A 44939-nucleotide genomic window follows, 5' to 3' on the forward strand; every position below is an offset into this window, starting at 1 on the left:
AGGTGTGATGGCCGGCATTGCTACTGGCTCTCGGCCTCAGCCTCAGGCGGTGGTTCGCCGACGTCCAGCAGTCCGTGTCAGTCGGAAGGGCCTCCGGGAGACCACCCGAGCCGTGCTCCTGACGACTGTCGCTGTGGGCTGGATCGGAATCCCGCTGTGGCTCCTGCTGGTGAACTCGGTCAAGCCCCTCAGAGAGGCCAGTGTGCTCGGGCTCGGGCTGCCGAAAGCCTGGAGCCTCATCGACAACTACTCCACGGTCATCCACGAGGGCCGTTACGGCACGGCCGTCATGAACAGCGTTCTCATCGCCGTGCCGACCATCGCCTCGGCGGTACTTCTCGGTTCGCTGGCGGCATGGGCGTACGCGAGATCGCGCAGTACGACGATGAAGTTCGCCTACAACCTCACGGTGCTGTCGATCCTGCTTCCGCCGGCCGTCCTCCCGACCATCTACGAGCTGCAGTTGACCGGCCTGGACGGCACGCGGCTCGGCTACTTTCTCGTCATGACCGGGACCCGCCTGGGAACGGTCGTCTTCCTCGCCACCGGTTTCATCCGGGCGATGCCGGCCGAACTGGAGGACGCCGCGGAGGTCGACGGCGCGGGCAGACTTCAGATCTACCGACACGTCATTCTTCCGCTGTTGCTTCCTGTGCTCTTGGTCGGATCCATGATCCTGATCATCACCGTCTGGAACGAGTTCTTCTTCGCGGCGTTCCTTCTCCAGGGCAGCGAAAGGGCAACCCTCCCGGTGGCCCTATACCAGTTCGCATCGGCGTCGCCGGACACGTCGATCGTGCGATGGAACCTGATCTTCGCGCACGTCGTGCTCACGAGCCTGCCGCTCGTCGTCGCCTACCTGTTCGTCCAGCGGCGGATCGTCTCGGGGCTTTCCGAAGGCGCGATCAAGGGATAGGGCCTGTCCTGCGGATCACGTCGTAGCGACCCCGAAGGCGCGCCAGAAGGCACCTGGATCAAGGCTCAGGCCATGCTGAGCCCGTCCAGGACCAGGCCCCCGCTACCTGACCATGGACCTCGACCGTCAATAGGTCGCCCTGCCACCGCTGATGTCATAGACGGCGCCGGTGGAGAAGCTGACGCGGTCGGAGGTGAGGAACGCGACGAGTTCGGCCACCTCCTCCGGGCGCCCGATACGTTGCATCGGAATGAGTCCGGTGATGTGTTCCAGCACGTCGGGGGCGGTGGAATCGTTCATGGGCGTGGCGATGACGGCCGGTGTGACGACGTTCACCAGGACGCCGCTGGTGGCCAGCTCCTTGCCGGCGGACTTGGTCAAGGCGATGACTGCGGCCTTGGACGCGGAGTAGGCGGACAAGTTGGGGTTGCCGTCCTTGCCCGCCATGCTGGCGAAGTTGACGACGCGGCCCCAGCCACGCTCGCGCATGCCGGGCACGAAGGCGCGCATGGTGTTCACGGTCCCGATGACGTTGACGTCAAGGACACGGCGCCACTGCTCGGGCATGGTGTCGACGAGCGGGGTGTTCGGTCCGACGATGCCGGCCGAGTTGACCAAGATGTCCACCGGCCCCATATCGACAGCCAGTTGACGCAGCGCGGACTCGTCCGTCACGTCCACCCCGATGTCGGCCGCGGTACCGGCGAGGTCGAGGGTGGTCGTCGTGATGCCGTCGGCTCGCAGGCGTTCGGCGATGGCGGCACCGAGTCCGCCGGCGCCGCCGGTGACGAGGGCGGTCCTGGCAGGGGTCGTCATCATGCCTCTCCTGTGGGTCGTCAGGGGTGAGGAGCCGAGGGTCTGGTGGCCCGTACGGCCAGGCTCGTCAGTGGGATTCGCGGCTGACGTCGGAGCCGCTGGAGCCGATGAGGAAGTCGAGGTCGGCGCCGGTGTCTGCCTGTTGCACGTGGTCGACATAGAGGCGTTGCCAGCCGCGGCGCGGGGCGGCGAAGCCGTCGAGGGTGGCCTTGTTCGGGGTGCGGTGGGCCAGTTCGTCCTCGGATACGTCGAGGTCGATGCGGCGGGCCGCGACGTCGAGGCTGACGACGTCCCCGGTGCGGACGAGGGCGAGCGGCCCGCCGGCTGCTGCTTCGGGGGCCACGTGCAGCACCACCGTGCCGTATGCGGTGCCGCTCATCCGACCGTCGCAGACGCGCACCATGTCGCGCACGCCCTGCTCCAGCAGCTTCTTCGGCAGGGGCATGTTGGAGACCTCGGGCATGCCCGGGTAGCCCTTGGGTCCGCAGCCGCGCAGGACGAGGACGGAGTTGGCGTCGACGTCCAGGTCGGGGTCGTCGATGCGGGCGTGGAAGTCCTCGATGGAGTCGAAGACGACGGCCCGGCCTCGGTGCTTGAGCAGGTGGGGAGAGGCGGCAGCGGGTTTGATGAGGGCGCCGTCGGGAGCGAGATCCCCGCGCAGGACGGCGATGCCTCCGTGGGCGACCAGAGGCTGTTCGCTGGGGCGGATGACCTCACCGTCCCAGATGAGCGCGTCCTCGAGGTAGTTGACGAGGGGCTGTCCGGTGACGGTGAGGGCCTCGGGGTCGAGCAGGTCGCGGATCTCGCGCAGGACGGCGAGGAGCCCGCCGGCGCGGTGGAAGTCCTCCATGAGGAAGCGGCCGGCGGGCTGCAGATCGACGAGTACCGGGACGCGCGAGCCGATGCGGTCGAAGTCGTCGAGGACGAGATCGATGCCGAGGCGGCCTGCGATGGCGAGAAGGTGGACGACCGCGTTGGTCGAACCGCCGACGGCGGCCAGCGCCACGATCGCGTTGTGGAAGGACGCCCTGGTCAGGAAGGTTGCGGGGCGGCGGTCGGCGCCGACCATCTCGACGGCGAGGCGCCCGGTGCCGTGTGCGGCTTGCAGCAGGCGGCTGTCGGGCGCGGGGGTTCCGGCCGTACCGGGTATCACTGTGCCGAGGGCCTCGGCGACCAGGGCCATGGTGGAGGCGGTGCCCATGGTGTTGCAGTGGCCCCGGCTGCGGATCATCGCGGACTCGGAGCGGGTGAAGTCCTCCTGGGTGAGCGTGCCGCCCCTCACCTCTTCCGACAGCTTCCACACGTCGGTGCCGCAGCCGAGCGGCCTGCCGCGGAAGGTCCCGGTGAGCATCGGGCCGCCTGGCACTACGACGGCGGGCAGGTCCACCGAGGCGGCGGCCATCAGCAGCGATGGGATCGTCTTGTCACAGCCGCCCAACAGGACGACGCCGTCGATGGGGTTGGCCCGGAGCATCTCCTCGGTGGCCATCGCGGCCATGTTGCGCCAGAGCATGGCGGTCGGCCGCACGTTGGTCTCGCCGAGCGACACCACGGGCAGCTCCAGCGGGATGCCGCCCGCCTCGTACACACCATTGCGGACGGAGGCCGCGACCTCGTTCAGGTGCGCGTTGCAAGGGGTCAGATCCGAGGCCGTGTTGGCGATGGCGATCTGCGGCCGGCCGGCGAAGGCGTCATCCGGTACGCCCCGGCGCATCCAGGCCCGGTGGATGTAGGCGTTGCGGTCCTGGCCCGCGTACCACTGTGAGCTTCGAAGCTTCACCCGCGAATCTTTCCAATAGTCGGTACGGCGGTCTAATATTTGGAACGTCATGGATAATACGCAGACGTTCGACGGACCGAAAGCCCCCGGCGACAAGAAGGGTGTGCCCCCGACACCCCGTTCAACTGAGCGCGAGGACCAGGGACTTGTGGGATCCGATCGGGTGCTCGCCGTCCTCAAGGAACTCGCGCGCCACCCGGACGGCGCGGGCTTGGACGAGCTGACGCGCGTGATCGCCAGCCCCAAGCCGACCGTGCACCGCGCCCTGCAGTCTCTGCGCCGAGCGGGTCTCGCCGACCAGGACGCCCGGGGGCACTACCTGCTCGGGGACGAGTTCCTGCGCATGGCCTTCGCTCACCATGAGGCGCGCCCCGAGCATGTCCGCGTACGGCCCGTCTTGGAGGCACTGGCCGAGCGGTTCAACGAGACCGCGCACTACGCGGTGCTCGACGGCCAGGAGGTCGTCTACCGCGCCAAGGTCGACCCGCCAGCCGGCGCGGTCCGCCTGACCTCCACGGTCGGGGGCCGCAACCCTGCGCACGCCACCGGTGTCGGAAAGCTGCTGCTCGCCCACGAGTTGAGGTCCCTCGCCGACGTCGGGGCCTGGATCGGCGACGACCTTCTGGAGCGACGCACCCCGCGGACGCGCTGTACGGCCACCGAACTGCACCGGGAGTTCGAGACCACCCGGGAGCGGGGTTACGCCCTGGACGACCAGGAGAACGAACCTGGTGTCAACTGCCTGGCGCTGCCCGTGTACGCGACCTCGGCGACGGCCCCGTCCGGAGCGGTGAGCATCAGCGCGCTGACCTATCGCACGCCGCTTAACGCGCTGGTCGGCGCGTACGACGAAGTCCGCCGGCTGCTCGGCCCGTTGGGAGAACCGCTCCGCTGAACGACAGCCCTCACGGCCCCGACCGGCGAGCCCCACCGTCGACCGTTTTGGCCCGCTCCGCTCCTGAACTGCCCATCCGAATCTGGAGATTGAGCCCGTGTACCTCATGCGCATCGGTGCCGTCGGCGCCGAGAGGCCCGTTGCCCGCGTGGACGACGACACATACGTAGACCTGTCCGACGTCGTCACCGACTTCGGCGAGACGTTCTTCGGGACCGGCGGGCTCGACCGCGTACGTCCTGTCGTGGCCGAGCGGGCAGCGGCGGGCCAGGTGCTTCGCCTCACCGGGGAGCACATCGGCGCCCCCATCGCGCGACCGCACCAGATTCTCTGCATCGGCCTCAACTACCGCGACCACGCGGCTGAATCCGGGATGGCGGTGCCGGACGAACCGATACTGTTCACCAAGTCGCCCAACACCCTCGTCGGTCCCAACGACGATGTGCGCATCCCGCGCGGCTCCACCAAGCCCGACTGGGAGGTGGAGCTCGGTATTGTCATCGGCCGGCGCACCAGTTACCTCGGCTCAATGGAAGAGGCGCGCGACGCCATCGCCGGGTACGTCGTCGTCAACGACGTCAGTGAGCGTGCCTTCCAGTTGGAACGCGGCGGGCAGTGGGCCAAGGGCAAGTCCGCCGAGACCTTCAACCCCGCCGGGCCCTGGCTGGCGACCGCCGATGAGATCGGCGACGTCCTCGCGCTCGACATGTGGCTGGACGTCAACAGGGTGCGCCGCCAGAACGGCAACACGAAAACGATGATCTTCGACCCGTACTTCATCGTGCATCACCTGAGCCAGTTCATGGTCCTGGAGCCCGGCGACCTCATCAACACAGGCACTCCGCCCGGCGTCGGCATGGGCTTCGACCCGCCGCTGTGGCTCAAGCCCGGTGACGTGATGGAGCTGGGCATCAGCGGCCTCGGCGCACAGTGCCAGCGCGTCGTCGGGCCCCGGTGAGCGCGCGCCATGCGGGCATTCGTCGTCACTGCTCCTCGCACGTACGAAGTCCAGGACCTGCCGAAGCCGTCCGCGGCACCTGGCGAGGTTGTGGTCGACGTCGAACGGGTCGGGGTCTGCGGGACCGACGTCGAGCTGTTCACGGGCGACATGGCCTACCTGCACCAGGGGTTGGCCGCCTACCCGCTGCGCCTGGGCCACGAATGGTCCGGCCGCGTCGCTTCCGTCGGGCAGGGCGTCGACGCCGGCTGGCTGGGGCGGCGCGTCACGGGGGACACCATGCTGGGCTGCGGGACGTGCCGCCGCTGCGTACGCGGTCAGCAGCACGTGTGCGAGCGGCGGGAGGAACTCGGCGTCCGCGGCCCCCGGCCGGGAGCACTGGCCGAGCAAGTCGCCGTACCGGCCTCCTCGTTGCACGCCCTGCCTGCATCCGTCGACGCAGTGCTCGGCGCCCTGGTGGAACCCGGCGGCAACGCCCTGCGCGCGGCCCGCGCCGCGGTGCCGGACCGGAACAAACGGGTACTGGTCCTCGGTCCGGGAACCATCGGGCTGCTGGTCGCGATGTTCGCGCGGGCCATGGGCGCCGACGTGCACCTCATGGGCGAGACACAGAGTTCCCTGGACTTCGCGGGCAGCCTCGGTTTCGAGCGGCTCTGGCGGGAGGGCACCCTCCCGGACCTTCCTTTCGACGCGGTCGTCGACGCCTCCAACGCCTCCCAACTACCCGCATTGGCACTGGAGTTGGTGGAGCCGGGCGGCCGCGTTGTCTACATTGGTCTTGCCCGTGAACCGAGCCGGATCGACACCCGCACGCTCGCGCTCAAGGACGTCACCGCGGTCGGTGTGCTCTCGGCGTCTCCCGCCCTCGACGCGACCGTCACCGCGTATGCGGAGGGGCTCGTGAATCCCCGGCCGTTGCTGGGGGCGACCGTGAGCCTGGACCAGGTCGGGTCAGTACTCGCCGGTGATCGCCCCGCGGGTGGGGGAGCCGGCCCGAAGATCCATGTCGACCCGCGCCTGAGCGGGGAGTGAGAAGCGGCTGAATCGTGACAGTGACAGGTGGCGGCCGAGGGGCGGCTCGTCAGCGCGGGGCCATGCGGACGGCGCCGTCGAGCCGGATGACCTCGCCGTTGAGCATCGGGTTCGCCACGACGTGGTGGACCAGCGCCGCGAACTCGGCCGGGTCGCCGAGCCGTGCCGGGTGTGGCACCTGTCGGCCCAGGGATTCCCGAGCTTCCAGCGCCAGTCCGACCATGAGCGGAGTGTCGAAGATTCCCGGCGCGATGGTGACGACCCTTATCTGATGCTGTGCCAGTTCCCGTGCGGCCGGGAGCGTGAGCCCGACCACCCCGCCCTTCGAGGCGGCGTAGGCGGCTTGGCCGACCTGCCCGTCGTAAGCCGCGATCGACGCCGTGGCGATGAGCACGCCTCGTTCCCCAGCCACCGGCTCGGCCTCGGCGATGCGCTCGGCGGCGAGCCGGAAGACGTTGAATGTTCCTACGAGGTTGACCCGGACGACGCGCTCGAACTCCTCCAGGGGCAACGGCCCGCGGCGGGACAGCAGCTTGCCGGGGGTGGCCACGCCGGCGCAGTTCACGGCGATCCGTAGCGGTCCGAGCCCGGCGGCGGTGTCGACGGCGGCCTGTACGGTTTCGGGGTCTGTCACGTCGCAGGGGGCGTACACCACCTTGCCCAGGGAGGACAGTTCGGCGGCGACGTCCGATCCCGGGGACGTGGGGAGGTCGGCGATGACCACATGGGCTCCTGCGGTGAGCAGCTCCGTGGCGACGGCGCGGCCGAGCCCGCTGGCGCCGCCGGTGACCAGGGCGACCGATGCGTTGGGGTTCATGGGTGGACCTCCGTGGGCGCGACGGGCACGACGTGGGTGGTGGGGCCGGGGTTGCCGCGGGCGAGGTCGCGGCTGATGACCATGCGTTGAATCTGGTTGGTTCCTTCGAAGATCTGCATGACCTTGGCTTCCCGCATGTAGCGCTCCACCGGGAAGTCACGGGTGTAGCCGGCGCCCCCGAAGATCTGGACCGCCTCGGTGGTGATCCACATCGCGGCGTCGGTGGCGACGAGTTTGGCGATACTGGCCTGTCGGCCGTAGGGAAGCCCGGCGTCCTTGCGGCGCGCCGCGGCCAGCACGGTCGCCCGGGCGGACGTGACCGCGGCCTCCATATCGGCGAGCAGGAAGGCGATCGCCTGGTGATCGATGATCTTGCGGCCGAAGGTCTCCCGCTGCTGGGCGTAGGTGAGCGCGTCGTCCAGCGCGCCCTGAGCCAGTCCTACGGCCACCGCGGCGATACCGAGCCGGCCGGCGTCCAGGCCGAAGGCGACGTAAACCCAGCCTGACCAGGTGCGGATATAGGTGAGGTCGGCGACCCACAGCTAGTCCGGACGATGGGCTTCGAACTGGCGGTTGACCAGGTCCAGTGGCCTGGGTGCGGACGGCTCGGGGATACAGTCACCATCTACAGCTGGAGTACTAAGAGGCGTACTGCTTCAGGCCGGGTATCGATGACGCGACTGCCGATGGGCGGCTGTCCCCAGCCGTCTCACGGGAGCTCGGCGGGTACAAGCGGGAGCGGGAGGTGTTGTTCCCTCCGCCATGGACTGACGGGCGCATACTGGCGCGAGCGGTACGGCTTGCCGTCCAGCACAGCTGCTCGCCTCGCAGGAACACGGCGATGTGGCTGCCGCGTTCATATCGAGACTGCCTCCGCCGAAGATTTCTGGCCCCGCTATGGCGACACACGCCTCATGACCTGCGCTGTACCAGAGTGCCAACCATTTCGCTGATTCTGCGGCTCCGGCTGCTGAAGCTACTTGGCATCAGTGCAGGTCGTGAACGTGGCCTGGTGCCAACTAGCGAGCTCGGTCACACTCGTGTGACCACAGACGTTAGTTGTCACATACCGAGGATAGTTGGCACCGTGATTCTGTGGGATCAGGATGACGGCCGAGCCGTGCTGCGGCAGTTGGCACTTCGCCGCGAGCACTGGAAACGCCGTCGACTGCGACTTCGCGGCGATGGCGACTCCAACTCAAGATCGAGAACTTACCGCCTGCCAGGTTGAGAGTTCTCCGCTGGCGCCGCGTCCGAGGTTGCCCGTGGGCGTACACCATCGGCAGCCGCCGTTCTGGCGGGGATCTTGGAGATGCCGTTCGCGGACTCGAGGGCGGTGGATGACTGATCCCAGATCGTTGTCGTTCTCGTGCAGGCCGGCGGATGCGAGCAGGAATTGGGTCACGGCTTCGCCGGCGGCGAGTGTGTTCAAGGGGATCACGCTGGGCGCGGGCACACCGGGGATGTACCGGGCTTGCTCGCGCTCGGTCTCGGGGTGCATCTCGATGGCGAGTTCGGTCGGGTCGATGAGGCCGTTGCACCACATGCAGCCGATGCCCGGGGAGATCAAGTGTGTGGCGGTGTGAATCTGCCCGACGTCACCGTCTGGGGAGACGGGGATCTTCACGCCGACTTGAGTGGCGGGGATGAGGAATTCGTGGACGTGCCGCCTCCTCCATGGTCAGCGTGGCCGGCTTGATCGCCACGTCGTCCTGGTGCACCGCGATGAGTTCGGCGAACGTGCCGATCCGGTCCTTGCCGGGCCGTGCGAAGACCTCGTCGCCCACCGCGAAGCGCGTGACGGCCGCCCCTACTTCGACCACGATTCCGGCGAGGTCGTTGCCCAGGACGACCGGGAGCCGGTACGGCAGGATCGCCTTCAGCTCCCCGTCCCGGATCATGCGGTCGAGCGGGTTGACGCTCGCGGAATGGATCCGGACCAGCACGTCGTCCGGGCCCACCTCCGGCACCTCACCAGCCCGCACGCCGGCCTTGTCGCCGTAGCGCTCTACCGTGAAGGCCCTCATCGTCGTCTCCGCATCTCATCCGCACGTGGAGGGGGGATGTGCATCGCGGGATTCCTGGGCATCCCAGGTTTCTCTGGGGGACGGACGCCGTAGCCCTTGAAATTATGATCGTAATGCTAAATGGCGGGCCGATGGACCGCAAGGGACGGAGTTCTCTTCGTCGGCGCCCTATGCACTGCATCGGCACTGTCGACCAGGTCACACAGTGGCGGGTGTCGACCCATGTAGGCCGGCTCGTTCAGATCACCCCGGCATCCGCCTCGCCGAGCACCGGGGCGGCGCTGACCGAGGATAATTAAATTACACTCATAATACTGTGCATGGAGACGATGGATCGCAAGCGAGCCCTCGCAGTCGACCGCACTCCACGACGCGCAATGAACACCCCCGAGTGAGGGGGCGCCGCGCCACCCAGCACGGCACCTCGCCGCCGAACGGGCAGCCACTGGAGCCTCGAATCTATTGAAGTGCGATCGAAATACAATATGGCGAGGGCGCCCGCCAAGAGCAAGCAGCCCCTCCGGCGAGCAAAGGAGCGCGCGGTGCGCTACGGGACGAGCACAAGCAGGCGACCCGGCAGCGGATCATCGAGGCGGCCGGACGCCGGTTCAAACGGGACGGCATCGACGGCTCGGGCATCTCAACCCTCATGACGGAAGCGGGGCTGACCAACGGCGCCTTCTACACCCATTTCACGTCGAAAGACGACCTTGTGGCCACCGCGGTCGCCGACCAATTGCAGGCGCAGAACGCGAGCATCGTCGCGCAGGCGGCACCCGGTCGCGCAGGACTTGAGCAGATCGTGCGCTGGTACCTGTCCGCCCAGCATCGCGACAGCTCCGACGACGGCTGCCCCTCCGCCGCCCTGCTCGACGAAATCCGGCGCTGCACAGACCCGACCAAGCAGGCTTACACCGACGGCGTACTGATGGTCATCGACGGCATCGCCGCCCGCCTGGCACCCGACGATCCCCTCTCGGTCCGCACCAAGGCGCTCGGCGCCTACGCCATGATGGCCGGGACACTCCAGCTCTCCCGAGCCCTCACCGACCGGCAGCTTGCCGACGAACTGCTCGAACAGGGCATCCACAACGCCTTCGCCCTGCTGGGCGTGGAGCATGGGCACTCCAGCCCCGCGATGTGACACACCCGTGGGTGGTGCCTCAGGGCCGTGGCGCCCTTTGGGTGAGCGGCTCGAGGCACCCGTTCACTGACGCGACCTCGCCTTCTGCCTCACCCCATGAACGCGAGAGCGTTCTCGATCCCCAGCTCAAGGACCTCATCGGCGCGCTTCTGGTCGGACAGGGCGCGGGACAGCTGCATCGTCCCCACCAGCATGGTGAACAGCCCGATGGCCTTGGCCTGAGCGGACCGCGGGTCCTCGGGTGTCAGGCGGGCGGAGATCTCCTCCAGGATGGCCCGCGCGCCGTCGCTGTAGGCCTGCCTGGTCCCGTCCTCGCAGCGGCCGATCTCGTCGAGAAGGGCGGCGGAGGGGCATCCGAGGCCGGGGTGGTCCCGGTGCTCGGGGGACAGGTACTCGCGAATGAGGTCCTCGAGTCCCGGGCGGCCGGGTCGCAGGGTGCCGTACCTCGCGATCTGCGTGTGCAGTTCCTCGGCCACGACATGGGCGACGAGGTCGTCCTTGGACGCGAAGTGGGCGTAGAAGGCTCCGTTGGTGAGCCCCGCGTCCGCCATCAGCGTGGAGATGCCCGAGCCGTCGATGCCGTCCTGCTTGAACCGGTGGCCGGCCTTCTCGATGATGCGTCGCCGCGTCACCTGCTTGTGCTCCTTGGCGTAGCGCACCACGAGCTTCCTCCGTTCGCTCCGTAAGGCCCATGCTTCGCACTCAAGGGTAATCCATGGCCTGACGCGCGTAATATCATGACCGGCGTGCCCATGTCCGGCGTCCGCATGACCGGCGTACTCACGACCGGATGCGGGCACCGGGTCCGAGTCGGGCGGTGACTTCCGCGGCGGTAAGGGTGGAGTGCTCCGCGGAACACTCGACGACGACGCGGACCGGGGCGTCGCAGTCAGTGTGACGGATGTCCAGTACGGGCCCCTCGGGGCCGAGGGCGTACGCCTCGCCCCACTGGCTCAGCGCCATCAGGACAGGCCACAGATCCCAGCCCTTGCGGGTCAGGCGGTACTCGTTGCGGGAGCGGCTGCCCGGCTCCCGGTAGGGGACGGTCTTCAGGACGCCGGCTGCGATCAGCTTCCGGAGGCGGTCGCTGAGGACGGCTTCCGACAGGCCGATGTGGCGGTGGAAGTCGTCGAAGCGGCGGACTCCGTTGACGGCGTCACGCAGGATCAGCAACGTCCATTTCTCTCCGACCACGTCGAGCGTGCGCTGGACGGGGCAGTTCTCCGTGCTCGCCTCAAGCCACTCCATCCCGCCATCCTAAGAGTCTGGCTTCGTCATTGACAGTCAGGTGAGCGGGAAACTAGCTTCATTTTCAAAAGTCAGATGGAAGGTGCCCGGTCGTGGGACGAACGCGTACGTATCAATGGGAAGATCCCGCGATCCTGGCGGAAGCCGCCGGGCGCATGGCCGGCATCGACTTCCTGCGTGAGTTGCAGGCGGGGCGACTGCCGGGGCCGCCCATCAATTACTCCATCGACTTCACTCTGAGCGAGGTGGAGCCCGGCAGGGCGGTCTTCTCCCTGACACCGGGTGAGGAACACTACAACCCGATCGGCAGCGTGCACGGCGGCATCTTCGCCACCCTGCTCGATTCGGCGGCTGGTTGCGCAGTCCAGTCGACCCTTCCCCAGGGCGTTGCGTACACCTCGCTCGACCTCACGGTGAAGTTCCTGCGACGGATCACCGTGGACACGGGTACGGTACGCGCCATCGGCACGGTGGTCAGCAAGGGCCGTCAAACCGCCCTGGCTCAGGCGCAGTTGGTCGACGGCACGGATCGTCTGCTCGCCCATGCCACCAGTAGCTGCATGCTCTTCCCGGTGCCTCCCTCGCAGAGGTGAGCCTCGGCGGCGACCGGTATCGGTCTGGGCCGTGATGCCGGACTCCCTCGATCTCGGCGCAGAACGCCGGAGTGCGAGGTGAAACGACTGCGGCGCACGTCGGTGGCAGCCCGATGACTCCTCGGGTCGCCGGCCGCCGTGCGCCGCAGTCGTGCCCAGGTGCCCGAAGGGGATGATTCCTTCGGGCACCGGGCTGCTCTTCGTCAGGCTGCGTGGGTGGGGTAGTCGGTGTAGCCGGCCGCGCCGCCGCCGTAGAAGGTGGCGGGGTCGGGGGTGTTCAGGGGGGCACCGGAGCGTACGCGCTCGACGAGGTCGGGATTGGCGAGGGCCATGGTGCCGACGGTGACGACGTCGGCCAGACCATCCTCGACGTCCTTGGCGCGGGTGGCGATGTCGGCACCGGCCCGGTTGAGGATCAGCGTGGTCGGCCACAACTTGCGGAGGGTGAAAAGGAGTTCCTCGTCGCCGCCGTGGCCGATGTGCAGGTAGGCGAGGTTGAGGGGGGCGAGGGCGCGCAGGAGGTGCGGGTAGAGCTCGTGCGGGTCGCTCTCCGCCAGGTCGTTGAGCTTGAAGGGGTTGCCGGGAGAGATCCGGATGCCGGTGCGGCCGGCGCCGATCTCGTCGGCCACGGCCGTGGCGACCTCCACCGCGAAGCGGATGCGGTTGTCGAGGGAGCCCCCGTACTGGTCGGTGCGCTGGTTGGCGCTGGGGAAGAGGAACTGGTTGACCAGGTAGCCGTTGGCCCCGTGGATCTCGACGCCGTCGGCGCCGGCCGCGATGGCGGCCGCGGCGGCGCGCCGGAAGTCGTCGACCGTCGCGGCGACCTCCTCGGTGGACAGCTCGCGCGGCTCCGGCATCTCCTGGAGCCCGGACGGGGTGAACGTCTGGCCGGCCGGCTTGATCGCGGAGGGTGCCACCGGCTGCCGGTGGTGGGGGGTGTTGTCCGGGTGGGAGATGCGCCCGGTGTGCATCAGCTGGATGACGATGCGTCCGTCGGCCTTGTGTACGGCGTCGGTGACCTTGCGCCAGCCGGCGATGTGATCCTCGGTGTAGATACCCGGGGTCACCGGGTAGCCCTGGCCGTCGGCGGAGGGCTGGGTGCCCTCGGTGATGATGAGGGCGTGCGAGGCGCGCTGGGCGTAGTACTCGGCGTTCAGCTCGGTCGGCACGCCGTCCGGGGTGGCCCGGCTGCGGGTCAGGGGTGCCATGGCCAGCCGGTGCGGCAGGGCGATCTCTCCGACGACGGTCGGGTTCCACAGGGCGTTGAGCATGGGTGATTCCTCGGGTGATGGGTGGTGGTTCCAAAAGGGGCGGGGGCGGACACCGCGTGGACGTGGATACCGGCTCTACTGCTTCCGGGTCCGAAGACGGACCCGCCCTCCGCCCGCCCGCCCGCCCGCCGAGTCGGAGTCGGCATCGGCATCGGCATCGGCCTATCAAAGTACGATCATAATACTATGCGTTCGGGTGGGTAGTGGCAAGTGGGTCCCGGCATGGGGCACGAAGCCGCGCGGCGCAGCTCGCGCAAGAACCTCACGCCAGAGCGGATGGGAGTTCTGCAACCGAAGCTGGGATCGCCCTGCTCCGCCCAGATGACCTTGCCCTCGCGGTTGTGCCGCGTGCCCCGGTGTTCGGTGGGCTGGGCGAGGAGGAGCAGGCCCCGGCCCAAAGATCATCCGCAGTTTGACCGGGGCTCTTGCCGTAGCGGATGGCGGTCGTCACCAGTTCGCTGACCACGAGTTCGGTGGTGCAGGTCAGTTCTTCCAGCCCTCAGGCGGTCAGTTGATCGGATGCCTGGACGCGGGCCGTGGAGACGACTGCCGGGTCGCTGGGGAGACCCCAGGTCGCGACATGATCGGCGTCAAAGGCTCCGGTGGGGCAGTCCGCCGGGCGCGGCCGCCCACCGTAAGCCAGGGAAGGCGACAGTCGATCACGGGGTGTGACCGGCGCGGCGGAGAACAGGGCGCAAGGCCTCGATGACACCGGGGTCGTCCACTGTGGAGGGGATGGGTTCGTCGTGCCCGTCGGCGATGCCGCGCATGGTTTTGCGGAGGATCTTTCCCGAGCGGGTCTTGGGCAGGGCGGCTACTACCGTGACGTCCTTGAGGGAGGCGACGGCGCCGATGCGTGTCCGCACGAGCTGGACGAGTTCGGCCTCGACCTCGCCCGGTTCGCGGTCGGTGCCGGCTTTGAGGACGACGAAGCCGCGCGGGATCTGTCCCTTGAGTGCGTCGGCGACGCCGATGACGGCGCATTCGGCGACGTCGGGGTGGGCGGCCAGGGCCTCTTCCATGCTGCCGGTGGACAGCCGGTGTCCGGCCACGTTGATGACGTCATCGGTGCGGCCCATGACGAAGACGTAGCCGTCGTCGTCGATGTGACCGCTGTCGCCGGTCAGGTAGTAGCCGTCGTAGGCGGAGAGGTAGGAGGCGACGTACCGGTCGTCGTCCTGCCAGAGCGTGGGCAGTGCGCCGGGCGGCAGCGGGAGCCGCACGACGATCGCGCCGTCGACGCCTGCGGGCACCGGCTCGCCCGAAGCGTCGAGGACCCGGACGTCCCATCCCGGCAGCGGGCGGGTGGGAGACCCGGGCTTGAGGGGAGCCGCCTCGATGCCGACCGGGTTGGCGACGATGGGCCAGCCGGTCTCGGTCTGCCACCAGTGGTCGATCACCGGGATGCCCAGCAGATCGCTCGCCCAGTGGTAGGTCTCGGGATCGAGGCGCTCGCCGGCGAGGAAGAGGTGGCGCAGGCCGGTCAGGTCGTAGCCCGCGGTGAGCGTTCCCTTCGGGTCCTCCTTCCTGATCGCCCGGAACGCGGTGGGTGCCGTGAACATGGTCCTGACCCCGTACTCGGCGGCAACGCGCCAGAACTGGCCCGCGTCCGGGGTGCCCACCGGCTTGCCCTCGTACAGCACCGTCGTCGCGCCGACCAGCAATGGCGCGTAGACGATGTACGAGTGGCCGACGACCCAGCCGACATCGGAGCCGGTAAACATCGTCTCGCCCGGGCCCACGTCGTAGACGGCCCCCATCGACCAGTGGAGGGCGACCGCGTAGCCGCCGCAGTCACGCACGACTCCCTTGGGCTTTCCGGTGGTTCCGGAGGTGTAGAGGATGTAGAGGGGGTCGGTTGCGGGGACGGGAACACAGTCGGCCGGCGGCGCGGCAGCCACCAGGTTGGCCCAGTCGAGATCGTGAGGCCCCAATTCTGCTGTCTCCTGCGGGCGTTGCAGGATCACGCTCTTCTCCGGCTTGTGGGCCGCGAGTTCGATCGCCTGGTCGAGCAGGGGCTTGTACGCGATGACACGCTTGCCTTCGATGCCGCAGGAGGCGGAGACGACCACCTTGGGGGCGGCGTCGTCGATGCGCAGCGCGAGTTCGCGCGGGGCGAACCCGCCGAAGACGACCGAGTGGACCGCGCCGATACGTGCGCAGGCCAGCATCGCGACAACGGCCTCGGGGACCATCGGCATGTAGACGACCACGCGATCGCCGTGCCCCACCCCGAGTTGCACGAGTGCTCCGGCGAAGGCCGCCACCTCGTCCCTCAACTGCGTGTAGGTGTAGGTGCGCCGGGTGTCGGTCACGGGTGAGTCGTAGATGAGTGCAGCCTGTTCGCCGCGGCCGGCTTCGACGTGCCGGTCGACCGCGTTGAAACAGACGTTGAGCCGACCGTCGGGAAACCAGCGGTAGAAGGGGGCGCCCGAGGAGTCCAGGGCGCGTCGTGGGGCGACATCCCAGTCGATGCCCTCCGCCGCCTTCAGCCAGAAGTTCTCCGGGTCCTCGGTACTGGAGCGGAAGACATCCTCGTACGTTCCCATCGCGCACTCCTTTGTGGCATCAAGGGACGGTGGCGGGGCTGCTTGCGGAACGGTGTCGGACACAAGTACCGCATGCCGGCCTACATGGTCGAGCAGGATGCCGACGACCGGCGGACCGGTCACCGGCATCGCGGTGGTACGGCGGTCCGGCCGAAAGGCCGCTCCGCCCGGTGTGGCTTCAGCTCACGCGCCGAGGTGCTTGCGGAGCCACTGACCCATCTGCTGGATCGCCTCGTCCACCTCGGGTACGCGCCCCGCGCCCAGGACGAACGAGTGCTGTCCCTCGGGCATCGGGTGGACCTCGGAGGTGACCTTGAAGTCCTTGAGGCGACGGCCCAGTTGGGCGCCGTCGTCGGCGAGGGTCTCGTACTCGCCGTAGTGGACGGTCGTGGGCGGCAGGCCGGTCAGATCGGCGTTCACGAGGCTGATCTTCGGATCGGCGAAGTCCACTCCGGGCTCCTGGAGCCAGGCTCCACGGAAGAGCTCAAGAGTGTTCCTGCTGAGCATCTTGTCGTTGTCTTCGTTCTCGTCAACCGACGCGTTCTGGATGGTGAGGTCGGTCCACGGCGAGACGCTGACGATCGCGCCCGGGGTCGCCTCCCCCTGCGCGAGCAGGCGCAGCGGGAGCATCACCGCGAGGGTGCCGCCGATCGAGTGGCCCGTGCTGCCGATGTTCCGCGGCTCGTAGCCCTGCGAGAGCAGCCACCGGTACGCCGTCTCGGCGTCGTCGAGCTGCGCCGGGTACGGGTGTTCGGGCGCCAGGCGGAAGTCCACGACGAGAGAGCGGGCTCCCGCCGCCTTCGCGATATGGCCCGCAGCCTTGCGGTCCGAGTGCATCGAGGCGGTGACCGACCCGCCGAAGTGGAAGTGGAGCAGAGCCCGGTCGGGATCGGCTCCGTCGGGGATGGCCCAGAGGGCGGGGACGCCGCCCGCGTCCACCTCGGCGTACGTGACGCCTTCCGGCTCGGTCGACGCCTTGTGGTTGGAGTCGACGATGTCGCGGATGACGGCCAGGTCGAGGCCGGGTGTCGACGACTTCGCGCTCACGCCCGCCAGGAACTCCGCGAACTCGTGTGCCTCTGGGCTTGCTCCCATGGTGGTGCTCCTTCGCAGGTTGCTGCCACGCCCACGTCCCGCGTGCAGCCAGGTTGATGTGCTGGTCCTGACGCTATCGGCTGAGTATAGAAAAGTAAACCCAGGGGGGGGGGTCGGGATCACCTCTGGTTGCGGGGGCGCGGCGGCGCTGTGCGGGCGACCCCCGGCACCGGCGTCGACGCGCTCTCCGCCTCGCCGCAGAGCTTGGAGATCACTCACGCCCTGCTGGCCCGGGGCAGGCAGCAGAGGTTGCGCGAGTGCCTTGACACCGAACTCACTCTCACGCGCACGACCATCCGCACGCCGGACTTCCTGGAGGGCGTCCGAGCGGCCTTGGTCGACAAGGACCGCAGTCCCACTGGGAACCTGAGGCGCAGGGCGGAAAGACCCTGCTGGCCTGAGCATTTGCGCCGTGAGCAGGTTCTCAGAGCTGACCGGGGCGAGGCGGAGCTTGCCGAAATCAGCGTGTGGTTCGATCGGCTGTAACGCACTTGGCCGGGTGTGCAGGGTTATGGACACGGTTTGCGGCTGTCCGGTGTCCGGACTGCCGGACTGCCGGACTGCCGGTCTGCTGGACAGGATGTTCTTGCCGAGTTGCGCGGCGCGGATCGCGGTGACGTGCCCGCGGTTCCGGCGCCGATGGTGACGACGCCGTAGTGCGTGCTCACGAAGTGCCTCCGTTCCGGGGAGATGGTCGGCTCGTGGAGTGAGCGGTCATGCGGCGCGGATGTGCGACGCCAGGGTGGCGTGGATCTGGTCGCGGATGTCGGCGAGCACGGCTTCGTCGCTGCGGTGCAGGCACACGGTGGCGGTGGTGCTGATGTGGATGATCGCGGTGATCACCCGCGCCAGCGTTGCCGCGTCGGCGGCGCCGATGTACTCGTTGCGGGCGAGCAGGCCGGTGATGCCGTCCTCGAGACGGCCGGCAAGGGTCAGACCCGCTTGCCGGTAGGGCTCGGCCGGGTCGCCGAAGACGAGTTCGTGCAGGTATGTGCGGCCGTTCTCGATGTGCTCCCTCACGCACTGCACCACGGGGCGGATGAGGGCGATGACCAGCTCCAGCGCGCCCTGTCCGACGGCGGCGTTCGCGGCGGCGAAGCCGGAATCGATGGCGGCGGCGAACTTCTCGTTCTGCACCATGATCAGCAACTCGGCCTTCGTGGACGCGTACAGGTAGAGCGTCCCGATCGCGACATCGGCTCGGCGGGCGACCTGCTGCGTCGTGACTCTGCCGACGCCGTGTTCGATGAACAGCTCGCGGGCTGCGGTCATGATGCGCTCGCGCTTGGCCTGTTTGGCCAGCTCGCGGCGCCCGATCGGCATGTGACCGCTTCCCATGGGGACCTCCCTTGACAATATTTCTGAGTGGACTCATAGTTGAGTGTACTCGGATTGATTGAGCGAGACGAGGCCTCGGATGTCGCACCGGGTTCGCCGATCCAGTCTCAGACTTGAATAAATAGGACAAATATTAGGAGTGGCGCCCCATGAGAGCGTTCGTCGTCACGAAGTACAAGGAGCCGCTGCAGGAGGCGGAAGTCCCCGAGCCCACCGTGGGAGAGCACGACGTGCTGGTCCGGGTGGAGGCCGCCGGGCTGAACCCGCTGGACGAGAAGATCCGCGCCGGTGAGTTCAAGCAGATCCTGCCCTACAAGCTGCCACTGATCCTGGGCAACGACGTCGCGGGCACCGTCATCGGTGTCGGGACGGCGGTTCGCGGCTTCAAACTCGGAGACGAGGTCTACGCCCGGCCCGCCCAGGACCGCATCGGCACGTTCGCCGAGCGCATCGCCGTCGCGGAGGGCGACGTGGCGCTCAAGCCCGCCTCGATCAGCATGGATGAGGCCGGGTCGCTGCCGCTGGTGGCGCTCACGGCGTGGCAGGCGCTGGTGGAGCGCGGGAAGGTGCGGCCCGGGCAGAAGGTTCTCATCCACGCCGGCGCCGGCGGGGTCGGTTCGATCGCGATCCAACTCGCCGCGCACCTCGGTGCGAGCGTCGCCACGACCGCCAGCGGCTCCAACGCGCACTTCGTGCGCGCGCTCGGCGCGGACACGGTGATCGATTACCGCACCCAGGACTTCGAGCAGCTCCTGACCGGCTACGACCTGGTGTTGGACAGCATCGGTGGGGAGACTCTCGAGAAGTCCCTGCGGGTGCTCAAGCCCGGCGGCAGGGCCATCGGGATCGCCGGTCCCCCGGACCCCGCGTTCGCCCGCGAGGCCGGCCTGAACCCGCTGCTGCGCCTCGCGGTCGCAGGCCTGAGCCGCAAGATCCGCAAGCAGGCGAAGAAGCTCGGCGTGACGTACGAGTTCCTGCTCATGCGCGCCAGCGGCGACCAGCTCCGCCAGATGACCACCCTCATCGACGAGGGCGTGGTGCGTCCGGTCGTGGGAAAGGTGGTCCGCTTCGACGAGACCCCGCAGGCGCTGCAGTCCCTGTCCCAGGGCGGCATCCGCGGCAAGGCCGTCATCGGCAACAGCTGACCCGCCGCAACCGCGACGTCGGCAACAGCTGACCCGCCGCAACCGCGACGTCGGCAACAGCTGACCCGCCGCAACCGCGACGGGCGACACAAAACAGACCAGGAGAATCCGCCATGAGCAGCACCGACACCCCGAACGAAGCCGTCATCACCTCCTACGCGAAGGCCCCGGCCCGCACCGTCAGTGCCGGTGGCGTCACCTATGCCTACCGCGAGCTGGGACCGAAGGGCGGCATCCCCGTCGTCTTCTTCGTCCACCTCGCCGCGACCCTGGACAACTGGGACCCCCGCATCATCGATCCCATCGCGAAGGGCCGTCACGTCATCGCCTTCGACAACCGCGGCGTCGGGGCGTCCAGCGGCCAGGTGCCGGACAGTGTCGAGGCGATGGCCGACGACGCCTACACCTTCATCAGGGCGCTCGGGTACGACAAGATCGACGTCTTCTCCTTCTCCCTCGGCGGCATGGTCGCCCAGGCCCTGGTGGTCAAGCACCCCGAGCTCGTCCGCAAGCTCGTCCTCACCGGCACCGGGCCCAAGGGCGGCAAGGACATGGACAAGGTCGCCAGAGTCACCTACTGGGACATCCTGCGTGCCACGTTGACCCGTTCGGACCCCAAGGAGTTCCTGTTCTTCAACCGCAATGCCACCGGCAAGCCCGCCGCACGCGCGTTCGTCAACCGGCTCAAGGAGCGCACCGTCGACCGCGACGCGGAGATCAAGACCAAGGCGTTCCAGACACAGCTGAAGGCGATCAAGAAGTGGGGGCGCTCCGCCCCCGACAACCTGTCGTCGATCACGCAGCCCACCCTGATCGCCAACGGCGACAACGACCGCATGGTGCCGTCGGTCCTGTCGGAGGACCTGCACCGGCGCATCAAGGGCAGTGAGCTGATCATCTACCCCGACTCCGGGCACGGCGGCATCTTCCAGTACCACGACCGGTTCGCCCCCGTGGCGGTCGATTTCCTCGCCCCATGACAACGCGTCAGTCCAGGAAGAGAAGGGCACCATCATGAGCGCGTCACCGGCCGTCGCGCCCCTGGCAGTGAAGAAGCCTCTCACCTCCTCGATCCTGCTGTGGGTGCGGACCGACCAGCCCCGCCAGACCGGCATGGACCACTGGAAGGGCCCGCACTCAGGGATCATCTCCGCCACCCCGGGCCTGGAGGAGTACCGGCAGATCCACCTCGCCGAGCACAACCCGGGCCGGTGGCCGGCCACCGACGGGGTCCAGACCGCGATCCCCGCAGACCGGAAGATCGACGGCGTCGCGGAAGTCACCTTCCAATCGGCGCTCGCACCCCTGAAAGGGCGCAAGCAGACGAAGCTGGCCTACGCCGACGAGATCAACGTCTTCCGCCGCACCCTTCTCTACGCCGGCCCGCCGAACTCATCCCGCTGGTACGACGTCGCAGGCCCCGGACAGCCGGTCGGTGCCCGCGCTCTGATCTACCTGCGCCGCAGGGACGGCGCCGGCGCCGGCGCCTTCCGAAAGTTCGTCAACGAGCAGCTCGCTCCCGCGCTCGCCGGCACCGGAGTGCTGACGGAACTGCGCACCCAGACGTTCCTGCCCTGGAGCGAAAAGCTCTGGGACACCCCGAACGTCGCCCACGACAACCCCCACGACCAGCGCTTCCACGCCTCCCTCAGCCTCGGGTTCACCGACACCGCAGCACGGGACGCCTTCTTCACCGGCAACGCGATCGAGGACCTGTCCGACCGGCTGGCATCGCAGGTCTCCGCGATCCACGCCTACGACGTTACCGCCGCCCTCACCTACGTCAAGAACGGCGAGATCCTCCCGCACTACGAGGAGTGAGCAGCGCGCAGACGGGAAGCGGGACCGCCGGATCTGCTCGGCAGATCGATCCGCCCCGGCTTCCCGGCCCTCCTCGCGCCCCCGTCGCCATCTGTTACCCACCACGCATCCGGAGCCAGCCATGAGCGAGCCCAGCACCATCCACTACGAGCGCACCTCACCGCAGATCGCGAAGATCACCTTCGCCAACCCGCCCGTCAACCTCATCGTCGGCGAGACCGTCCTGCGCCTCATCGAGATCGTCACCGAACTGGCCACCGACCCGGACATCCAGGTCGTGCTGTTCGACAGCGCCACCCCCGACTTCTTCTACAACCACTTCGACCTGGCCGCCGCCGCCGACTTCCCCGCCCCCGAGGACCCGGACGCGGTGCCGGCATGGACGAATCTGGTCCTGGAACTCTCCAAAGCGCCCTACATCACCATCGCGGTCATCCGGGGACGCACCCGCGGCGGCGGGAACGAGCTCGCCCTCGCCCTCGATCTGCGCTACGCCAGTCGTGAGAAGGCGATCTTCGGACAGCCCGAGGTCGGCAGCGGACTGCTGCCCGGCGGTGGTGGCAGCGAACGCCTCCCCCGGGCCATCGGACGCGACCGCGCCCTGGAAGCCATCCTCACCAGCGACGACTACGACGCCGACACCGCCGAGCGTTGGGGCTGGGTCACCCGCGCCCTCCCCGACAGCGAACTCGACGCCTTCGTCGGCACCGTCGCCGCCCGGCTCGCCTCCTTCGACCGCACCTCACTCGCCTCGGCCAAAGCCCAGATCAACCGGGCATCCCTGCCCCCGGACGCGGACCTGGTCGCCGCGTACGGCGAGTTCACCCACTCCCTCACCCTCCCCGGTTTCCTCACCCGCGCCGCCGGCACGCAGGCCGTCGTCGAACAGGCCGGCATCGACTTCGAGTACCGTCTCGGGCACTACATCGGCATCGCCAACCAGCAACGCTGACCACCCATCAGAAAACGAGGACGGACGCAGCCGATGCCGCGTCCGTCCTCTTTTGCCGCGGGGCCCACCTGATTTCCGACGTCTTCGGCACCGTGGTCGACCGGCGCACCAGCATCGCGGGCGAATTCGAACGCGTCGGCGCCCGCGTCGCGGCACAGGCCGATTGGCCAGGACTCACCACCCAGTGGCGCAGCCTGTACCGGCCGACACCGCTGCGAGTGGCGGCGGGGGAAGTGCCCGGCGGTCGCTGGACGAACTACACCGGATGATGCGCGGACGAGTGCGTGCCGAGCATGGCCGACCAAGGCTTCACCGACACCGACACCGACACCGACACCGACACCGACCGGGCCGACCTCGCGGTGCCTGGCACCGCCTGAGCCCGTGGCCCGACAGCCGCGATGGTCTGTCACCACGGCGGTGCCCCGCTGCTGACCGGGCTGCTGCCGGATCGACCGCCGATGTCATCCGCCGCTCGACGGCCGCGACGGTGCACCCCTTCTCGACACCGGCCAGCCAAGAACGCCATGGATCACGGGGCCCGACGTGAAGAGATCACATCGGGACCGGAGAACAAGCTCAGGCGTTCGTGCCGCGCAGGTTCGGGTAGAGCGCCTCGACCGGGCCGCTCAGAGCCGCTTTGACCCCCTGGGTCAACTCGTCGGCCAGGACCTCGTATTCGCCGGCCTCGACGGCGTCGTAGACCGTCGTCACCAGCTGCGTCGGCAGCATCTTGGGTCCGTCAGCGTGCGCGGCCATGCCGGTGTCGACGTAGCCCATGTGCACACCCGTCACGTGGACGCCCTTGGGTGCGAGCTCGATGCGCAGCGAGTTGGTGGCCGACCACAGTGCGGCCTTGGACGCGCTGTAGGCGCCGCCGAAGGCGTACCAGCTGGCAACGGAGTGCACGTCGATGAGGATCGACCCCTTCTTGGCGGCGAGGATCGGTGCGAAGGCGCGTGCAAGGAGGACCGGTCCGAAGAAGTTCGTCTCCATGTTCTCCCGGATGTCCGCCTCGGTGACGTCCAGCAGGCTCGCGCTCGGCGGGGTGGCGCCCGCGTTGTTGACGAGCACGGTGACGTCCGCCGCGGCGGAGACGGCCCCGGCGATCGATGCGCGGTCGGTGACGTCAAGGGCCAGGGGGACGATGCGTTCGTCGTCCCAGGCGCGGGGGGGAACGGGCAGTGGCGTAGACCTTGGCGGCGCCGCGAGCCAGGGCGTCGTGGACGAAGTGGGTGCCGATACCGCCATTGGCGCCGGTGACGAGGACGACTGCTCCATCGAGAGAGGGCATGGGTTCCTACTTTCCGAGGGGGATGTGAAGTACGTGGCTGCGCACGGATGGAGCAAGGACACGTCGCCCCGCGATGGGAGAATGAACGGAGCCACATTCGAGCCCACATGGTATTGAGTACAATCATAACTGATTACAGTCAGAATCTATTCCTGGAGGACACGGCCATGCCTGTCGGACGGCGCGAGCGGAACAAGCAGGAGAAACTCGACCGCATCGTCGCCGCCGCCAGTGAGCTGTTCGCCGAACACGGCGTCGATGAGGTCACGACCCAGCAGATCGCCGACAAGGCCGACATCGGCACCGGGACCCTGTTCCTTTACGCCAAGACCAAGGGTGAACTCCTCCTGCTCGTGCAGAACGCCAAGTACGCCGAAGCGCTCGAGCAGGGCCGGGCGGACGCCGAGACCGTCCCGGGCGTGCTGGACGCGGTGATGGTGATCGTCCGGCCGATCGTGGAGTGCAACCGCACCCAGATCGACAACGGACGCACCTACCTGCGAGAGATGGTCTTCGGCGACCCCGAGGAGCCCCGGCACGGCGCGGCACTCGCCATCGTCGCGCAGACCGAGGAGACCGTCGCCGCCGTGCTGCGCCGAGACGAGCGGGTCGCAGAGGGCGACGCCGCGAAGCTGGCACACATCGTGTCCGCCGTGATGTTCCTCAGCATGGCGGCGAGCGTGAACATCGCCTTGAGTGTCGAGGAGATCGTGCAGGACATCCGGGGGCAGGTTGAGGTCCTGCTGCCTCGCTGAAGCGTGGCCCAGCCTCAGGCGCAGGTGACCATCCGGGCAGTCCTCGGCTGCGGCATGGCCCGAATCCCCAAATGACAGGTCATCCGGCCGTTGCTGCTCATGCCCGCATGACTGGACGGGTGGGGCGGCCGGCCGGAGGGCTACCGTCACCGCGTGCTGCTGGGATTCCGGAGGCGGTGCTGCGCTGTGACCAGCGGCCCGGCGATCTGGCCGGCGGGAACGGGGTGCACCGCACCATCGTGAGCCGGTGGGTGCGCGAGGTCGTGGGCCTGCTGGTCGCCCGCGCCCCGCGCCTGGACCGCGCGTTGAAGAAGATCGCCCGAAAGGGCGGCGGGGTGGTCCTGCCGGTGTTCGTACTGAGGCGACTGGGAGCTGGCCTCGTGCTGCGCATGGTGCTGAGCTGGGCTTGCGTCGGTCGGCTGCGGTCAGGCTTCTGGACTCCTTGCCGCCGGCTGGTCGCTGTTGCCCTGTGCCAGTGACGCGAGAATCTCCTTGCGGCAGACATCGAGGATTTCGTCCGCCAGCGGAGAACCGTCCGGGCATGCCCGCGACAACATGATCGCGCCGACCGAGTGGGCGAGCATGTCGATCACCATCATGCGGGCCGCGCGCTGGTCCGCATCCCCCGGCGTATCGCTTTGGGGCTGAAGGGCCGTCAGCAGATTCTCGATCCCGGCTGCGAACTCTGTTTTGATGTCCGCCGGCTGACGTGCGGCGTCGCCGCCGAGGGCCGCGATGGTGCAGCCGTCACCGCGCCCGTCGCGATGCTCCCGCGAGACGTAGCGCTCGACGAACTCGGCGGGATCCAGGCCTTCTGACCGTGCCACGGTCTGCGAGAGCCCGCTTGCGGACGCTTCGGCCATCAGGTCGGCCTTGGAGCGGAAGTGCTTGTAGAACCCGCCATGGGTGAACCCGGCGGCTGCCATCAGTTCTGCCACGCCGACACCGTCATAGCCGCGCTCACGGAACAGCCTGGAGGCTGTCGCGACGATGTGGGCGCGGTTCTGCTCTGCCTGTGCCTTGGTGACCCGCATGTTCAGCCGTCCCTTCGTCGGTCGACGCTCGACGGTCCAGCATACATAGATGTCGATCGTCATCAAAGAGCTTGACTTTTTAGATGACGATCGTCATCGTATTGTTCATCCCCTCCAGAAAGGCTCAGGCCATGAGTGACACGCATGTGACCGCACCGACTCAGTACATCGAGGTCGACGGCGACAGGTTCGCCTACCGGCGCTGGGGCAAGCCCTCGGGCGTCCCGATCTTCCTGGTCCAGCACTTCCGCGGGGGGATGGACAACTGGGACCCGCTGCTCACCGACGGCCTGGCCGAAGGCCGTGAGGTCATCCTGTTCAACGGGCGCGGTATCGCCTCGTCATCGGGCACGCCGCGCAACCGGATGGAGGACATGGCCGACGACATCGCCGCGGTCATCCGGGCGCTGGGGCTGGAGCAGGTCGACCTGCTCGGCTTCTCGCTCGGCGGTTACCAGGCACAGGAGGTCACGCTGCGCCACCCCCAGCTGGTGCGCAAGCTCCTCCTGCTCGGCACCGGCCTGCGCGGCGGGGACCCGACAAGTGACCCCCAGGTGCCTCAGTACGCCCTGAACCCGGTCCCCACCCTGGAGGACTTCCTCTTCCTGTTCTTCGGCCGCTCGGAAGCCGCGAAGCAAGCGGGCAAGGCCTTCTGGGAGCGCCGCCACCAGCGGGCCGACCAGGACCCGCCGAGCTCGCCCGCGGTCGCACAGGCGCAGTTCGAAGCGGCTATGGCCTACGCGGAACCGCTGCCGGGCGAGAACCCCTACGCCCACCTGAACGCGATCACCCAGCCGACGCTGGTCCTCAACGGCGAGAACGACGTGATGATCGCCTCGATCAACTCCTGGCACCTCGCCCAGAACATCCCCAACGCCCAACTGCTGATCTACCCCGATGCCGGGCATGGAGCGCAGTTCCAGTATCCCGAGCGGTTCCTGAAGCACGCCATTCAGTTCCTCGACGAGTAACGCCTGCAGGGATTCGGTGCAGTCGCTGGCGCCTGGTCCGTGATGACGGGCCGCAGGCTCACCGGATCCCCGGAATGCGACACGCACACCTTCCCAGGCCATGGAGTCCTCTGCGCTCCCGTGGTCGAAATGGAAGGCAGTCCGGCCAACGGATCGTCGCCGATTTCGCCGGCTTGACCAGCTGCGCGAGAATCCGGCAGGCCGGTGATTCCTTGATCATCGGTAGTCGGCTGCGCGCCACGCCCAGCGTCCTTTCGCAGGCCAGGCACCTGCGGGGGGTGTCGGATTCAGGAGGGCCCGGGCGGCGTGGGCCTGCTGCGGTTGGGCAGTGGAAGAACGGTGCCGCCGCTGCTCGCACAACCGCAGCCCCGTACGGACCATCGAGTCCGCGTACGCCGCGTTCCGCGCCGCCCACCTCCCACGGAACCCGCGCCTTGGCATCTCCTTCGAGTCGAAGCCGCACAGCCCGACAGTGCGCCAAAGCCGATACGACTTCGGTGGCAGCCACTTCACCTCGCGTCGTGGCCCCATGTGCGACGTCTCGGCCGGCACTTGCCGCACCATCGTGCCGCCAGCCCCGCCCCGCCACGGCGACCACACCGAAGCCGCGCGCTGACGAATGGAGAAGTCCTCCTTGGTGTAGTCGACGACGACATCGGCACCGAGGCTTCGGACCAGCTTCTCGGAATCAGTGCTCGCGGTCGTCGCCACGGTGGCACCGAGGTGTTTGGCGAGCTGGATGACCGTCGATCCGAGACCGCCGGCACCGGCGTGGACGAGCACCTTCTGACCCGGCTTCACATGGGCCTGGTCTACGAGGATCTGCCAGGCGGCCAGGGCCACCAGCGGCACCGCGGCCGCCTCCTGCGGGGTGAGCGAGGCCGGCTTGGTCGCGACGTCGTCCATGTCGATCGCGATGTACTCCGCGAAGCCCCCGATCCGCAGGTCGCGCGGACGGGCGTAGACCTCGTCGCCGACTTCGAGGCCGCGCACGGCAGAACCGACCCGCGTCACGACGCCGGCCACGTCATGACCGAGCACGAACGGAGGCTTGTACTTCAACAGCTGCTTGAACTCCCCGTTACGGACCATCTTGTCCAGCGGGTTGATGCTCGCGGCGCTCACCCTGACCAGAACATCGCGGTCACCGACGCTGGGCTCGGGTACCTCGGCGGCGCGCACGCCGTCCTTGCCGTACTTCTCGACGACGAATGCCTTCATGCCGGCCGCCTTTCCATGTGATCTTCTCGGTCGCCTGCGTGCTGGTCATGACGCTACTTGCTGAGTATGGAAAACTAAACTTAGGTCGGGTTAGAATCACCCCCATGGATGCGAGGACCGAAGCTCTTCAGGACGCCGGCATGGACACCCGACTCGACCGGGACATGTCGAACTGCTCGATCGCCCGGACCCTTGAGGTCGTGGGTGAGAAGTGGACGATCCTGATCCTGCGCGAGGTCTGGTATGGCTCGTCCCGCTTCAGTGACCTCGAACGGGTCCTCGGCTGTCCCCGGAACCTTCTCGCTGCCCGGCTCCGGATGCTTGTCGAGGAAGGGATCCTGGCCACCGAGACCTACAAGGAGCCGGGTTCGCGGAGTCGGCCGAAGTACGTGATCACACCCAAGGGCGTGGACCTGGTCCCGGCCGTGATGGGGCTCCTGCAGTGGGGCGACCGCTACCGCGCCGACCCGGAGGGCCCGGCCGTACTGACGCGACACCGCGGATGCGGTGCGCACGTCGATGCACAGATCCGCTGCGAACGCGGCCACGCCGTGCAAGCGGAGGACATCGAGAGTGTCCCCGGCCCCGCTTTCCGTCTGAGGCCCGCGGAGTGAGCTGAGCGCGATGGCGGCAGGAGCCCGGGTGGGCTCAGTCCGCCGGGGTGCGCTCACTCCGTCTGGCTCGGGCCTGGTGGAGGCGGACTTTGGTGCGGTTGCCGCAGCGGGACATCGAGCACCAGCGGCGGTTGTGGGCGGGGGAGCGGTCCAGGAAGCGCAGTGCGCACGTGTCCGCGCCGCACACGCGTACGCGCCGGATCTCGGTCGACAGGAGCAGGTCTACGGCGTCCTGCGCGATCAGTGCCAGGTACAACCGCAGGCGGCGCCACTCGGCACTGGGTTACCGAAGCCCAGTCGACTATGAACGGCAGCACGCCACCACCATCGATAGCCTGGAGCTGGTCGCATAACACGCGAGTGTCCACGCAATAGGGCAAAGCCCGATCCTCCAAGACCCGTGGTCTCGCGAACGGGCTCAGAGTTGGGCAGACAGCTGGAATCAACCCCGTGAGCTGGTTCGGATCGACGGGCACCTTCAGGTAGGGCTCTTCGTGCCCAACCCTCCCCCCGCGGAGCTCCAGGTCGACGGTGAGACCCTGCACCTGGCCCACTACAGCGCAAGGGGCCCTCACTACAGCCGCATGCCCCCTCCGATAGAACGGGCCCCGAAGAGCTGAGTCAGCCTCTCGAACATGCGGGCGGGGAAGTTGACGCCGACGTTGGGGAATTACGGGCTCTGTCGGAGATCTTGTGACGGAGTCGGTTTGAACTGGGTATCAACTGGGTGTGCGATTCAGGCGATTTGGGGCGGTTGCTGCCGCACTTGGAACTCCTAACGAAATGATCTTCGAGGTGGTTGGATCAGTCTGGAACTGATGATCCGGGGGTATGGGGTGGCTCGGCCGAAGCCGTGGGAGGTCGACGACGAGTTGTGGGCGGTGATCGAGCCGCTGTTGCCCAAGGTCGTGCGTCGGAGTCGGTACCCGGGGCGCAAGCGGCATCCGGACCGGCTGGTGTTCCAGGGCATCCTGTTCGTGCTGCATACCGGGATCGCTTGGGAACATCTGCCGCAGGAACTCGGCTTCGGTTCGGGCATGACCTGCTGGCGGCGCCTGGCAGAGTGGACCGATGCCGGTATGTGGCCCCGTCTGCACGAGGTTCTCCTTGCCAGGCTCCGCAGTGCGAACGCGCTGGACTTCTCCCGGGCGGCGGTCGACGGCTCCCATATCCGAGCGTCAAAGGGGGGCCCAAGACGGGACGAAGTCCTGTCGACCGGGGCAGGACGGGCAGCAAGCACCATCTGATCACCGATGCCACCGGCATCCCGCTCGCCGCCACCTTGACCGGCGGCAACCGCAACGACGTCACCCAGCTGATCCCACTCCTCCAGGCCGTGCCGCCCGTGCGGGTAAACGGGGCCGGCCCCGGCGCCGCCCGGACGTGGTGCTGGGTGACCGCGGCTACGACCACGACAAGTACCGCCGACTCGTCCGGGACCTTGGCGTGAAGCCGCTGATCGCCCGCCGCGGCACCGAGCACGGCTCCGGCCTGGGCACCCAGCGCTGGGTCGTGGAACGCGCGTTCGCCCACCTGCACTGGTTCCGCCGCCTGCGGATCCGCTGGGACATCCGCGACGACATCCACGAAGCCTTCCTCACCCTCGGATGTGCACTCATCTGCTGGCGGCGACTGTGCGCTCTGGCGAGCGATGCCCTGGGCTAGTCAGCTGCCGCCAGTCGGTTGAGAACTTTCAGGGGGGTGAAGTCCCAGCCGACCAGGTGCGGTCCGCTCCAGTTGATGCCGATCTTGAGTCCATCCCGGGCGTAATCGGGCAGTTCGCGATCGCGCCAGGTATCCAATGGCATGGATGCAACGCGTAGCCCATGCCCCCAGATCTTCGCTGCCCTCTGGGCACGGGCCGAGGTCGACCAGAAGGGAAGACTGCGCGTGCCGTCCGCGGAGAGGTGGGTCGGCATTCCGTCGTCATCCCGAACAAGCCAGACCACTCGGCTCTGGCGGACATCCCGGAAGAATGCTGCCGCTTGCGAACTGCTCTGACTCATGGCCACTGAGACTAGCGGTACCCACCACTCATTACGTTAGGGGTTCTTAGCCGGTGTGGTGGTGGAGTCGGTGGAGCGGGCCGCCGGGGTGGTCACGTTTCGTATCGCTCCGCCTCCGCTGGGGCTTGGCCGGCGGAGCATGTGCGAGGTGGGGCAGGAGACACTGATGAGTGCCGTGGTCCAGGATGGGCCCATGGCAACCGTCTTGGCCTTTCACGCCCACCCGGACGACGAGGTGTTCCTGACAGGTGGCACGCTCGCGCGGGCCGCAGCCGAGGGACACCGCGTGCTGATCGTGGTCGCCACGGATGGCCTCATGGATGCCGCTCCGGAGGGCGGAGCGCCGCGCCTGAGTGAACTGCGGGCAAGCGCGGCCGTGTTGGGTGTGGCGCGCGTGGTGCACCTGGGGTATGCGAGCAGCGGCCATGGTGCCGTGCTCTATCCGGATCCGCCGGATCGGGCACGTTTCGTGCGGGCGGATACGGAGGAAGCGGCCGAGCGTCTGGCCGCCGTCCTGCGCGAGGAAGACGTGGACCTGCTTCTCAGTTACGACGCCAATGGCGGATACGGCCATCGCGACCACGTCAAGGTGCACGAAGTTGGCAAGCGTGCTGCCGAGTTGGCCGGGGTGCCTCGGGTGCTGGAGGCGACCATGCCGCGTGACGCCGTGGCTCGCCTGGTGAAGCTGGTCCACCTGCTGAGGATCCCGTTTAGGTTCGACGCGGATGCGCTGCGCACCGCCTACAGTTCGCGCGCGGCCATCACCCACACCATCGATGTCCGACGGTTCGCCGGTCAGAAACAGGCGGCTCTTGCCGCCCACCGTTCGGAGGTATCAGGGACGGGTCGGCTTGCTCCCGTGATGAGGGTGCTGGTTCGTCTGCCGGCCCCTGTCTTCGGTTGGTTGCTCGGTCGGGAATGGTTCGTCGAGGTCCGGGCAACAGCCCGGTCCAGGGCCTTCGCTGACATCTTCCAGTCGGCCCCATAGCGTCGTGTTCGGCCGATGGGGCCTGCCCGGGCGGATCTGGAGATGAGACGACGCGCGATCGGAGATCTTGTGACCGATGCGCGGTCATGGGCTGTGAAGGATGCGTTTGCGGAGAAGCGGGAGGTGTGCGCGACCGAAACCCATGCGCTTGAGGAGCTTGGCTCTCGTGACGTGACCTTCGACCTGGCCCGAGTTCCAGGAGGTGGCGAAGGCGGCGGTGACGGCATCGAGGTCGCGGTGGAAGCCGTTCACCAGAGAGTGCAGGGCGGGCAGGTCGTCGGCCTTGACCCGATCCATCCAGGCGGGGAGGGTCTCGGCGTTCTGGTCTCGCATCATCGCGGCGAAGTCGCGGACGTGCCGGACGGTGAGGTCCAGGTGCGGACAGACCCTCGCCGGTCACTCAAAGCAGCGGAAGTGTCCGGCCCGCGCCCACAGTTTCGCCGAAGTGAGGTTGCACCAGGAGAGGGAGGCGGAGACGCAGCGACAGATGAAGGGCGTGTCGGTTGTCGCGGTGACCCTTGACTGCGGCCTCCCCGGCAGGGGCGACGAATGGCGTACGGCAGCATTGGCCCCTGCTCGGTCTGTTGAGGAGCTTCAAGAAGGTGAGCAGCGCCCCTGAGTAGCCTGCAGCGGCTGGCGACGCGCCCCGTGCCGACTGCGCCAGGCGGTCGGCCTATGTAGGGCCCGGTGACCTTGGACTGCCGGTGCTGAACAGTGCGATGGTGGCGGAGCGGATTTCGTCGACAACCGGAAGCGTCCCGGACGATCAGCTTCCCAGCGTCGTGCGACTGGATGGTTCTGTCGGTAGTTTGGTGGGTTCTGGCACAGATCTTGGGGAGCGAACGCGGAGGGTGACCACTGACGCTTGAGTTTCAAGATCATCGATCCGTTGTGGAATCTTACAAGATCTTGACAGTCCCGGGCGGAACCGGTCCCTCGCCCGCGTAGGTGTCGCCCAGTGGCCCCGACGGTGCGTTGTCCTCGGCGAGCGTCAGGCTGGGCCAGGGCCGGGCGAGGGTTGCGTCGTCACCACCCCGTCCGGCAAGCTCCGCGTCGACACCGCGAAGATCAAGACCGAGGAGAACCTCGACGGCAAGTACCTGCTGCGTGCTCCGACCCTGACCTGTCCGCCGAGGACATCGCGCTCGGCTACAAGCAGCTCCTCGCTGACAGCGGCCAATGGCAGGACTTGGGCCCCGCACGAGCGGCGGGGCCCAGGTCGTCAGCAGGTCGAGTTGGTCTGGGTGAGCAGTCCGAGCCGCCACGGCAGACTGTTGTAGTCGCCGCTCGCGTTGGGGTTGAGGCCCTGGTACAGGTACTGCAGACGGCAGTTGGGGATGGTCAGCGTCTGGTCGTACCCGGCGCGGATCATCTCACCGTGACTGATGTCCCGGGTCCACGCCCCGGACGGGAAGGACACCTTGTTGGCCCGTGCGAAGGGGTTGTTCTCGGACGCGGCGAGCGGCGTCCACGAGCCGGCGAGGCTGCCCGACGTCCAGGAGCGGAAGTAGCGCCTGCCGTCCGATCCGATCGCCTCGACGATCAGGAGGTACTGGTTGGTGCCCTGCACCTTGTAGACGTTGCTCGCCTCGAACAGGTTGTACTTGCTGTCCCGCGCCGCGATGACGGTGTTGGTGAACCCGTTCGGGAACTGGCCGACGGTCGTCTGCGAGCGGTACAGGTGTCCGTTGTCGTCGGAGGAGAACAGGTAGCAGTTGGCGCTGTCGCAGATCACCCACATGTCGACCCAGTAGCCGTTGCCGATGTTCTGCCTGATGATGTCGGGCATCGACGCGTAGAAGTTGCGCGGTGCGCTCCACCCGTTCGGGTTGTTGATGTCGGGGTTGGTGGAGTAGGACGCGTTGCCGGTCTGGTAGACGAGATACCACAGGCGCTGCTGCGTGTTGTAGAAGACCTGCGGCGCGGCCCGGTACCCGGCGCCGACGGCCGTGCGGTCCAGGTAGTGGTGGGTGGCCGACCCCGCCTGCGACCAGTCGGAGAAGCTCAGGTACACGAGGTTGTACCCGGCGGCGCTCGCGGTGCTCGCGAACACGTGGTACTTGCCGTTGTAGTAGACGACCGTCGGGTCCTTGATGCCCGCGATGTTGTGGGTCGAGTCCGGCTTCGGCGCGATCAGGGCACCGCTGGAGCTCCACGAGAAACTCGAGGGCAGCGCGGCGGAGGACCGGGGCGCGACCGCGGTGCGCGCGGCGGGTGTGCCGCCCATCGCGGTCAGCGCCGAGCGGTAGGCGGCCTTCTTGTTGCCGTTGCGGTCGAACAGCAGCGGGTTCTCACCGGAGCGCCAGGAGTCGCTGTCGCGGATGCCCCAGACGGTGATGCCGTTGCAGCGCGCGACGTTCAGACAGGCCCGCACGGTGTTGGCGTACGCGTTGGCCGGTGCCTGCGCGATGTCCAGCTCGGTGATCTGCACGTCCACGCCGAGGGCGGCGAAGTTCGACAGCGTCGTCTGGAAGCTGCCGGGAGGGCCGCCGGCGCCGAAGTGGGACTGGAAGCCGACGCAGTCGATGGGCACGCCGCGCGACTTGAAGTCGCGGACCATGCGGTAGACGCCCTGGGTCTTCGCGGAGTTCCAGTCCTCGATGCTGTAGTCGTTGTAGCAGAGCTTGGCCGCGGGGTCGGCCGAGCGGGCGGTGCGGAAGGCCTGCTCGATGAAGCCGTCGCCCAGGAGGTTCTGGAACACCGAGGGGCGGTGCTGGCCGCTGCCGCCGTCGGCGAAGGCCTCGTTGACCACGTCCCAGGACTGGATGCGGCCCTTGTAGTGGTTGGCCACGGTGGTGATGTGGTTGTTCATCACGCTGCGCAGCGTGTTCGCGTCCCTGATGGAGTTGACCCAGCCGGGCAGTTGCGAGTGCCAGACCAGGGTGTGGCCGCGCATGCGCTGACCGTGGGCCGTGGCGCGGTTGACGATCTGGTCGCCGGGACCGAAGTTGAACGAGCCGCGGGACGGCTCGGTCGTGTCCCACTTCATCTCGTTCTCGGGCGTGACCGAGTTGAACTCGCGGTCCAGGATCCCGGTGTAGGTGCCGTCGCCGAGCCTCCCGGCGGCCACGGCGGTTCCGAAGTACCGTCCGGACTGGGCCGCTTGCGCGCCCAGCGTGGAGGCCCGGACGGCGTCGGGTGCGGCGGGCGCGGCGGTCGCGGCCACGGGTGTGACCAGTGTGGCCACGGCCAGCATGGATAACACCGAGGCTCGGCGACGGCCGAGCCGTTTCAGCGGATTCATGGTTCTCCTCGTGCGGTCGGGTGCGGGTGGATGGTGCGAAAGATGGATCGGTTCAGGGCACGGACAGCTCGAACCGCGTGACGCGGACCGCGCCGCCGAGTGCCTGGGTGGCGTGGTTGAAGAGGGCGAATCGATAGCCCATGAAGAACCGCCAGTCGTTGCCCATGGAGAAGGCGGGCCCCAGGCGGGTGAAGGTGGTGCCGTCGGTGCTGTAGGAGAAGACGCCGGGGCGTGCCGCGCCGGGGCGGATGTCCGCGGTCGCGCGCAGCCAGATGCGCCCGCCGGTGACGGTCGCGCTCGCGGCCTCCGTGCCGGTGCCGGTGGTGTTCCAGTTGCTGTCCATGGTCAGCCCGTTGACCATCACCACCCGCGTCGTGCCGCCGGCCCGTTTGACACCGATCCAGGCGGAGGAGTCACGCAGCAGCGCGAGTCCGGCCCGGTCGCCGTCCCGCATCGCGGAGTGGTCGAGCTGGACCGTGGCGGTGGAGGTGGGGCCCTGGACGCGGTGCGTGAGGGTGTTGCGGGCCCAGTACAGGTCGTCGGTGACGGTCGCGGTCCGCAGGGTCAGTCCGTTGTCGACCGACCACTTGGTGTTGTCCGGGTTGTGGTTCCACTCCCACCTCGGTTTGAGGGTCGTGCCGTCGAAGGTGTCGACGCCGATCAGCGGGGTGACCTGGCGCGGTGGAGCGGGCACGGCGGGGACGGGATACGAGGTGCCCCATGCGCCGTTCACCAGTTGCACGACGGGCCAGCCGTCCGAGGTCCAGGTGACCGGCGCCAGGGCAGGCATCCGGCCGCCGGGGTACGCGTCGACGAAGGCCAGGTAGTACCAGGCGCCGTTCTGCGTCTGCACCAGCCCGCCCTGGTGCGGGACGCCACCGCCGGGTATCGGCCCGCGCAGGTCGAGGAGCACCTGCCGCATCGTGTACGGACCGAAGGGGCCGCCCGAGGACTTCAGGATGTACTGCCCGTTGGCGGGGCGGGTCAGGAAGATGTAGTACTGCCCGTTGATCTTGTAGAAGCGGGAGCCCTCGAGGGTGCCGACACTCGACGGTGTCGTGAACACCTGCTGCGTGCGGACCTGGGTGCGGCCGTCGGGCGAGAGCTGGGCCACATTGATGGTGGTGTTCCCGTACGCCACGTAGAGGGTGTCGTCGGTGTCGACGAGGAGCCCCGCGTCGTAGTACGGCGTGCTGATCGTCGTCAGTCTGCTCCACGGCCCCTCGACGGCGGGGGCGGTGTGGATGTACGTCCGGGCGAAGTCGATCTGACCCAGCCAGTAGAACGTCCTGTTGCTCGGACGGTAGGCCAGCGACGACGCCCAGATCCCTCTGACATAGCCACGGGCACCGTTCAGGTCGTACTTGGCGCCGAAGTCGAGAACGGGCACCGAATGACCGGCGATCTCCCAGTTCACCAGGTCGTACGAACGCAGGACGGGCGCGCCCGGTGAGTAGTGCATCGTCGAGGCCGAGGCGTAGTAGGTGCCGCCGACACGGATGACGTCGATGTCCGCGAAGTCCTGCCAGATCACCGGGTTGGTGTACGTCGTGCCGGCCGCGCGGGCCGGCGTCTGGGGGAGGAGTGCGCCGGTGACCAGGCCGGCGGCGGCGGCCAGCGCCCGGCGGCGGCCCAGAGGTTGTTGAGAGCATGACAGATCCATGTGTCGTTCTCTCTGCGAGGGAGCGCTTGGGTGGGGGAGCGGACTCGCTGTGTTCGAAATCGCGAACACTCGTCGACTCATCGAGCTTTTTGGATGATAGGAGGCCGACAGCTCCCGTCAATAGGCCTCGCATGATTCGCTTATGCCAGCGAAATGTTTCGGAGTTGGAGGGTGGCCGATGGTGGTCGATTGCCGGTCGCTGGCGCGGTGGTCTCGACGAATGTGTTGACACGCTCGGGACTCTCTCTAATATCCGTGAGATCGACGATCCGAAATCGAGTGGAAATTTCGAACAATCACTGAGGTGTCATAGGCATGACATCACCGTCACGGCGCGGCTTTCATCCGCTGTCTGACGCCGTCGGTGATCACCTCACGGCCCCTCACCCCCGGAAAGGACCTCACGGTGCCCGGACGACCAGGCAGACGACTGCTCGACCTCCTCGCGGCCGCCGCGCTGACGCTCACCGCGTCCTTCACGGCCTGCGTCGACTCCACCGCCGCGGCCGCGCCCGGCAGCCCCGCGCTCACCCCGCCGCTGGGCTGGAACAGCTGGAACAGCTTCGGATGCGGGATCACCGAGGCGCAGGTCCGCCAGGCCGCCGACGCGATGGTGTCCTCGGGCATGAAGGACGCGGGCTACCGGTACGTCGTCGTCGACGACTGCTGGTTCGACCCGCAGCGTGACGCGGCGGGCAACCTGCGGGCGAATTCGGCCAAGTTCCCCAGCGGGATGAAGGCGCTCGGCGACTACATCCACGGCAAGGGCCTGAAGTTCGGCATCTACCAGGTGCCGGGGGAGCGCACCTGCGCGCAGACCTCGGGCGGCTACCCGGGGTCCACGGGCAGCCGGGGCCACGAGACCCAGGACGCCGCCACGTTCGCGTCGTGGGGTGTGGACTACCTCAAGTACGACTGGTGCTCCTCCAGCGGCACACGCGATGAGCAGGTCGCGCGGTTCACGCTCATGCGGGACGCCCTGCGCGCCACCGGGCGGCCGATCGTCTACAGCATCAACCCCAACAGCTTCCACGCCATCACCGGCGCCACCTACAACTGGGGCGAGGTCGCCGACCTGTGGCGGACGACCGAGGACCTGCTCGACATCTGGCAGAACGGCAACACCAACAGCTACCCCATGGGCGTCGGCAACGTCCTCGACGTCACCGCGCCGCTGGCCGCTCAGTCGGGACCGGGACACTGGAACGACCCCGACATGCTCGTCGTCGGCCGTCCCGGTCTGTCGCTGACCGAATCCCGCTCGCACTTCGCTCTGTGGGCGCTGCTCTCGGCCCCTCTCATGGCCGGCAACGACATCCGCAGCATGTCCGCCGACGTGAGCGCCATCCTGCGCAACCCGCGTCTGCTGGCGGTGAACCAGGACTCGCTGGGCGCGGGCGGACGCCGGGTCCGCGACGACGGCAGCACCGAGGTGTTCGCCAAGCCCCTGTCCGACGGCTCCGTCGCCGTGGGCCTGTTCAATCGAGGGAGCGGCACCGCGACCGTCACCGCCACGGCCGCGCAAGTCGGCCTCAGCGGAAGCTCGTTCACCCTCACCGACCTGTGGACCGGCGGCACGTCGAGCAGCTCCGGCCAGATCTCGGCGAGCGTCCCCGCGCATGGCGTGGCCGTGTTCCGGGTGACCGGTGGCAGCCCGGTGTCCGCCACCACTTCCCGTCTGCGAGGCAACGCCTCCGGCCGCTGCCTGGACGTGGACAACGCCTCCACGGCGGCCGGAGCCACGGCACTGATCTGGGACTGCCACACGGCCGCCAACCAGCTGTGGACCACGTGGGCCGGAGGCGAGATCCGTGTCTTCGGCGACAAGTGCCTGGACGCCTACAACCAGGGCACTGCCAACGGAACCCGGGTCATCACCTGGTCCTGCAACGGTCAGAACAACCAGAAGTGGACGATGCAAGCCGACGGGTCGATCCGCAACGTCAACGCCGGGCTGTGCCTCGACGTCAACGGGTCCGGCACCGCCAACGGCACCCCGCTGGTCCTGTGGACCTGCAACGGCCAGGCGGGCCAGAAGTGGACCCGCGCGTGAGCGGCGTCGTGCACCGGCCAACAGCTCAGCCGCCAGCCGACATTCACCGGAGGCCATGATGAGGACGGTACCCCCCACCGGCACGAGGCTCACCCGGGCGGCCGCCTGGGTGGGGGCCCTCCTGCTGGCGTTCGCCGTCGTTCCCGCCGCGGTGCACCCCACCGCGGCCCGGGCCGACAACCCCATCATCCAGCACGTCTACACCGCTGACCCCGCCCCGCTGGTTTACAACGGACGGGTCTACCTCTACACCGGGCACGACGAGGACGGCTCCACCTACTTCACCATGAAGGACTGGAGGGTGTGGTCCTCCGCCGACATGGTCAACTGGACCGACCACGGTTCCCCGCTCAGCCTGGCCACCTTCAGTTGGGCGTCCTCCGACGCGTGGGCGGGACAGGCCGTACAGCGCAACGGCCGGTTCTACTGGTACGTGCCCGTGAAGAACCGGGCGACCGGCCGCATGGCCATCGGTGTGGCCGTGTCGGACAGCCCCACCGGCCCGTTCCGGGACGCCCTCGGCCACCCGCTGGTGGAGAACGGCGAGATCGACCCGACCGTCTTCATCGACGACGACGGCCAGGCCTACCTGTACTGGGGCAACCCGAATCTGACGTACGTCAGGCTGAACGCCGACATGACCTCCTACTCGGGCAGCCCCACCAGGATCCCGCTCACCACCGCGGGGTTCGGCACCCGCACCGGTGACCCCAACCGGCCCACCCTGTACGAGGAGGGTCCCTGGGTCTACAAGCGGAACGGGCTGTACTACATGGTGTTCGCGGCCAAGTGCTGCTCGGAGTTCATCGCCTACTCCACGGCGCCCGGCCCGACCGGGCCCTGGACCTACCGCGGGACGGTCATGCCCACACAGGGCAGCAGCTTCACCAACCACCCCGGGATCGTGGACTTCAAAGGCAATTCGTACTTCTTCTACCACAACGGCGCGCTCCCGGGCGGCGGTGGCTTCACCCGCTCGGTCGCGGTGGAGAGGTTCTCCTACAACGCCGACGGCACGATCCCGGTGATCAACATGACGAACGGCGGCGCGCCCCAGGCCGGCACGCTCGACCCGTACGTACGCCAGGAGGCCGAGACGCTCGCCTGGGGATCCGGGATCGAGACCGAACCGGCCGGCGAAGGCGGAATGGACGTCGGCTGGATCGACAACGGCGACTACCTCAAGGTCAAGGGCGTGGCCTTCGGGCCGGGCGCGTCCTCCTTCACCGCGCGTGTGGCCTCGGGCAGCAGCGGCGGCACCGTCGAACTGCGCCTGGGCTCGCCGAGCGGGACGGTCGTGGGCCGGTGCGGTGTGCCGAACACCGGGGGCTGGCAGACCTGGAGGACGGTGACCTGCCCGGTCAGCGGCGCCACGGGAACCCAGGACCTCTATCTGCGGTTCACCGGCGGCAGCGGCTACCTGCTCAACATGAACTGGTGGCAGTTCACCCCCGGCGCCACCGTGACGGCACCGCGATAGCCCGGCGGCGAGCCACATCTCGCGGCCCACACACGGGAGTTGCATGATGAAAAGGACAAGATCCCTCTTATGGCCCGCCATGGTCGCGGTGCTGGTCGTCCTGACCATGGGCGGCACGGCACTGGGCCGCGACCAGGGCGAGAACACCCAGCTCACGGCCTCCCGCACGGCAGCCGCATCCGTCCGCCCAGCGGCCGCGAGCCCCGGATGCGGCAAGACACCCACCCTCACAAGCGGTACGCACACGATCCAGAGCAGCGGCAAGAACCGGAGCTTCATCCTGCGGATCCCGGACGGCTACGACCGGAGCCGCCCCTACCGGCTGATCCTCGGGCTCCACTGGCTGGGCGGCACCGCCACCGACGTCGCCACGGGCCGCACGGTGGAAACGGGCGCCTGGGCCTACTACGGCCTCCAGCGACTGGCCGACAACAGCGCCATCTTCGTCGCGCCCCAGGGCCTCAACAACGGCTGGGCCAACGCCGGCGGGGAGGACGTCACCCTCGTCGACGACATGATCAGGCGGATCGAGTCGGACCTGTGCGTCGACACCACACAGCGCTTCGCCCTCGGATTCAGCTACGGCGCCGCCATGTCGTACGCCCTCGCCTGTTCCCGGGCCACGGTCTTCCGCGCGGTCGCGGTCCAGAGCGGCGGACAGCTCAGCGGATGCAGCGGCGGCACCCAGCCCATCGCCTACCTCGGAGTGCACGGACTCAGGGACAATGTCCTCGCCATCTCCGGCGGACGGGCGATGCGGGACAGGTTCGTCAGGAACAACGGCTGCACCCCCCAGAACCCGCCGGAGCCGGCGCAGGGCAGCCTGACGCACCGAATCACCACCTACTCGGGTTGCTCGGCCGGGCATCCGGTCGCCTGGGCCGCGTTCGACGAAGGACACATCGCCGCTCCGCAGGACGGGGCCCCCGGTGACAGCGGCTCCAGGACCTGGCTGCCGCAAGAGGTGTGGAAGTTCTTCACACAGTTCACGACCTCCAACCCGTCGCCGGGAACGTCGACCTGCCGGGTCACCACCACCGTCAGCGCCTGGAACACCGGCCTGACCTCGAACATCACCATCACCAACACCGGCGCCACCGCGATCGACGGCTGGTCGCTGGCCTTCACCCTGCCCGACGGCCAGACCGTCACCTCCGGCTGGAACGCCGACTACTCGCCCGCCTCCGGCCGGGTGACGGCCAGGAACGCCTCCCACAACGCCACGATCGCCCCCGGCGCCTCCATCGACATCGGCTTCCAGGCCGCCCATACCGGCGATAGCGCCACGCCCACCTCGTTCACCCTCAACGGCACCGCCTGCGCCGTCACCTGATCGGCACGAGGCTCCGCGGCCGGACCGGTTCCCGACCGGCCCGGCCCCGGAGCCCGCCCGGCACACCCGCGGACAAGTCACCCCGGCGGGACCACGTCAGGCGTCGGTCAGCTTGCGCAGGCTCGTCCGCCGCACGTCGACGCACAGGCCCTCGGCGTCGGCGACACGGCAGTGGTCGTCACCGGCTGCAAGCACCACCACCCGTGTCCCGGCCGGTAGTTGACCGTCGGGGACACGACCACGTTCGGGACCGTCGAAGTGGAAGGGCTCATCGACCACCAACTCGTGGGTGAAGCGGGTGGGTGCGGGCCGGACCAGGTTGCTTTCAGGGACCAACGCCTCGTCACCGAGGACGAACACCTCCGGACGAAGGACCACTCCCGGCTCAGGCCGCGCGTTCCGGTCGTCTCCGCAACGATGGTCCCTGTCCGTCATGGCACCGGCGTCTCGGCGCCCGAGACCTGCAGACTCTCGGGCGGCAGAGCGACCGGAATGACCGGCAGCATCATGCCGGCGTCGATCGGTGCGACGTGAGCCACGAGCGTACCTGCCGCGGCCATTGCGTGCAGGTCCGGCAACTGGTAGCGCTCGGCAGCCTCAATGTCCACCTCGTAGCCCAGGTCGCCGAGGCTCGCCACCGTCATGCGGCTCATGGGGTTGCCAGGGCCCGCAATGAACGGGGACATCAACTCGTTGCCGAAGACGGTCTCCCGCCAGTGCGCCGCGCAGCGGACGGTACTCGTCCATGGCGGCGCGTCCGAGGAACGTCGGATTCGAGGTGCCGGCGTCCGCAAGCAGGCCTTTGTCGTTCCATACGCTGCCGATGCCCAGCACATGGCCCATCTCGTGGGTGATGACGTCGTTCAGCGTGCCGTCCTGCTCCATCTGCTCCAGGTCGGCCGTGTCGGACGACATGATGCCCTTGGCGGGGAGAGAGGCTGCGCTGCCGGCCGACGGGGGCCGGACGTGGGTGGGGCCCGCCTGTCCCAGGATGCCGCCCGGGCCGTCGATCGAGCGCCCCTGAGCAAGGATCAGGAGATCGTCGATGACCTCGCCGTCGATCACCACAGAAGGCACGTGGCCACAACTAACCCTCCGATTCAGGGGAATATGGATCACATTTACCCTAAACGGGTGAAAGTCGCGGCGCTCGTCGAAACCGCGTCCTGTGGTGCCAGGGGGTGGGACTCGATGGCGAGGAGCGACGGCTGGCCGCCGCCGCTCCTCGCCATCGAACTCTGGAGAGCCCCGCTGCGCGGCAGCGGGTACTGGTTGCCGTCGGCGACCTTGTTGCGGATCAGTAGCCGTAGATCATCTTGTAGGCGACCTCGGGGAGGAACTGCCCGGCCGAGGAGCCGTTTCCGACGCCGCAGTTGCCGTCGGACTCGCCCGGCGCCTTGATCCACAAGAGCATCTCGGCGCCACCGCCCAGCTGGCTGGGGGTGCCGATGCGGCGGCCGGAGGGGTTGCACCACTGGCCGTTGGAGCCGTTGCCGTTGCGGCTGGTGTCCACGACGAACGGCTTGGTGTAGCCGTAGCGGGCGCTGAGTTCGCTGTTGACGGCGTTGCCGTAGGCGGTGTTCTCGGCCGTGGTGAAGTAGTTGGAGATGTTGAGCGAGAAACCGTGGGCCTGTCGGAGGCCGGCGTTGTTCAGGCGCTGGGCCATGGTCGCGGCGCCGGCCCAGCCGGGGTTGCCGGCGTCGAGGTAGACCCAGGTGTTGGGGGACTGCCGGTTGAACTGGGTGAGGGCCCCGCTGAGCATGCCCTGCCGTTCGGTGATCTGAGTCTGCGTCATGCAGCCGTAGTCCCCGAGGGAGTCCGGTTCGAGGAGCACGACGGCCGGGCGGTTGGCGATGCCGCCGGCGAACTGTGCGATCCAGTTGGCGTAGGCGGACGGCGAAGCGGCCCCGCCGGCGGAGTGGCCGCCGCAGTAGTCGCGGTTGTAGATGTTGTAGGCGACCAGGAGGGGCAGTTTGTCCGAGCGGTCCGCCGCCCCCGCGTACGCGCCGGCGGCGGTGCCGATGGCGCCGCTCCACGAGCCGAACCAGCGGGCCGTCGGGGTCTTGGCGATGGAGGCGTTGATCGCCGGTGCCCGGCCGTCGCCGGGGTTGGCGGCGACCCACCGGTTCGCGCTGGAGTCGGGGTCCACGTAGAACCCGGTGGTCATGGTGGTGGGGTCGGCCGCGTGGGCGGAAGGTGCGGCGGCGAGAGCCAGCGGCAGGGTCAAGAGCGCTGTCGCGAGGGCGCGGAGTCTGCGGCGCATGAGGTACCTCGTTTTCCTGGCAGGGATGCGTCGCACGCCCTCGTCCCGAGCGTGCGACGCGCTGAGGAAGCGCGGGCCGGCGAGTGTTGGGAGCGCTCCCACTGGAAGCGCTCCCAAGGACACCGAAGGCCTTTGGGGGTGTGGTCGGTATCGTGTGGCGAGCTGAGAGAGCTGTCAAGAGTCGACGTGAGATCGCGTCAATCGTGCTTGCGTGCGGCGGGAAATGACTCCACATGTTCTAAAGTCGGGCTGGATCTGGAAGCGCTTCCAGTTCGCAACGGCCGGATGGGACGCTTCGCGTCCGGCCTGACACGGAAGGGGCCATGGCTCATGGCAGAAGATGCGCCGCGTAGGCACTCGACACTGGACGAGGTGGCCGAACTCGCCGGCGTCTCACGCTCCGTGGCCTCCCGCGCCCTCAACAACGCCCCGCACGTCAGCCGTGCCAAACGAGAGGCGGTCGAACGGGCCGTGCGGCAACTCGGCTATGTGCCCAACCCGACCGCCCGCGCTCTGGCCACCCGCCAGACGGGAGCGGCCGCCCTGGTCATTTCGGGAGAGGATCCCTCGATCTTCGCGGATCCGTTCTTCGCGCAGGTGATCGTGGGGGCGTCGGCCGCTCTGGAGGAGGCCGACCTGCATCTGATGTTGTGTCTGGCCGCTTCCGACCGGGGTCGCAAGCGGGTGCAGGAGCTCTTCCGGTCCAGGGGCGCCGACGGCGTCATGCTGATGGCGCTGCGTGAGGACGATCCGCTGGCCGGCATGGCCGAGGAGACGCAGCTGCCGGTCGTGTTCGGAGGGCGCCCCGTCGGCCCGGCTCCCCGGTGGTACGTGGACGTGGACAACGTCGGCGGAGCGCGCGAGGCGACCGAGTACCTGATCTCGCGCGGCAGGACTCGCACGGCCGCGATCTGCGGGCGCCTGGACACCGAGGCCGGGCGCGCCCGGTACCGCGGCTATCGGGACGCCATGCTGGCAGCCGGCCTTGAACCGGTCCCGCCGCAGGAGGGGGACTTCACCGAGCCCAGCGGAGCTGCCGCCATGGCCGCGCTGCTGGCCGACCACCCGGACCTGGACGGGGTGTTCGCCGCCAACGACAACATGGGGGCGGGGGCGCTGCGCACGCTGCGTGCGGCCGGCCGGACGGTCCCCGACGACGTCGCCGTGATCGGCTTTGACGACCTGACCGTCGCCCAGGTCGCAGATCCCCCGCTGACCACCGTTCATCAGCCCATAGCGGCCCTTGGGAGGGAGATGGCGCGCATGCTCGTCTCGCTCATCGACGGACAGGACCCCACTCCGCTGATCCTGCCCACGCGCCTGGTCACCCGCTCGAGCGCTTGAGAGCCTGTGTCATATCCCCGGCCGGGCGCGCGACGCCTGGCACGCACTCCCCCCGAGGGGGGACCTCCAGCCGGTTTGCCGAAACGCCCATGTGACTCCCTCCCACACTCTCGACTGCGCTCGAGCGGGGGGACCCCATGACGCCGCACGCTGATCCGACAGGGGATATGACACAGGCTCTGAGCTTGTTCTTTATCTACCAGGATCTGCCAGGGCGGCCGATGGCCTTGAGGGTCTCGGGGCGTTTGACGGTCTTGCCGACGTCGTAGCGGGGTGCCC

The 44939-nt window shown here is 68.2% G+C and carries 41 protein-coding genes and 6 pseudogenes (1 of these 47 only partly in view); 22 read left to right on the top strand and 25 right to left on the bottom strand.

The genetic code is table 11. The features are described from left to right. Together ACIBTS_RS13990 and ACIBTS_RS13995 are read left to right on the top strand one after the other, a co-directional pair. Positions 1-8, top strand: the 3' end of a protein-coding gene (locus ACIBTS_RS13990; RefSeq protein WP_399319214.1) for a carbohydrate ABC transporter permease. The gene continues 883 nt to the left of window position 1, outside the view; 8 of the gene's 891 nt are visible here — the last part of the coding sequence; its start codon lies off the left edge, out of view; the stop codon is at positions 6-8. Between the two features lie 104 nt (positions 9-112). Next, positions 113-916, top strand: a complete 804-nt coding sequence (locus tag ACIBTS_RS13995) for a carbohydrate ABC transporter permease (RefSeq protein ID WP_399319216.1) — start codon at positions 113-115, stop codon at positions 914-916. Positions 917-1042: 126 nt separating this feature from the next. Here the strand turns inward: ACIBTS_RS13995 and ACIBTS_RS14000 are convergent, their stop codons facing one another. Both ACIBTS_RS14000 and ACIBTS_RS14005 read right to left on the bottom strand, forming a co-directional pair. Next, positions 1043-1732 carry an SDR family NAD(P)-dependent oxidoreductase gene (locus ACIBTS_RS14000; protein ID WP_399319218.1) on the bottom strand — a complete coding sequence of 230 codons (690 nt, stop codon included), beginning with the start codon at positions 1730-1732 and terminating at the stop codon, positions 1043-1045. A 67-nt stretch (positions 1733-1799) separates the two neighbouring features. Beyond that, positions 1800-3512 (bottom strand): IlvD/Edd family dehydratase, encoded by a 1713-nt coding sequence (locus tag ACIBTS_RS14005; RefSeq protein WP_399319220.1) that lies wholly within the window; start codon positions 3510-3512, stop codon positions 1800-1802. Between the two features lie 49 nt (positions 3513-3561). Between ACIBTS_RS14005 and ACIBTS_RS14010 the strand changes: the two genes are divergently transcribed. The 3 genes from ACIBTS_RS14010 to ACIBTS_RS14020 all read left to right on the top strand — a co-directional run bounded on the left by ACIBTS_RS14010 (position 3562) and on the right by ACIBTS_RS14020 (position 6397). After that, positions 3562-4407: an IclR family transcriptional regulator gene (locus tag ACIBTS_RS14010; RefSeq protein ID WP_399319222.1), complete on the top strand. Its 846-nt coding sequence runs from the start codon at positions 3562-3564 to the stop codon at positions 4405-4407. Positions 4408-4504: 97 nt separating this feature from the next. After that, complete coding sequence (locus ACIBTS_RS14015; protein WP_399319223.1) at positions 4505-5365, top strand: fumarylacetoacetate hydrolase family protein; 861 nt, start codon at positions 4505-4507, stop codon at positions 5363-5365. 9 nt (positions 5366-5374) lie between these two features. Then, entirely contained in the window at positions 5375-6397 is a 1023-nt protein-coding gene (locus ACIBTS_RS14020; protein WP_399319225.1) for a zinc-binding dehydrogenase, read from the top strand. 49 nt (positions 6398-6446) lie between these two features. Here the strand turns inward: ACIBTS_RS14020 and ACIBTS_RS14025 are convergent, their stop codons facing one another. The 4 genes and pseudogenes from ACIBTS_RS14025 to ACIBTS_RS14040 form a co-directional block, all read right to left on the bottom strand. Further along, entirely contained in the window at positions 6447-7214 is a 768-nt protein-coding gene (locus ACIBTS_RS14025; protein WP_399319227.1) for an SDR family NAD(P)-dependent oxidoreductase, read from the bottom strand. Next, positions 7211-7807: pseudogene (locus ACIBTS_RS14030) on the bottom strand (acyl-CoA dehydrogenase family protein); the annotation flags it as partial. The gene ACIBTS_RS14025 and the pseudogene ACIBTS_RS14030, both read right to left, overlap by 4 nt. Before the next feature lie 605 nt (positions 7808-8412). Continuing rightward, positions 8413-8841 carry a hypothetical protein gene (locus ACIBTS_RS14035; RefSeq protein WP_399319229.1) on the bottom strand — a complete coding sequence of 143 codons (429 nt, stop codon included), beginning with the start codon at positions 8839-8841 and terminating at the stop codon, positions 8413-8415. Between the two features lie 37 nt (positions 8842-8878). Beyond that, positions 8879-9241 (bottom strand): annotated as a pseudogene (locus ACIBTS_RS14040) (alcohol dehydrogenase catalytic domain-containing protein); the annotation flags it as partial. Positions 9242-9824: 583 nt separating this feature from the next. Here ACIBTS_RS14040 and ACIBTS_RS14045 point away from each other — a divergent pair. Continuing rightward, entirely contained in the window at positions 9825-10385 is a 561-nt protein-coding gene (locus ACIBTS_RS14045; RefSeq protein ID WP_399319309.1) for a TetR family transcriptional regulator, read from the top strand. 89 nt (positions 10386-10474) lie between these two features. Here ACIBTS_RS14045 and ACIBTS_RS14050 read toward each other — a convergent pair whose 3' ends face one another. Both ACIBTS_RS14050 and ACIBTS_RS14055 read right to left on the bottom strand, forming a co-directional pair. Beyond that, positions 10475-11047 (bottom strand): TetR/AcrR family transcriptional regulator, encoded by a 573-nt coding sequence (locus tag ACIBTS_RS14050; protein WP_399319231.1) that lies wholly within the window; start codon positions 11045-11047, stop codon positions 10475-10477. Between the two features lie 118 nt (positions 11048-11165). After that, positions 11166-11633, bottom strand: coding sequence for a winged helix-turn-helix transcriptional regulator (locus ACIBTS_RS14055; protein ID WP_399319233.1), 468 nt, complete (start codon positions 11631-11633; stop codon positions 11166-11168). 92 nt (positions 11634-11725) lie between these two features. Between ACIBTS_RS14055 and ACIBTS_RS14060 the strand changes: the two genes are divergently transcribed. After that, the gene (locus tag ACIBTS_RS14060) at positions 11726-12226 is read left to right on the top strand and encodes a PaaI family thioesterase (protein WP_399319235.1); all 501 of its coding nucleotides are present in this window, start codon (positions 11726-11728) and stop codon (positions 12224-12226) included. Between the two features lie 203 nt (positions 12227-12429). Here the strand turns inward: ACIBTS_RS14060 and ACIBTS_RS14065 are convergent, their stop codons facing one another. The 4 genes and pseudogenes from ACIBTS_RS14065 to ACIBTS_RS14080 form a co-directional block, all read right to left on the bottom strand. Beyond that, the gene (locus tag ACIBTS_RS14065) at positions 12430-13497 is read right to left on the bottom strand and encodes an alkene reductase (protein WP_399319237.1); all 1068 of its coding nucleotides are present in this window, start codon (positions 13495-13497) and stop codon (positions 12430-12432) included. A gap of 176 nt (positions 13498-13673) precedes the next feature. Beyond that, positions 13674-14101: pseudogene (locus ACIBTS_RS14070) on the bottom strand (hypothetical protein); the annotation flags it as partial. Between the two features lie 55 nt (positions 14102-14156). Beyond that, the gene (locus tag ACIBTS_RS14075) at positions 14157-16046 is read right to left on the bottom strand and encodes an AMP-binding protein (RefSeq protein ID WP_399319239.1); all 1890 of its coding nucleotides are present in this window, start codon (positions 16044-16046) and stop codon (positions 14157-14159) included. Positions 16047-16229: 183 nt separating this feature from the next. Beyond that, a complete protein-coding gene (locus tag ACIBTS_RS14080) occupies positions 16230-17141 on the bottom strand; it encodes an alpha/beta hydrolase (RefSeq protein ID WP_399319241.1) in 912 nt (303 codons plus the stop codon). Positions 17142-17291: 150 nt separating this feature from the next. Here ACIBTS_RS14080 and ACIBTS_RS14085 point away from each other — a divergent pair, with 150 nt between their 5' ends. Continuing rightward, a complete protein-coding gene (locus ACIBTS_RS14085) occupies positions 17292-17627 on the top strand; it encodes an enoyl-CoA hydratase/isomerase family protein (RefSeq protein ID WP_399319243.1) in 336 nt (111 codons plus the stop codon). Positions 17628-17855: 228 nt separating this feature from the next. Here the strand turns inward: ACIBTS_RS14085 and ACIBTS_RS14090 are convergent, their stop codons facing one another. Further along, on the bottom strand, positions 17856-18479 hold the full coding sequence (locus tag ACIBTS_RS14090) for a TetR/AcrR family transcriptional regulator (RefSeq protein ID WP_399319245.1): 624 nt from the start codon (positions 18477-18479) through the stop codon (positions 17856-17858). Positions 18480-18628: 149 nt separating this feature from the next. On the opposite strand from ACIBTS_RS14090, the gene ACIBTS_RS14095 reads away from it, so the two are divergent. The 4 genes from ACIBTS_RS14095 to ACIBTS_RS14110 all read left to right on the top strand — a co-directional run bounded on the left by ACIBTS_RS14095 (position 18629) and on the right by ACIBTS_RS14110 (position 22397). Further along, a complete protein-coding gene (locus ACIBTS_RS14095) occupies positions 18629-19624 on the top strand; it encodes an NADP-dependent oxidoreductase (RefSeq protein ID WP_399319247.1) in 996 nt (331 codons plus the stop codon). Positions 19625-19737: 113 nt separating this feature from the next. Then, on the top strand, positions 19738-20604 hold the full coding sequence (locus ACIBTS_RS14100; protein WP_399319249.1) for an alpha/beta fold hydrolase: 867 nt from the start codon (positions 19738-19740) through the stop codon (positions 20602-20604). A 34-nt stretch (positions 20605-20638) separates the two neighbouring features. Continuing rightward, the gene (locus ACIBTS_RS14105; RefSeq protein WP_399319251.1) at positions 20639-21445 is read left to right on the top strand and encodes a strictosidine synthase; all 807 of its coding nucleotides are present in this window, start codon (positions 20639-20641) and stop codon (positions 21443-21445) included. Positions 21446-21566: 121 nt separating this feature from the next. Then, positions 21567-22397 carry an enoyl-CoA hydratase/isomerase family protein gene (locus ACIBTS_RS14110; RefSeq protein WP_399319253.1) on the top strand — a complete coding sequence of 277 codons (831 nt, stop codon included), beginning with the start codon at positions 21567-21569 and terminating at the stop codon, positions 22395-22397. A 579-nt stretch (positions 22398-22976) separates the two neighbouring features. Here ACIBTS_RS14110 and ACIBTS_RS14115 read toward each other — a convergent pair. After that, positions 22977-23691 (bottom strand): annotated as a pseudogene (locus ACIBTS_RS14115) (SDR family oxidoreductase). Positions 23692-23858: 167 nt separating this feature from the next. Here ACIBTS_RS14115 and ACIBTS_RS14120 point away from each other — a divergent pair. Next, the gene (locus ACIBTS_RS14120) at positions 23859-24446 is read left to right on the top strand and encodes a TetR/AcrR family transcriptional regulator (protein ID WP_399319255.1); all 588 of its coding nucleotides are present in this window, start codon (positions 23859-23861) and stop codon (positions 24444-24446) included. A gap of 107 nt (positions 24447-24553) precedes the next feature. Next, positions 24554-24790: pseudogene (locus ACIBTS_RS14125) on the top strand (IS5/IS1182 family transposase); the annotation flags it as partial. 81 nt (positions 24791-24871) lie between these two features. On the opposite strand, the gene ACIBTS_RS14130 reads toward ACIBTS_RS14125, so the two are convergent. After that, positions 24872-25543 carry a TetR/AcrR family transcriptional regulator gene (locus ACIBTS_RS14130; protein ID WP_399319257.1) on the bottom strand — a complete coding sequence of 224 codons (672 nt, stop codon included), beginning with the start codon at positions 25541-25543 and terminating at the stop codon, positions 24872-24874. Between the two features lie 68 nt (positions 25544-25611). On the opposite strand from ACIBTS_RS14130, the gene ACIBTS_RS14135 reads away from it, so the two are divergent. Next, positions 25612-26451, top strand: a complete 840-nt coding sequence (locus ACIBTS_RS14135) for an alpha/beta fold hydrolase (RefSeq protein ID WP_399319259.1) — start codon at positions 25612-25614, stop codon at positions 26449-26451. A gap of 216 nt (positions 26452-26667) precedes the next feature. On the opposite strand, the gene ACIBTS_RS14140 is transcribed toward ACIBTS_RS14135, so the two are convergent. Further along, positions 26668-27672 carry an NADP-dependent oxidoreductase gene (locus tag ACIBTS_RS14140; protein ID WP_399319261.1) on the bottom strand — a complete coding sequence of 335 codons (1005 nt, stop codon included), beginning with the start codon at positions 27670-27672 and terminating at the stop codon, positions 26668-26670. 140 nt (positions 27673-27812) lie between these two features. Here ACIBTS_RS14140 and ACIBTS_RS14145 point away from each other — a divergent pair, with 140 nt between their 5' ends. Beyond that, positions 27813-28286 carry a winged helix-turn-helix transcriptional regulator gene (locus tag ACIBTS_RS14145; RefSeq protein ID WP_399319311.1) on the top strand — a complete coding sequence of 158 codons (474 nt, stop codon included), beginning with the start codon at positions 27813-27815 and terminating at the stop codon, positions 28284-28286. Between the two features lie 34 nt (positions 28287-28320). On the opposite strand, the gene ACIBTS_RS14150 is transcribed toward ACIBTS_RS14145, so the two are convergent. Beyond that, on the bottom strand, positions 28321-28542 hold the full coding sequence (locus tag ACIBTS_RS14150) for a CGNR zinc finger domain-containing protein (protein ID WP_399319263.1): 222 nt from the start codon (positions 28540-28542) through the stop codon (positions 28321-28323). A gap of 562 nt (positions 28543-29104) precedes the next feature. Here ACIBTS_RS14150 and ACIBTS_RS14155 point away from each other — a divergent pair. Continuing rightward, positions 29105-29951 (top strand): annotated as a pseudogene (locus ACIBTS_RS14155) (IS5 family transposase). Here the strand turns inward: ACIBTS_RS14155 and ACIBTS_RS14160 are convergent. Beyond that, positions 29948-30292 carry a DUF2750 domain-containing protein gene (locus tag ACIBTS_RS14160; RefSeq protein ID WP_399319265.1) on the bottom strand — a complete coding sequence of 115 codons (345 nt, stop codon included), beginning with the start codon at positions 30290-30292 and terminating at the stop codon, positions 29948-29950. The pseudogene ACIBTS_RS14155 and the gene ACIBTS_RS14160 overlap by 4 nt on opposite strands. 193 nt (positions 30293-30485) lie before the next feature. On the opposite strand from ACIBTS_RS14160, the gene ACIBTS_RS14165 reads away from it, so the two are divergent. Then, entirely contained in the window at positions 30486-31280 is a 795-nt protein-coding gene (locus tag ACIBTS_RS14165; RefSeq protein WP_399319267.1) for a PIG-L deacetylase family protein, read from the top strand. Positions 31281-31364: 84 nt separating this feature from the next. Here ACIBTS_RS14165 and ACIBTS_RS14170 read toward each other — a convergent pair whose 3' ends face one another. From ACIBTS_RS14170 to ACIBTS_RS14180, 3 genes are all read right to left on the bottom strand, one after another. Beyond that, positions 31365-31616, bottom strand: coding sequence for a transposase (locus ACIBTS_RS14170; protein ID WP_399319269.1), 252 nt, complete (start codon positions 31614-31616; stop codon positions 31365-31367). A gap of 886 nt (positions 31617-32502) precedes the next feature. Beyond that, entirely contained in the window at positions 32503-34524 is a 2022-nt protein-coding gene (locus tag ACIBTS_RS14175; protein WP_399319271.1) for a non-reducing end alpha-L-arabinofuranosidase family hydrolase, read from the bottom strand. Positions 34525-34576: 52 nt separating this feature from the next. After that, complete coding sequence (locus tag ACIBTS_RS14180; protein WP_399319273.1) at positions 34577-36187, bottom strand: glycoside hydrolase 43 family protein; 1611 nt, start codon at positions 36185-36187, stop codon at positions 34577-34579. Between the two features lie 406 nt (positions 36188-36593). On the opposite strand from ACIBTS_RS14180, the gene ACIBTS_RS14185 reads away from it, so the two are divergent. Genes ACIBTS_RS14185 through ACIBTS_RS14195 form a run of 3 tightly spaced genes read left to right on the top strand, consistent with a single transcriptional unit; the run spans position 36594 to position 41053 of the window. Continuing rightward, on the top strand, positions 36594-38240 hold the full coding sequence (locus ACIBTS_RS14185) for a glycoside hydrolase family 27 protein (RefSeq protein ID WP_399319275.1): 1647 nt from the start codon (positions 36594-36596) through the stop codon (positions 38238-38240). Positions 38241-38298: 58 nt separating this feature from the next. After that, positions 38299-39720 (top strand): glycoside hydrolase family 43 protein, encoded by a 1422-nt coding sequence (locus tag ACIBTS_RS14190; protein ID WP_399319277.1) that lies wholly within the window; start codon positions 38299-38301, stop codon positions 39718-39720. A gap of 43 nt (positions 39721-39763) precedes the next feature. Continuing rightward, entirely contained in the window at positions 39764-41053 is a 1290-nt protein-coding gene (locus tag ACIBTS_RS14195) for a cellulose binding domain-containing protein (protein ID WP_399319279.1), read from the top strand. A 96-nt stretch (positions 41054-41149) separates the two neighbouring features. On the opposite strand, the gene ACIBTS_RS14200 is transcribed toward ACIBTS_RS14195, so the two are convergent. The 4 genes from ACIBTS_RS14200 to ACIBTS_RS14215 form a co-directional block, all read right to left on the bottom strand. Beyond that, entirely contained in the window at positions 41150-41431 is a 282-nt protein-coding gene (locus ACIBTS_RS14200; protein WP_319674332.1) for a hypothetical protein, read from the bottom strand. Positions 41432-41484: 53 nt separating this feature from the next. Beyond that, positions 41485-41697 carry a hypothetical protein gene (locus ACIBTS_RS14205; RefSeq protein ID WP_399319282.1) on the bottom strand — a complete coding sequence of 71 codons (213 nt, stop codon included), beginning with the start codon at positions 41695-41697 and terminating at the stop codon, positions 41485-41487. Then, entirely contained in the window at positions 41651-42121 is a 471-nt protein-coding gene (locus ACIBTS_RS14210; RefSeq protein WP_399319284.1) for a hypothetical protein, read from the bottom strand. The genes ACIBTS_RS14205 and ACIBTS_RS14210 overlap by 47 nt, the downstream gene beginning before the upstream one ends. Before the next feature lie 229 nt (positions 42122-42350). Continuing rightward, positions 42351-43316, bottom strand: coding sequence for a glycoside hydrolase family 6 protein (locus tag ACIBTS_RS14215; RefSeq protein ID WP_399319286.1), 966 nt, complete (start codon positions 43314-43316; stop codon positions 42351-42353). A gap of 330 nt (positions 43317-43646) precedes the next feature. On the opposite strand from ACIBTS_RS14215, the gene ACIBTS_RS14220 reads away from it, so the two are divergent. Then, the gene (locus ACIBTS_RS14220; protein ID WP_399319288.1) at positions 43647-44660 is read left to right on the top strand and encodes a LacI family DNA-binding transcriptional regulator; all 1014 of its coding nucleotides are present in this window, start codon (positions 43647-43649) and stop codon (positions 44658-44660) included. Positions 44661-44939 lie beyond the last annotated feature (279 nt).

Source organism: Streptomyces sp. NPDC050121 (genome assembly GCF_044460385.1).
Taxonomy (GTDB): domain Bacteria; phylum Actinomycetota; class Actinomycetes; order Streptomycetales; family Streptomycetaceae; genus Streptomyces; species Streptomyces soliscabiei.

Bases quoted from the DNA above. Each gene is read 5' to 3' on its own strand.
- ACIBTS_RS14000 (WP_399319218.1), bottom strand. From the start codon at position 1,732: ATGACGACCCCTGCCAGGACCGCCCTCGTCACCGGCGGCGCCGGCGGA.
- ACIBTS_RS14010 (WP_399319222.1), top strand. From the start codon at position 3,562: ATGGATAATACGCAGACGTTCGACGGACCGAAAGCCCCCGGCGACAAG.
- ACIBTS_RS14020 (WP_399319225.1), top strand. From the start codon at position 5,375: ATGCGGGCATTCGTCGTCACTGCTCCTCGCACGTACGAAGTCCAGGAC.
- ACIBTS_RS14025 (WP_399319227.1), bottom strand. From the start codon at position 7,214: ATGAACCCCAACGCATCGGTCGCCCTGGTCACCGGCGGCGCCAGCGGG.
- ACIBTS_RS14055 (WP_399319233.1), bottom strand. From the start codon at position 11,633: ATGGAGTGGCTTGAGGCGAGCACGGAGAACTGCCCCGTCCAGCGCACG.
- ACIBTS_RS14065 (WP_399319237.1), bottom strand. From the start codon at position 13,497: ATGCTCAACGCCCTGTGGAACCCGACCGTCGTCGGAGAGATCGCCCTG.
- ACIBTS_RS14075 (WP_399319239.1), bottom strand. From the start codon at position 16,046: ATGGGAACGTACGAGGATGTCTTCCGCTCCAGTACCGAGGACCCGGAG.
- ACIBTS_RS14080 (WP_399319241.1), bottom strand. From the start codon at position 17,141: ATGGGAGCAAGCCCAGAGGCACACGAGTTCGCGGAGTTCCTGGCGGGC.
- ACIBTS_RS14090 (WP_399319245.1), bottom strand. From the start codon at position 18,479: ATGGGAAGCGGTCACATGCCGATCGGGCGCCGCGAGCTGGCCAAACAG.
- ACIBTS_RS14095 (WP_399319247.1), top strand. From the start codon at position 18,629: ATGAGAGCGTTCGTCGTCACGAAGTACAAGGAGCCGCTGCAGGAGGCG.
- ACIBTS_RS14100 (WP_399319249.1), top strand. From the start codon at position 19,738: ATGAGCAGCACCGACACCCCGAACGAAGCCGTCATCACCTCCTACGCG.
- ACIBTS_RS14105 (WP_399319251.1), top strand. From the start codon at position 20,639: ATGAGCGCGTCACCGGCCGTCGCGCCCCTGGCAGTGAAGAAGCCTCTC.
- ACIBTS_RS14110 (WP_399319253.1), top strand. From the start codon at position 21,567: ATGAGCGAGCCCAGCACCATCCACTACGAGCGCACCTCACCGCAGATC.
- ACIBTS_RS14120 (WP_399319255.1), top strand. From the start codon at position 23,859: ATGCCTGTCGGACGGCGCGAGCGGAACAAGCAGGAGAAACTCGACCGC.
- ACIBTS_RS14130 (WP_399319257.1), bottom strand. From the start codon at position 25,543: ATGACGATCGACATCTATGTATGCTGGACCGTCGAGCGTCGACCGACG.
- ACIBTS_RS14135 (WP_399319259.1), top strand. From the start codon at position 25,612: ATGAGTGACACGCATGTGACCGCACCGACTCAGTACATCGAGGTCGAC.
- ACIBTS_RS14140 (WP_399319261.1), bottom strand. From the start codon at position 27,672: ATGAAGGCATTCGTCGTCGAGAAGTACGGCAAGGACGGCGTGCGCGCC.
- ACIBTS_RS14145 (WP_399319311.1), top strand. From the start codon at position 27,813: ATGGACACCCGACTCGACCGGGACATGTCGAACTGCTCGATCGCCCGG.
- ACIBTS_RS14160 (WP_399319265.1), bottom strand. From the start codon at position 30,292: ATGAGTCAGAGCAGTTCGCAAGCGGCAGCATTCTTCCGGGATGTCCGC.
- ACIBTS_RS14165 (WP_399319267.1), top strand. From the start codon at position 30,486: ATGGCAACCGTCTTGGCCTTTCACGCCCACCCGGACGACGAGGTGTTC.
- ACIBTS_RS14170 (WP_399319269.1), bottom strand. From the start codon at position 31,616: ATGATGCGAGACCAGAACGCCGAGACCCTCCCCGCCTGGATGGATCGG.
- ACIBTS_RS14175 (WP_399319271.1), bottom strand. From the start codon at position 34,524: ATGAATCCGCTGAAACGGCTCGGCCGTCGCCGAGCCTCGGTGTTATCC.
- ACIBTS_RS14180 (WP_399319273.1), bottom strand. From the start codon at position 36,187: ATGGATCTGTCATGCTCTCAACAACCTCTGGGCCGCCGCCGGGCGCTG.
- ACIBTS_RS14190 (WP_399319277.1), top strand. From the start codon at position 38,299: ATGAGGACGGTACCCCCCACCGGCACGAGGCTCACCCGGGCGGCCGCC.
- ACIBTS_RS14195 (WP_399319279.1), top strand. From the start codon at position 39,764: ATGATGAAAAGGACAAGATCCCTCTTATGGCCCGCCATGGTCGCGGTG.
- ACIBTS_RS14205 (WP_399319282.1), bottom strand. From the start codon at position 41,697: ATGACGGTGGCGAGCCTCGGCGACCTGGGCTACGAGGTGGACATTGAG.
- ACIBTS_RS14215 (WP_399319286.1), bottom strand. From the start codon at position 43,316: ATGCGCCGCAGACTCCGCGCCCTCGCGACAGCGCTCTTGACCCTGCCG.
- ACIBTS_RS14220 (WP_399319288.1), top strand. From the start codon at position 43,647: ATGGCAGAAGATGCGCCGCGTAGGCACTCGACACTGGACGAGGTGGCC.